The following is a 47941-nucleotide window of genomic DNA, read 5'->3' as shown; positions in this document are numbered from 1 at the left end:
GGCCTCAGTACGGGAGCGGGCGACCGGAAGGCGTCCGCAGATCGAGGAGGCTGGGAACTGAACGGTGCGGACCGGTCACAAGTCTCCCCAGCCGCGGCGGCCGCGCCCTTCGCGGCCTGCGCGGCCTTGCCCGCCGCCTTGGCCGAGCGCGCGACATCCTGCTGGGCGGCCTGGGCCTCGGCCTTGGCCTCCAGCGCCGCGGCCTTCGCCTTCTCGGCCGCCTCGACCGCCTGGGCGGACAGCTCGACGGCCTCGTCGGTCTTCCGGCCGGCGCGGCGGCCCTCCGCCTCCACGACCTTGACCAGCTGCTCGATCGTCGCGGTTTCCTCGTCACGCGCCCGGGCGATGAACTGACCCGTCTCCAGGAACCAGCTGATCGCCCGCGCCGACCCGTCGTCCAGGGCCCGCTGCGCGTACGTGTACACCTGCGGAGACGCCGTCACGAGGATGTTCGTCACCTCGACGCTCTCGTCCTCCGCCTGGGCGGTGAACCGACCGCCGCTGAGGAAGGCACGCAACGCGAAGGTCGACTCGGCGTCCAGCGCGGTCGATCCCGCACGCTGCACGCCCCGCTCGCCGTTGGCCATGACCGTGGACACGGCCACCCGGAGATCCTCCCGCACCGCGTCCTGGAAACCGCCGTTCAGGAAGGACTGGACCGCCGCGTCCCCGCCGGACAACGCCCCGCCGATGCCGTCACGCGTCGCCTTGCCCGCCGTGACCAGGGACTTGGCGAGCGTGAACCGGTTGTCCTCGGCCCGGGCCACGGGCAGCGTCTGCCCGAGGAACGTCGTCACGTCCGCCGCGCTGCCCACCAGTGCCGCGGCCGCCGCGGCGCGGACGGCCCGGCCGCCCGATCTGTAGGCCCAGACCACCTTGCCGCGGTCGGTGTCCGGAAGGTTGGACCCCTCGGGCAGCTCCGCGCCGCCCGGCTCGCCCGCCGCGTACGCCGTGCCGGACCCGATCGCGCCGAGGGGCAGCGCGCAGCCGGCCGCCACCCCGGTGAAAATGGCCAGCATCTGACGCCTGCTGAACCCCTGTCGTGACTGCTGTGGCATCACGACCCCCATCTCTTCCGCTCGTGTCTTCCCGACCCAGGCCCGGTGGGGTGGCGGGACACGGCGGCGCCGTGTCGCACCACCGGGGCGAGCCGCGACGCGCCTGCCGGTACCGTCCTGATCGCGGTCAGGACGCGCTCCCGACAGCCGGCGGACCGTGGCCCGTCTTCCCTTACGCCGAGTCGAGCTCCGTACTCCGGACGTCCCGCGTGCCGGAAGGCCGCCCGTGCCGTCGCGGCCGAGACCGAGAACGAGGGCACCGGGGGAGGACCGCGGCGCACGGGACACCGGCCCTCGCGCGGTGCGGCTTCGGCGCGGCCTCGGAGTTCGACTATGGGCAAGAGAAATGCGTCGTCGCCCCCCTGCGGTTCAATTCCCTTATTGAAGCCGGGGCTCCGCCGGCGCGTCCAATTCAGAAATCGGGCAGAATCCCGACAACCCCTGAGTGCGTTTCGTGACGTGTATCACGCGGTGAATCGGTTTGAATGCTTCCGGTGAATGTCTGTTCCGGTGGAGTTTTTCGGTCTCGCTGGCGGATTGATCTCGATTCCTCGATGGTTCGGTCATGTGCGGGGATATCGCGGGTTTACCCTGTTCCGTCTCGCCGATACGGACGTGTGTCGTTCTGGTGGATACGTCCGCGACCGCGCGGTGAGGCGGCCGGTCCCGTCCTTGACGAACCGTCAACTCATGGTGTCCCACGGTGGTGTCGGGGTGCCGTAGGGGCATCAGGGAGAGGGGGCGAGAGGCGGGGCGAGAGGTGGTCGATGGGCCGTGGCGGCGACGCGATAATGGCGGCCGACGACACGAACATCCCTGGGGGGGATATGCGAATCCATGGTTCCGCTGCCGGGGCCGCGGCCACCGTGCTGGCCGTGGTCCTGGCGACCGGGCTCACCGGGTGCGGTGCGTCCGAGCCGTCCGCCGACGCGGGTACCGGCCCGGGCGCCGCTGCATCGGCGGTTCCGGCCATTCAGGACGGTACGGACGGGCCGAAGCTCCCGACTCCGTTCACCGTCGGACACCGCGGGGTCATGGACACCGCACCCGAGAACACCCTGCGTTCCTTCAAGGAGGCGGAGAAGGCGGGTCTGGACCTCATCGAGCTCGACCTCCATCTCAGCAAGGACGGCGCGCTCGTCGTCATGCACGACGCCACCGTCGACCGCACGACGGACGGCACCGGTCCGGTCTCCGGGAAGACCATCGCGGAGCTGCGCGAGCTCGACGCCGGCGAGGGCGAGCGGGTGTCCGTCTTCGAGGAGGTCGTGGACGTCGTCAAGACGCCGATCCAGGCCGAGATCAAGGACGTCCGCGCGGCCCGGGCCCTGGCGAAGGTGCTGAACGCACGTCATCTGACCGGGCGCGTCGAGGTGAGCTCCTTCCACGACGAGGCCCTGGCGGAGGTTCGTGCCCTGGTGCCGGGGGTGCGGACCGCGCTCGTCGCCGACAAGGACCAGGCGGACGTGGTGAAGCGCGCGCAGGCCGTGGGCGCGACCGAGCTGGTGCTCAACATCGAACGGCTCACGCTCGAGACGGTCGAGCAGGCGCACAAGGCGAAGATGCGGGTCGTCGGCTGGGTGGTCAACGATCAGGACCGGGTACGCCTGGCGCGCGCGCTCAAGCTCGACGGGGCGACGACCAACCGGCCTGACATCAAGTACACGGTGGGCACGGAGAAGTGAGCCAGGGGCGGTACGAGGGCGGGAGCCGGAGCGAGGACCGCACGGCCTCCCGCCCTCGTACCGAGCGGCCGGCCCGGGCCGGAGCCCGATTGACCGGTCCTACCGGGCGAGCGCGGGTGCGGGTGTGACGGCGACGACGCACCGGCGCCCGCACCCCGCGCCCTCGGGTCAGGAGACGTCGTCCCCGACCGTGATCTCCTCTCTGATCCCCGTCGCCGGGGCGGCCGCAGGTTTCGCGGTGTCCGGCGTCATGCCGTCCGGCCGTGCGCCCGGGCTCAGGTTCGCGAGGAGCTGCCGGGCCAGACCGAGCCCCGTACCGCCCATCGTGAGCGCCTTGGCGAACGTCTCCGCCATCCCGTCCGCGCCGTTGAGCAGCACCATCTGATCGACGTTGCCGAACGCCGACGCGCCCGCCTCCACGATCTCCGGCCATTTCTCGGCGAGTTGCTGGGCGACCACGGCCTCCTGGTTCTCCGCGAGGGCCGCCGCCCGGGCCTTGATCGCCTCGGCTTCGGCCAGACCCTTCGCCCGGGTCGCCTCGGCGACCGCGAGGCCCTTGGCATGCGCCGCGGCCGCCTCGGCCTCACCGGTCACCCGGGTGGCCGTCGCCATCGCCGCGCTGGCCAGTTCGGTCTTCTTCGCCTCGGCCTCGGCGCCCAGGATGCGCGCGTCGCGTTCGGCGGCCGCCAGCGTCCGCTTCTCGTACGCCTTGGCGTCGGCCGGCTTGCGGACCGACGCCTGGAGCTGCTGTTCCTTGCGGTGGGCCTCCAGTTCGGCGATCCGGGTCTCCTCGACCACGACCTCCTGGCGTGCCGCGGCGTCGGCCAGCGGACCGGCCTGCCGGGCCTTCGCCCCGGCCCGGTCGCGTTCGGCCTGGTAGCCGGCCTGGAGGATCTCGCTGTCGCGGGTCGCCTCCGACATCCGTGCCGCGGCCTGCTGTTCGGCCTCGGTCGCCCGCTGGTTGGCCTCCGCCTGTGCGATCCGGGCGTCACGCTGGACGGCCGCCGCGTGCGGCGCGGCCAGGTTCGTGATGTACCCGGTCGGGTCCTCGATCTCGTGGATCTGCAACGAGTCCACGATCAGGCCCAGTTTCTCCATCTCCGTGCCACAGGCCGAACGGGCCTGCCCGGTCAGCTTCTCCCGATCCCGGATCATGTCCTCGACCGTCAACCCGCCGACGATGGCGCGGAGATGACCGGCGAAGACGATGTGCACCCGCTCCGACATCAGCTTCTGCTGGTCGAGGAAACGGCGGGCGGCGTTGGCGATCGACACGTAGTCGTCACCCACCTTGAAGATCACGACGCCCCGCACCTTCAGCGGGATGCCCTGGTGCGTGACGCATTCCACCGACAGCTGGGTCTCGTTGAGGTCGAGCGACAGTTTCCGCACCGCCTGGACGCCGGGCGTGACGAGCGTGCCCCGTCCGGTGACGATCCGGAACCCCATGCCGTCGCCGAGGCCCTCCGTCTTGTGGTTCGAACCGGAGATGATCAGCGCCTCGTTGGGCTCGGCGACGCGCCACATCAGTTTGAACAGAGCGATCAGAACGACGACGGCGCCACCGATGGCGCCCGCCAGAATCCCGAGGCTCATGGGCAAGGTCCCCCTTCACCGGAGCCGTGCGGTTCCGGTGAGGGGGAGTCTGCTCTTGCCGCGCCCCGCGCTCAATGGATCGGTCAACTGTCGTACGCGGCTGTGACATAGACCGTGCGCGGAGGGAGATGTTCCACGACCACGACGACCGTCCCGACCTCGATCCGGCCGTCGCCCGCGGCCGGATACGCGAGGAAGTGCTCGGCGCCGCCCCGGATCCGGACCATCACCTCGCCGACGAGGCCGGGGCCGACAGTGCCGGTGACCCGGCCGAGCATTCCCACCATCGAAGCGTCGCCCATGTGCCCACCGTACGGCAGGCGCCGGAGGGTACGGACCGGGATGCGGCGCTCCGGAACGGGATGGTCGGGGGAGTGCCGGGAAGAGGGGCGGGCGGGGGAGCGGCACGGAAGGGTGTGGGGCGCGATCCGGGGGCGGGGCCTGGGCGGTCCCGCTCCCCGGTGCGCGGCACGGCCCCGCGAGTCGAGCCGGGCGGCGACCGCCCGACCGGCTTAGCGTCGGTCCCATGAGCACTCACGCCAAGCGCCCGCACCCCCGGAGCGCGCACCCTCTGCGGTTCGAGATCCTGCTGGTGCCCGAGCACGTCGAGGACCGCGGCGGCGCCTCCGTGGAGAACAGCGCCGTCCGTACGGCGGTCGTCGAGGCCACCGGACACACCGGCGAGTCCGGCTACCCGATCTACGAGGGCCATGGCCTGGTCGCCGACATCGACCCCGGCACGCGCACCGTGGAGGCGCTGCTCGTGGACGGACGGGAGCTGGACTACGGCCTGACGGCGCTGGTCAGGGAGCTGGAGCCGGGGAGGGCCGGCCGGCCGGGCCGTTGACAGAACGAACGGTCGGGCGGGAGACTCGGGCGCGACGGGGACGAAGATCGTACGGCGCGACGACGGCCGTGGATCGGGACACGCCCGCCCCGTCCGGCCGGTCCGGCTCGTCCGCCCGGCCGTCCGGACGAAGGCCTGGGAGAGAACCGATGAGCATCCGCGACGTCTACATCGTCGACGCCGTCCGTACCCCGATCGGCAAGTTCGGCGGCGCGCTCTCCTCGGTCCGCCCCGACGATCTGGCCACCCATGTCGTCCGCTCCCTCGTCCGGCGTACGCCCGCCCTCGACCCGGCCCTCGTCGACGACGTCTACTTCGGCGACGCCAACGGCGCCGGCGAGGACAACCGCGACGTGGCCCGGATGGCCGTCCTGCTCGCCGGACTGCCCACGACCGTCCCCGGCGTGACCGTCAACCGCCTGTGCGGCTCCGGCATGGAAGCGGTGATCCAGGCGGCCCGCGCGATCGCCGTCGGCGACGCCTCGGTGGCCATCGCCGGCGGCGTCGAGTCGATGTCCCGCGCCCCGTGGGTGCTGCAGAAGCCGGAGCGGGCCTTTCCGGCCGGTCACCAGCAGTTGCACTCCACGACCCTCGGCTGGCGGATGACCAACCCGCGGATGCCCGCCGAGTGGACCGTCCCCCTGGGCGAGGGCGCCGAACTCGTCGCCGACAAGCACGCCATCGGCCGCGAGGAGCAGGACGCCTTCGCCCTCGCCAGCCACCGCAAGGCCGCCGCGGCGTGGGCCGAGGGGCTGTACGACGGGGAGGTCGTCCCGTACGAGGGCGTGGACCTGGTCCGCGACGAGTGCATCCGCGACACCACCTCGCCGGAGGCCCTGGCCAAGCTCAAGCCCTCCTTCCGCCCCGACGGCACCGTCACAGCCGGCAACGCCTCCCCGCTCAACGACGGGGCCGCGGCGCTGCTGCTGGTCGACGAGGCCGGACTGCGCGAGACCGGACGCGAGCCCCTCGCCCGGATCCGGGCCTCCGCCGTCACCGGCGTCGAGCCGCAGCTCTTCGGGCTCGGCCCGGTGGAGGCGGTGCGCCGCGCGCTGGACAAGGCCGGGCGGGGCTTCGCCGACCTGACCACCTTCGAGCTGAACGAGGCGTTCGCCGCCCAGGCCCTCGGCTGCCTGGCCGAGTGGCCGGAGCTGGACCCGGCCCGGGTCAACCCGCGCGGTGGCGCCATCGCGATCGGCCACCCGCTCGGCGCCTCGGGCGCCCGGCTCACCGGCGCGGTCGCCCACCAGCTCGCGGCGGCCGGCTCGGGTACGGGCCTCGCCGCGCTCTGCATCGGCGTCGGCCAGGGCCTCGCGTTGGTCCTGGAGCGCTGAGCCCCGGCCGAGCCCCGGCCGAGCCCCGGCCGAGCTCCGGCCGGGTGTGCCCTTCGGCTGAGCCCTTCGGCCCGGCCGCGTACGCCCCGGCCGCTCCCACGCGTACGAAAAAGGCGGCCCGGTTCTCCCGGGCCGCCCTTCGTCACACGCGGGTTACTTCTCCTGCGCGGCACCGGCCTGCTGGTCGGCGACGGACTTGCGGACCTCGTCCATGTCCAGCTTGCGGGCCTGGCCGATGACATCCTCCAGCGCGGCCTCCGGCAGCGCGCCGGGCTGCGCGAAGATCGCCACCTTGTCCCGGACGATCATCAGAGTCGGGATCGAGCGGATCTCGAAGGCCGCCGCCAGCTCCTGCTGCGCCTCGGTGTCCACCTTGGCGAAGACCAGATCCTGGTGACGCTCGGAGGCCGCCTCGAACACGGGACCGAACTGACGGCACGGACCGCACCAGGAAGCCCAGAAGTCGATCAGAACGAAATCGTTGTCACTCACGATCTCGTCGAAGTTGTCCTTGGTGAGCTCAACCGTGCTCATGCTTCCTGCCTTTCCTGGTGCAGCGTCGGGTACGCCGTCCTCCACCGTCCCTCGGGGGGACTCGTCACGCTCAACGGCGTAGCGGGTGTCTCTATTCCGCCTCGTCCCCAGCAGACTGTCCCCATGACTGGAGTGGCGGACCACAGCGGACCCGAAGCGCACGGAGCACATGAAGCACGAGAAGCACACGAAGCACCAGACGTACACGGACAGATGAACGAACGGATGTACGACCTGGTGGTCCTGGGCGCGGGACCCGTCGGCGAGAACGTGGCCGACCGGGCCCGCGCCGCCGGGCTCACCACGGCCATCGTGGAGAGCGAGCTGGTCGGCGGCGAATGCTCCTACTGGGCCTGCATGCCCAGCAAGGCGCTGCTCCGCCCGGCCATCGCCCGCTCCGAGGCGCTCCAGGTGCCGGGGCTGCGCGGCCAGGTCGCCGGCCCCCTCGAGGCCCACGAGGTCCTCGCCCACCGCGACGCGATCGTCGGCGACTGGCAGGACGACGGCCAGGCGGACTGGGTGAAGTCCATCGGCGCCGACCTCTACCGCGGCCACGGCCGCCTCGACGGCCCGCGCCGCGTCACCGTCCAGGGAACCGAGGGCGACCGTCATGTGCTGACCGCCCGGCACGCGGTCGCGGTCTGCACCGGCAGCCGCGCCGCCCTGCCCGACCTGCCCGGACTGGACGGCGCCCGGCCCTGGACGAGCCGGGAGGCGACCAGCTCCGGCCGGGTGCCCGACCGGCTGATCGTGGTCGGCGGCGGGGTGGTCGCGGCCGAGATGGCGACCGCCTGGCAGGCGCTGGGCGCGCGGGTGACCGTGCTGGTCCGGGGTGCGGGCCTGCTGCCCCGGATGGAACCCTTCGTCGGCGAGCACGTCGCCGCCGCTCTCATCGAACGCGGCGCCGACGTCCGGACCGGGGTCAACGTCGCGGCCGTCGTACGGGACGGGAGCAGCGGACCGGTCACGGTCGTCCTGGACGACGGCGAGCAGGTCATGGGCGACGAGGTCCTGTTCGCGACCGGGCGCCGGCCGCGTACCGAGGACATCGGCCTGGAGACGGTCGGCCTGACGCCCGGCGGCTGGCTCGACGTGGACGACAGCCTGCGCGTCACCGGCCACGACTGGCTCTACGCCGTCGGAGACGTCAACCACCGCGCGCTGCTCACCCACCAGGGCAAGTACCAGGCGCGGATCGCGGGCGCCGCCATCGCCGCCCGCGCGGCGGACGGAACGGGGGAGGGAGCAGGGGCGGGGATCGGGGACGCCGGTCCGTGGAGCCCGTACGCGGCGACCGCCGACCACGCGGCCGTACCGCAGGTGGTGTTCACGGACCCCGAGGCGGGCGCCGTCGGGATCTCGCTGGCCGAGGCCGAAGCCGCCGGGCGCGAGGTCCGGGCCGTCGACCTCGACCTCACGGCGGTCGCCGGCGCCGGGCTCTACGCCCAGGGCTACCGGGGACACGTGCGCATGATCGTGGATCCGGACAGCGAGACCCTCCTCGGCGTCACCTTCGTCGGTCCCGGTACGGGCGAACTCGTCCACGCGGCCACCATCGCGGTCGTCGGCCAGGTGCCGATCGCCCGGCTCTGGCACGCCGTCCCGTCCTATCCGACGCTGAGCGAGATCTGGCTGCGGCTCCTTGAGGCGTACCGGGACGGGGCCGGCCGGCCGTGAGCCCCGGGGAGCGGGCCGGGGAACAGGTGGAAGGAGGGGCGGCGGAACGGGCCGGTGAGGGGGCGGGGGAGCGGGCGGGGGAGCGGGCGGGGGAGCGGACCAACGCGTACGACGCGACCTGCGCCCGCTGCGGCGGCCCGGTTCCGGCCGGCACCGGGCTGCTGCGGCACGGCCCGAAGAGCTGGGAGGTGTACCACCCCGCGCACGCCCCCACCCCCGGCCCGCCCCCGCGCGGCGACCACCCGGGCTGGCACCGGCGGCCCCTGCTGTCCCTGGACATCGGGGCCACCGGGAACCGCCCGGCCGTGGACCGGATCCACTCCGCGGCGCTGTACGGGAGCGACGGCACCGCCCGCGACTGGCGGGCGGACCCCGGCGCCGACGCCCTTTCCCCGGCCGCGCTCGACGACCTCGCCGACCATGCCGCCGCCCCGCTGGCCGCCGGGGAGCTCCTCGTCGTCTGGTTCGCCCCGCACGTCCTGTCGACCCTGCACGCCGAACTCGTCCGCCATGGTCTCGCCCCGCTCGCCGAGCGCCTCACGACCGGCGTGGCCCCGATCTGCGACCCCCTCGTCCTGGACCGGCACGCCGACCGCTACAGGCCGGGCGGCCGCTCCCTGCGGGCCGTCGCCGACTGGTACGGCGTCCCCCTCGACCACCCCGGCGACCCCGCGGCGGACGCGACGGTGGCCCTGCTGCTGGCTCAGGAGGTCGCCGCGCGACACCCGCCCCTCGCCCGGTTCTCCCGCCCGGCGCTGCACGCCGAACAGATCCTCTGGTACGCCGACCAGACGAGCCGTCACCCCGACGCCCCCGACTGGCCGTTCACACCGGTGGAGCCGAAGCCGTGGGAGCCCCCACCGGCGGACGGATGACGAAGATGCGCCGAACAGTCCATGCGCTGCCCCGTCATGCCCTGTCAGTGCCGGCACGCCCCGTCAGTGACCGTTGGCGCTCGTCGTCACGGTCATGCGCCGGGTGAACGTGGCGCCGCCGTCGGCCGACTCGTACACCCCGTCCTGAGTGGCCGCGAGGATCCGGCGGGCGTCGACGGCGGTCAGCGCCTGCGGCGCCCCGCCCGGCACGGTCGACACCCGGCTCCAGGTTGTTCCCGCGTCACCGCTGCGCAGCAGCACGCCCGCCGGGTCGACGCCGAACAACGCGTCCGGCGCGGCCCAGGAGACGTACGCGACGACCTGCGGCGACAGCGGCGCGCCGAAGGTGCGGCCGCCGTCCGTGCTGCGTACCACGCCCTGTTCGGTGGTCGCGAGCACGGTGGCCCGGTCGGCCGTGGAGGAAGGGCCGCCGGGGGAGACGGCGATGTCGAGCGCGCGCAGGGCGGCCCGGTCCTCCCAGGCGACGCCGTCCCGGCTCGCGCGCAGCAGGCCGTGGGTGGCGTCGTAGCCGAAGACGGCCGCGTCCTCCGCACCACGAGACGTGCTCCGTGCGGTGTCGAGCGCGTGGAAATCGACCTTTCCGGCGAGGGACTTGGTGGTCCAGGAGGCTCCCCGGTCGGTGGACTCGATCAGACCGAGATCGGCGGGGGCGTCGCTGCCGGGCGCCGGGTGACCGCTGGCGAGGAAGGTGCCCCGCGCGGTCACGGCGAAGCCCATGAAGTCGTCCTGCCGGTCGCCGACGAGCCGGGCCTGCCCGCCCGGGCCGGGCGTGTACACGCCCTTGTGCGTGGCCACGTAGAGGGCGCCGCCCGCGGTGCCGACGCCATGGATGTGACTCAGCCCGTCGGCGGAGCTCGCCGCGTCATCGGAACCGGAACCGGAACGGGAACCGGAGCCGGTGTCCGTCGCGGTGCCGCAGGAGGTGAGAACGAGAGAAAGGGAGAGAACGAGGAGGGCCGAGACGGCCGGAAGGGTGCGCTGACGCTTCATGGGGGTGTGGTTCCAGAGGTACGAGGGAACGGCGGTCCCGTACGAGACGTACGAGACGTACGAGACGTACGGGACCGCCGGGGCCGGGCCGAGGAGCAGGTCAGAGCCGCTCGAGGATCTTCTTCAGCTGGGCGATCTCGGCCGCCTGGGTGCGCACGACGTCGTCGGCCACCTTCTTGGCCTCGGCGTCGCTGCCGCCCGTCTGCTCCGTCTTGGCCATGTCCACCGCACCCTCGTGGTGGGCGATCATCAGCTCGGCGAACTTGCGGTCGAAGGCCTTGCCCTTGGTCGCGGCCAGGTCCTTCATGTCCTGCTCGGACATCATCCCGGCCATGCTGTGGCCGCCGCCGGCCATCGCCTCCGGCTTGTTCCAGGTCTTGAGCCAGGACTTCATCTTCTGGATCTCCGGGTCCTGGGCCTTCTTGATGTCCTCGACGAGCTTCTTCACCTCGGCGTCCGCCGCCCGCCCGTCGGCGAGCTTCGCCATCTCCAGGGCCTGCTCGTGGTGCGGGATCATCATCTGCGCGAACATCACGTCCGCGTCGTTGAAGCCGCCGGCGGCGGGGGATGCGGCCGCGGACGTCTTGCCGCCGTGGTCCATGCCGCTCATGGCGTCGTCGGACGTGTCGGCGCCGCCGCAGGCGGCGAGCAGCAGCGCGGCGGCGGTGACGCCACCGGCCAGCGCGAGCCGGCGGGCGGCGGTGCGGTTCTTGAAGGTCGTGAAAGCACGCATGGGTCACACCTCGTGTGTGTCGGTCTCGGTACGGGATCGGTCGTGCGCGTCCGCGGGCAGCGCGAAGCGCCCGCGAGGCGGTACGGCCTAGGTACGGAGAACCGACAGGACGGCGAGGTCGGGCGGCCGCGGCGGCGGGGCGTGCGGGACGCGTACGGTCCGCCGCCGGGCGAGCGGCGCGGTGCCGCGACCGTGCCGGCGGGCGAGGACGGCCCGGAGCAGCGCGGCCAGCAGCCAGGCGCCCAGGACGGCCACGCACAGCGTGGTCATGTCCATCCCGGAACCCGAGTGGGAACCGGGGTCGTGCACGGGGGACGCGTGCGGGGAACCATGCGCCGAGGCGGGGGCGGTGCCGTCGTGGGCGGGGGCAGGTGCGGGTGCGGGGACGGCGGCGGTCATCGTCGTACCGTCCGCCATGCCGCCGGGCATCGCGTCCTTCGGGTGGCCGACCGTGTGCATCACGAACACGCCGAGTGCGAGCACGCCGACGAGGAGCAGATGCGCCAGGGCGCTGCCCGCTCGTGTACGCGTACGCCTCCGAGGTACCGGATGCACGGCTTCCACCTCCTTCGGAGACGACCCTACCGGATACCCCGTGCGGGTACCCGGCAGGAATCGCTCTATGTCACCTCGCGGTCACGCGGAGGTGTGCCGTGTCACTCCGGCAGCTCACCGGCCATGGCGGCGGCGAGCCGCAGATGCGGCGCGGCCTCGTCGCTGCGGCCCTGCCGCTCCAGGGTGCGGCCGAGCATCAGGCGGGCGTAGTGCTCGACGGGGTCGCGCTCAAGGATGACGCGCAGCTCCTCCTCGGCGCGGCCGAGCTGGGCGGAGTGGTAGTAGGCGCGGGCGAGCAGGAGGCGCTGGGCCGTCAGTTCGGGGTGCTCGGCGACCAGGCCGCGCAGGATGCGGACGGCCGTCAGGTATTCCTTCGCCTCGAAGAACAGCTGCGCGCGGTCCCACTGGTCGGCCGCGGTGCCGAACTCGAAGTACGTCTCGTCGCTCACTGTGCCTCGTCCTTTCCATCCCCGGCGGTCCTCCCGCCGTCGGCCCGAACAACACGCGGATGTGGTTGAACATTCCACTAAGATTCCGGTGCGGTCCACCCGGTGCCCCGCCCCGGGCGGGAATAGGTTGAGCCCATGAGCAATCTTGATCGCCAGGCCGCGCTCCAGGTCTGCGGCGGCCGGGGCTTCGTGGTCGCCGAACCGGTACGGGAACTCCTCAGCCCCCGCCACGTCCAGCTCGGCGAATCCACCGAGGTCCGCCGACTGCTCCCCAACCTGGGCCGCCGCATGGTCGGCGCCTGGGCCTTCGTCGATCACTACGGCCCCGACGACATCGCCGACGAGCCCGGCATGCAGGTCCCGCCGCACCCCCACATGGGTCTGCAGACCGTCAGCTGGCTGCACGAGGGCGAGGTGCTGCACCGCGACTCCACCGGCAGCCTGCAGACCATCCGTCCGCGCGAGCTGGGCCTCATGACCTCCGGCCGGGCGATCTCCCACTCCGAGGAGAGCCCCCGCCCGCACGCCCGCTTCCTGCACGGAGCCCAGCTCTGGGTCGCCCTTCCCGACGCCCACCGCCACGTCACACCGCACTTCCAGCACCACGCCGAACTCCCGAAGGTCACGGCCCCCGGCCTGACCGCCACGGTCATCCTCGGTGAACTCGACGGCGCGGTCTCCCCGGGCACCGCGTACACCCCGATCACCGGCGCCGACCTCACCCTCGCCGCCGGCACCGAGACCCGCCTCCCGCTCGACCCCGACTTCGAGTACGCGGTCCTCGCCATGTCCGGCGAGGCCCACGTCGACGACGTCCCCGTGCTGCCCGGCTCCATGCTCTACCTCGGCTGCGGCCGCACCGAACTCCCGCTGCGCGCCGCCTCCGACGCGGGCCTGATGCTCCTCGGCGGCGAGCCGTTCGAGGAGGAGCTGGTCATGTGGTGGAACTTCGTCGGCCGATCCGGTGATGAGATCGTACAGGCGCGAAAGGACTGGGAGGAAGGCATGCGGTTCGGCGAAGTGCACGGCTACGACGGCGCCCGGCTGCCTGCTCCAGCCTTGCCGAAGACCCCCTTGAAGCCGCGCGGTCGAGTGCGCTGACCTGGGTGAACGTGTGATTGGGCGGTCGTGCTCCGGCTGGCGGCCGTCGTACCCAGACCCCTGGTTTTCCGCTCGCCCTGGGCTCCGGAGCCGGGGGTCCGCCGGACTCGGCCGGGAGGCCTGTCGAGTCCCGTGTTCGGGAGCGTGTGACAGGGTTTAATCGGATCGATGCCGGCCTTTTGCTGACTTTATTGACGGGTAGTCAGGTGGAGGGTTCGGCCGCCGCCGGCACCGGACTCAGGGCGTGGAGTAGGGCGAGTATCGCGTCGAGCCAGTCGAGGCTGGTAGCCGCAGGCGGTGAGCAGCGCGCACTGGGCCACCTTGTACGAGGCCCCGCGAGCGCGGCGGGCCAAGTCGGCGATCAGCTCGTCGCCGTCGGCTGATGGGGAGAGTGGGTCGACGACCGCCTTGCCCCAGTCCTGGAGCAGCTCGGCGAGCGAGCGCAGGTAGTCGATCCTTTCAGACAGCGAGTGGTGCCCTGGTGCCCTGCCACCTGGCCTCGTCCGGATGGGTAAGCACGCGGGTCTGACGCCAGGCGACGTCGAACGAGATGCTGCCGCCGCTGGTCGCGGACAGGAGCCAGGCCCGCCAGCTGGTCCGGGGTTGCCAACAGTGCCCGCCACACGGCCGGAGTCATCGGTGCTGCCCATCTCGCTCCGGGGAGCCTGGCCCCTGGTTGGGGGAGGCTGTGGGCGTGGGGACTTGCTCGGCCAGGTCCGGTGCGCCGTAGTCGGTGAACAGCGATCGCAGGGTGCCGAGGAGATCGTCGGCGTCGGCGTCGGAGAGCCGGTTGACGAAGGCGTGGAGGAGTTGGGCGATGACGACCCACCGTGATTGCGGAGCCCACTGCTGGATCTCCCGGATCACGCCATCGACATCCGTTCCCGGAGGGAGCATGCCCAGACGGGACGAGTTCTCCAGCATCAGAAAGATCCGTGCGGAAGCGGGGGAGTGGAGGACCTCCTCGCGCATGAACTGCATGCGGGCCTGGGTCTGCCGCCTCGCCAGGGCATCGAGTTCCAGCTCACGCCCCGCCTGCGCGACCTGTTCCGCGTACAGGCGGGTATCTTCGTCGACGGTCACATCCACATATGCCCAGCTCACCTCAAGCTCGGGCGTCCTGAGCGGCAAGTCGTGCTTGAGCAGATGGTTGATCTCCTGTTCGGCCGCAGCAGGCCGCAGCACACTGTGACGCTCGGCAACCTGCTCCACCAAGCCCCGGACCGTGCGGCCCGCTTGCCCGACAGGAATGCGCGAAGAGGGCGTCGCGCGAGGCACACGCCACTCGACCCGGAACGCCACGGTGAACTCCAGGTTCGGCTGCGAGCTGGTCACCCGGTCCTCGAACAGCTCTGGCGGCTGATTGCGGAGCCCCCACCGAAACAGCTTCATGCCGGCTGCCCGCCACTTCCGGCGCGAGCGGGGCGGTACAGGACGACCGACCGCCTGCGGTCGTGTTCGAGGAGATCGACCAGTTCGTGACGCAGACGCACACGCTCGGAGTCCTCGGTAACCGACGGGACCGGCTGCCACAGATACAACAAGTCGCGCAGCCGGTGACGGGGGTGACTTCCTCCGGCCCGGCCCTCTGTGTCCACTGCGCCGCGCAGCACGTGGAAGACGACGGGCCGCTGCTCCGCATGCTCGGCTGCGGCATCCATCCACTGGCCGACTGCCTCGGCCAAGCCGTCCTCTGGAGCGGCCGGGTCCAGCAGAGCACGCCATCCTGCGGTCAGGTCGTCAGTGGAGAACTCCGCATCGCCTTCACCAGGGCTCAACAGAGCGGGCAGCTTGGCCTCGGCCTGCGATCGGAGCGTTGCCAGCGCGAGGAAGCAGCGGCGGCCGGCTTCCGCCCGGGACGGATCCTGCGAGCACCACTCCACGACCGAGCTGAACAGCGTCGACCGGACTGCGGCGTCGTCCCACAGATTGCGGACCGCGGCGTCCAGGGAAGCCCGGACGTCGTCGTGAACGGTCTCCGCCGCATGCCGAAGTCGCCGGAGTGCCTTTCCGGTGTGCCGTCGGCCGAATTCACCGGCGCATACCTCCACCGCCAGCTTCTGTAGGGCCGCACCATCTTCGCTGGTGTTCTTTGACCAGGACAGGAGTACCTCGTGCAGGAAACGGCCCATGGTTGGATGGAGCGCAGCTGCTGAAACGAGGTCAACGGCTGTCGGCCATAGGAGGAGATCCTTGTGCCACGCCAGGACGACTTCCTCCAGCGGCTTGGGCTTCTCATGACGCACAGCCCACCGCACCGCAAACGCCCCGACCCGGTTGGCGAGCAGCAGGCGGTCCTCCGACGTGAAAGTTTCCAGGAGCGACGTCGCCTTTGCTGTGGGGGCCTTTGCCATCCAGCGCAGAAAGCCGTTGCGCGCCATCGGTCGGTCGATCCAGAAGTAGCTGAGGGCAGCGTCGTCCCAACCAGGCTTGGAGAACTGGACTGTGTCGTCGTCTGTTAGTTCCGCCTCGATCGAGTGGACCATTTCGATCACTCCCGGCGCCCCCTGCCCCGAGAGATTCACCGCCTCGGCCTTGGCCAGATATTTGGCCAGCAGGGCCGTCTGGGCGTACACATGCGCTACTGGAGCGTTCCTGAACATGGCCGCCGTCAGCAGGAAGTTCCGTTGGAAACTGGTCCGCCCCTCCCGGCTATGCCACTCCAGCAACTGGGAGCGCCAGCTCTTGCGCGCCGACACGACAGCGTCAACTTGCCGAGAGAACGCTTCTTCGCCGCTCGATTCCCCCGTGTGTGGGGGCTGGGTGGCCTTGACGATCAGGCTGACCACCTCCAAGGCGCCAGAAGGCCCCTGGCCTTGAAGAAGGTCCTTGATCCTTTGCTCGCCTACCCACCTGGAGACATCCAGTGAGGGAGCCTCGGCTCTGAGCCACGAGGCGGCGATCTTCTCGGGTTTGGGTAGTTTCAACGGTGGAACTACGCCGGGCGGTGCACCGCGGCCGATACGGGCCCACTGCTCAGGGGTGGTCAAAACGACTAGCTGAGATTCCCGGCCGGCCAAGATGGACTGAATCTTTCCCAGAGTCGCGCCGAAGTCGTCCGCGACAGCAAACTTCTCTTCATCCGCTGGGAGTTCCAGCAGATATCCGGTGTTCTCTTCTACTGGCAGCCGATGGACCGGGAACCGGTCCGTCCCCCCGAAGCTCAACGGTCCGACCCGTGCCTTTGTGATCTTCCGTAAGTCGGCGAGCAGAGCCTGTGCGATGAACGACCTTCCCGCGCCCGGTTCACGCAGGAGCACGAGTGTCGCCCCCGACCTGGCGAACCGGTCGAGCGTCTCCCCGTAGCCCTCTGGCGGCGCGAACACAGCCCGTACCGTGTCAAGGTAGGCGTCAGGAAGTTCGGAGTGCTCCAGCATCTGCCCCAGGACCGCAGTGAGTTTCACCCCCGTCATCTCACCGAAATTGAACAGAGCCTCCTGTCTGAGATCCGCAACGGCTCGGGCCAGTGCCAGGACCTGCTCCACGCCGGGCAGTTGCCCGTCTGCCCCGATTGTATCCGCCACGTGCTCTGCGGGCCGTGGGATCTTTGGCGTCTCGACCTCAGGGCTCTCCCCGTCCGGGAGATTCGTGTATTCCCCGGGCTCACTCGAATTCATGTAACTCTCCAGCGCAGTTTCCTGTGCGGTCAGGAATGCCTACCTTGAGCATCATCCGAGTTCCTCGATCTCGGCTCCGACGATTTCCGAACCCGGATGGACAGTCTTGACCTTCTGGTGAATCCCCACATCGGCCGTACCGGCTACACGCCGCGCCTTCAGTGCCGTCGCGCTGCCGTGAACGTCGTCGAGCTCCTGCTCGATCCGAACTCCACTCGTCGGACGGCTCTCTCCGTGGAACGTCAGCCGGCGCCCCTCGATGGCCTCCAAGGTGGAGCGCAGGCCGCCCAGGTTGCCCATCAGTCGTCCGTCGTCAGCCCGGATCAGCTCCCGGTGCTCGTTGTACGTGCCCAGGATCTCGGTCAGCATTTCGAGCCGCTGGATACGTTCCGGCGTCAGGGCCGAGTCGTCGAACGTCAGCGGCCCGGGGTCGCCTACCACGACCGCGGGGACCGGCTCCGGCTCGCCATGCTCCGAACCCTCGCGGCGCGCTGCCCGGCGATCCAAGACCGCCGCAGCCCGGCCGTAGAGGAATCCGAACGCTTGCGTGAGGGCAGATACTGCGAGCACAGGGAAATCGAAAACTTCGCTCAACTTTAAATCCCCCTAGGTCATGCCGGATGTTGCCTCGGATCATCTCCATGCAGATTCTGACGGTACTGATGGCGTGTGATGGGTGAAGCGTAAGGAATGACCGAAAATCTGCCATGATTCAAAATCGAAAATTTACACCAATCCGTGATTGGGATCCTGTAGAACGCGGGGCGCCGCCGTGGGTAAGGGCTGTTCCGTAAACGATCTCGATCTCAGGGGCGTCGGGGGTGGTCAGGGTGATCGCCGTAAGGTGACGCGAGGTCGAGCAGGTCATTGCATGGCCAGGGCTCGCCGTCGTACTGACAGTCATCGCGGTTGTCCCACGGTAGTTCGGGGTCGCCCGTGGCAGGACTGAGAACTCCTAACGGAATGACCTCGTGGCGCATGTTGGTGAGCGCGGTTGGTACCGTCCCACCGTGACTTTGACTGACCTGCGGGATGGCTTCGCGATGACGAACAGCGGCAGTGCGTCCAAGCGGTCGTGCGCAGTCGCCTAAGGGTTGTCCCGTTAACTGGAGCTGAGCGGGGCGCCTGGTATGGGTTGATACGGTTGTCCATATTTAGGCTGCCTGGATGGCCAGGAGCCTTAGGTCTCATGGAGGCCAGGCCGTGCGGTTCGTCTGCCGGAACTTTGGGCTGTCGGACATGCCGCGACGCGGTCTGACCCCGCAGGAGGCCCCCTCGGAGGTTCTGCTGCTCGACATCGAGGCAGATCTGTCCATCTGGGAGCAGGGGCAGGAGGTGTGGTCCGAGGCGATGTTTCCCGTGGCCGAGCTGGCGTACCACCTGGCGCTCTGGCTTCGGAGCCCGGCTGCCGGCCATGAGGACTTCGAGCTTGACTCCATGCAGGCGGAGGAAGGGCTGATACGTATCGTGAGCGTTGATGGGGGCTGGCAGGTGGGCTCTGTGTTCACGCCGGATTTCTGGACCTCACCCGTCGCCTGGGATGTTCTCGTGGCGGAGATCGAGCAGTTCGATCGCTCTGTGCGTGAGGGCGTTGCCGCGATAGGCGTTGACCCCGCCTTCATCCCAGAGCCCTGATGTTGTTCTGACCTGACCGTCCAGGTGAAATGATCACGATGTGGCTGGTGTGATCACGGCGTCGGAGCCTTCCTGGATAACCCCCTTCACCGGGCTCAACCCACGGCAGTTCGGCAAACTGGTAACCGTGCTGCGACGCGCAGGTGCGGACGCGGTCTGCAAGGGCCAGCCGTGGAGCCTTCCCCTGGAGGACCGGGCACTGCTGGTACTGGCGCACGAACCTCACGATGCGGCAGCTCGCGCCGCTGTTTGGGGTGTCGAAGTCGGCGGCGGACCGCATCATCGACCATCTCGGGCCGATGCTCGCGCTCCGCCCCCGCAAGCGGTTCGCCAGGGATGCCGTGCTCATCGTCGACGGCACCCTCGTGCCCACCCGCGACCACAGGGGTTCCCCTATGTGTTTGGCCAAGGTCCAAGGCCAGTAGGTTCGTGCGGTCAGGGGTGGGCCGAGCCGTAGGGGTATGCATGAGCGATAGCCAGGTGACGATCAAGCTCACGAGTGACGAGGCACTGGTGCTGTCGCACTGGCTGGAGAAGCTCCAGATGACGGACCTCAGCCGCGTTGTCGACGATCAGGCGGTCTGGGCGCCGATCCATCGGATCGTCGGAACGCTCGACAAGGCACTTCCTGAGCTGTTCGCATCCGACTATCACGAGCAACTTGAGGCGGCTCGTCAGCGGCTTCGGTCGGAGGAGTGATCGAGCAGTCCGGACTCCTCACTGACGCGCCCTCTGAGACAGCGACCGGAGCTGACGATGCGGCGGATCACCGACCCAGGCAGGTTCCCGAGGTGCGACCACAGTGCCTGCGCGGCCGGACCTCCCCGTGTAGCGGGGCGACCATAAAGTCTCAGGTCCGTGGCTTGGAGCTCTGTCGTCGCGCCTACTTTCACACCAGATCCGCTGTTGCGTCCATCGAGCCCGAGACGCTGGCTCCGGTATCGTCTGTCTGCCCTTCACGCGGAGCTGGAATCAGAGCGTCCGGAATGTACGGGAGATGGGAGTGACGCAGGTAGTCGATCGCCTGCTCGACTGACGGGTCATGGTCAAAATGCTCCTTGAAGTACTGCAGGCGGCCCTTGCTCTCATCGATCAGCTCCGACCACGTCTTGACCCAGACGCGGACGGTGTATTCGTTCTCCTTCAGATCCCAGATGCACCCCCGGGGCCTGCCCGCCTGCCTGGCCTCCGCTCTCAGGACCTTGCTCATCTCTGAAGTGACGAGCCAGAAGTCCCACTCGGCCCTGACGTCCGCGAACTGGGCGTCCTCGACCACGGCCAGCGCATAGCTCTTGATCTGCTGGAGCTCCCTGTCACCCGCCTTGACCTTGGGCGCCTTCAACTCCACGACCAGATGCTGCTGCCGGTCGTGCTCGCGCCTGGACCTCGACAGCATGAGGTCGACGATCCCCACCGATCCGTCCTCCCGGTACACGGGCTGAGGGCTCCGGTTGCCGCGCCCGAGAAGGTCGAGGTGGCGATCGAGCACCTGGTCGAGGGAACGATCGCTCACGAGCAACTGGTAGTGCTCGCCGAACACCCACGTCTCGTTCTCAAGGATCTTGTGAAGCTGCGACCTCTCCTTGACGAGCTTCTTGACCTCCGGATCGAAGACCATGTGCGAGAGGGCCGCGAGGAAGTCCAACCTGTCAGCAACGCTCGTGGACGCCCTGATGATGCTCGACAGACTCGTACGATTCAGCAGGCGATCGAGCTCCGACTTGTCGTCGCTCGTGAGGCGGAAGACCTCGTCGAGGATCCGGTTCACGTTGCTCGGCTGGTGCTTGACCGATTCGCGCAGCAGGGCGAGCGTGGCCCTCTGATGCTTCGCCGGCCGAGGCATATGGCGGTGAATGGTGGATGCCACGATGTCGAACGTCTCCCGCTCGACCTTCTCGGCCTCACTCGTAGGCTCAGTGTCGTACGGGTAGAGGCCGGCGTGCTTCCACTGGTCGACCACCTCCTTGCGGCGCTCCACGGCCCGCTGCCGGAAGTACGACCTCAGGTGTTCCCGCGTGGCGGCCAGAAGCGATGCCACCGGACCGTCGGAGGCTTCACCCAGCAGGAAGTCACCCCGGTGCTCCGTCATCCGGTCCCAGAGGACATAGGTGGTGAAATCGAAACCGGGCGCCTGGATCCTCGTCTCAGTGATGTCGACGGGGACGCCGAGGGCATCGCACAGGTGGAGCTCGCGTTCCACCCGCATGTCCCATTCGATGATCCGGACGACAGCGGTCTCCATAGCGCCGTTGTGCTCGAACTCGATGCGTTCCTCAGCGTGTTTCTGGATGACCGCGGTGGGGTCGATCTTCTCCCCGTCGAAGACGATCTCGACCCTGGGATACCTGGCCAGGTACGGAGCGAACTCCGTCGTCAGCAGACTCCGCGCGCGATCGGCGGTGAGGCGGTCCAGAACCACCGACTGCCGACCCCAAGCCTCGACCAGTGTTCCCGTCGGTTCCTCCGTGGACGTGGAGTCGCCGATCTGGAAGTCGTTGCGCGAGGCGTTGTGCGCCGTCACCGTTGTCTTCTGCAGGCCGTCAATTCCCTTGGCAACGGTGGTCCACCTGATGAAAGCACCGAGGGCGAACGCGCGCAGACGGCCTTGGCCAGCACGGCCGTGCAAGGGGCGGCCGCCGACCGTGGTGTGGCTGTGCTTCTTCCACGAACCACCGATCTTCTCGAAAGCGGTCGTGCAACCCTCAGGGGTGATGCCCTCCCCGTCGTCCGCAATCATGACCTTGTCCACCGCACCAGTGGCCGACCGCTCGATGGTGATCGCGACCTTGGTGGCGTCCGCGTCCAGCGCGTTCCAAATGAGCTCCTTCACGGCTCCCACGGGATCGTGCTCTCTCGCCAGGCGCTCGACATGGTCTTCGGCCGCTTCCAGGTGCACACGTCTCATCGCGCCAGTTTTGCAGGGCTTGATCACTCTGGGTAGAGGGCCTGTCAGCTCTTTGTCAGGTCCTCCGCTGGCTCGGACGTACGCCACCGCCGGTCAGGGCGTCCCCCCTCAGCCTGGCGAGAGGCGGTGTCGGAGCTGTCACCGGCAGTTCTGCGCTCCCGTCGGGGCGCGCCGAGTGGGGGGACCGGTTATCGGTTCGGTGAGCCGGGCTGACCAGCCCCCACCTCAGGGCCACGGGGGCAGGCGGGGGCGGTCCCGTCACGGCGGCCCAGTTCGCAGCGTGACGCTGACCGGCATGCTTGGGCCAACTGGCGATTTACGGGTGAATCGGGCTACCCAGAGGCAATGCCAATGATCCGCCAGGCGCGGGAGGACTGGATGGCGGGCGACCGCTTCGGTGAGGTGAATGGGTACGACGGAGGCCGGCTGGACGCGGCGGAGGTCCCGGCCACCCCGCTCAAGTCCCGGGGCCGGGTGCGCTGACCTCTTCAAGGGTCGGTGCCGGCTATGCCGTCTCGCTCCGAGGCCACTGGCGTGACAGGGAGGGACCTTACCGGCCTTCGGCGAGGAGGGTCCGCTCCCAGGTCCCGCCGTCCTCGGGATGTGGGATGCGGCTCCTCGATTCTCGGAGTGCGGGCGCCTGTGGCAAGGTCAGCCCGGATGGATGCCGACCAGCTCGACGCCGTCGGAGAGGGCGGCCGGCGCCTCCTGGTGGGCCGCGCTCCCGCGCGCCGCGACGGCCTGCTTTTGGCGCACCGCCGAGCCTGGTGAGAGACCGCTCTTGGCGGAGGAGGCAACTGCCGCCGATGGCCTACCAGACCTTCGCATGGGGCACGCATCCGTTCTTACGACCGAGCCCCCGGCCCGCACCGCACCGCACCGGACCACAGGAGGATTGGCCCACCTGCGGGTCCCGGGGCACGCTGGGAGCGTGAGCGGTGCGCCGATCGTCGTGCACCGGCCCTCCGACTCGGGCGGCCGGAGGGTCAGCGTGCACAGCCACGGCCAGGACGAGGTCCTCGGCACCGCCTACAGCGACCACGACGTGGCCGTGTTCCTCGAAGGCGCCGGCATCACCGATCCCGAGAACATCTGGGACGATCCGCAGTGGGTGGAGTGGAGCGGCGGCCGCGCCCACGACTTCACCGCCGCCTGACGTACGAGGCACAGGGGGCGGGCAGGTCGGCCGGGCCGGGTCCGTCCGAGCGGCACACCCCCGATGACGGGCCGGCCTCTCATGTACCGAAAGGGGAGCCGTCCAAGGTCCAGTGGGGATCGGGCGTGATGCCGAGGGCGGTGTACACCTGGGCGGCCACGTCGGCGTGGTGGAGGACCGGCGGGGCCGCGTCGGCGGACAGGCCGGGGCCGCACGCGGCGATCCAGGCCGTGCGTTCCTGCGGGCTGCGGCCTCCGTGGCCCCCTTCGTCGCGATGGCCGTGGTCCGTGACCACGATGACCGTCCACTGCTCGTCCGCGTACGCGGGGCGGCGGCGTACCGCGGCGAGGAGCCGGCCGAGGCGGGCGTCCGCTGCCTCGATCGACGCCCGGTACTCCGGACCGCAGCCCAGGAAGTGCGCGGTCTCGTCGACCGCGCCCAGGTAGACGAAACCGGCGTGGAGGTCCTCGTCCAGGCCGATCAGGTGTTCCGCGTCGGTGGTCACCCGCCCGTCCGCCTCCTCCCACCCCTGGGGGGTGTCCTCGCGGGGAGCGACGTATCCGAGCCGGGTGGGGGCGACGAAGAGCGGGCCGCCCTCCTGGGCGAGGAAGAGGGGCGCCCAGCCCCCGACGGCGAAGGTGCGGAGTCCGCGGTCGGCGGCGAGCCGGGTCGTGAAGTCGGGGAAGACGTCGAGGCGGTTGCCGTGCAGGCGATTGCCCCACACTCCGTGCTTGGCGACGCCGACACCGGTGACGATGGTGGCCCAGCACGGGCCGGACATCGTCGGTGTCGCGGAGTCCACCTCGACCGGTGCCAGGAAGCCCGCGCGGGCGATCGCGTCGAGGTGCGGGGTGTGGAGCTCGGGGAGCAGATCGAGGCGTACGCCGTCGATGCCGACCACCAGGACGTGGGGAGTGTCCGGTGCGGTGTCCATGGGCGGATCCAAACGTCGTGGGTGGGCTGAGCGGGGATGCGGAGGAAGGTCGGGATTCACGGGCCGATACGGCGGAGCCGGATCAGGATGCTGGCGTAGTCGCCGTCGGGGAGCCGGGGGTCGATGCCCCGGCTCGCCAGGACGGCGCCGCTGTGCACCTGGTTCAGGTCCGGGTCCAGGTAGCGGGCTCCGGGGTCGAGCGCGGGCAGCCGGACCGGAGCGGGCGCGTGCCCGAAGCGCGTCGTGGGGCGCCAGACGAGGATCGCGTGCTCGCTGTCGTCCGGCGCCGCGTAGTGGACCGCCGAGACCGGGCCGTCGAAGGCGACGCGGTACTGGTGTCCCCGCTGGACGAGCGGGCGGATGCGCTTGTACGCGGCGACGAATCCGGCGGCCTCCTTCAGATCCCCGTCGGACCAGGACGTCAGGTCCCCGCCGATCCCCAGCGCCCCCGCCATGGCGACGTGGAAGCGGAACCGCAACGGGGTGCGTCGGCCCGTGGCGGGGTTCGGGCTGTCCGTGACCCACGCGGCCATCGCTCGGGCGGGGAAAAGCTGGGAGAAGCCGTGCTGGATGCCGATCCGGTCGACCGGATCCGTGTTGTCGGAGGTCCAGGCCTGGTCGGTGCGGGCCAGCATGTCGAGGTCGACGCGTCCGCCGCCGCCCGCGCACGCCTCGATGCCCAGGCGAGGGTGCGCGGCACGGAGCCGGTCCATGATCCGGTGCACGGCCCGGGTGTGCTCGATCCAGAGCCGGTCGGGGTCGGGGTGGCCGTCCCAGCCCGCCTCGGTGATGGGCCGGTTGGCGTCCCACTTGAGCCAGTCGACGTCGTTGTCGCGGACCAGGCGGTCAAGGGTCTCCTGGGCCCAGGCCTCCACCTCGGGCCGGCCGAGGTTCAGCATCAGCTGGTTGCGCAGTTCGGTCGCGTCGAGCCGGCCGGAGTGGACGACCCAGTCCGGATGCGCCCGGTACAACTCGCTGTCGCGGTTGACCATTTCCGGCTCCACCCACAGCCCGAACCGCATACCGAGGCGGTGCACCTCGTCGGCGAGCGGGCGCAGCCCGCGGGGGAAGGCTTCGGGGCGAGGTGTCCAGTCGCCGAGACCGGACCGGTCGTCGCGGCGGGTGCCGAACCAGCCGTCGTCCAGGACGAAGAGCTCCGCACCGAGCCTGGCGGCCCGCTGCGCGAGGCGGATCTGGCCGGCCTCGTCGACGTCGAACCCGGTGGCCTCCCACGAGTTGTAGAGGACCGGCCGGTCGCGGTCGGGCTCCGGCAGCACCTGCCGGCTCACGTACGCTTGCCAGGTGCGACTGGCCCCGCCGAAGCCGTGGGGCGTGTAGAGACCCGCGTACACCGGGGTGTGCAGGCTCTCGCCGGGTTGCAGGGTCCAGCTGACTCCCTCGTGGCCGAAGCCGCCGGTCCAGATGGTGCGGCCGACCGGATTGCGGTGGACCGTGACGCGCCAACTCCCGCTCCACGCGAGCGCGGCGCTCCACACCTCGCCCCGCTCCTCGCTCGCGGTCCCGTCTTCGATGGCCAGCCAGGGGCTCGCCTGGTGGCTCGTGATGCCCCGACGACTCGTCAGAACCGTCTCGGCCACTGGCAGTCTGTCCCGTTGGAGCTGAAACTCGCTGTTCCAGCCGCCCACCAGATGGCTGAGCCGGTAGTCGGCCAGCGGGGGAGCGGTCCAGGAGGCCGAGTCCAGCCGGTCGACGGTGATCGGATCGGGTGATCCGTCCGCCGCCCCGGTGTGGGTCAGCTCCGTCCACCGTTCGACGACATCGGTGTCCGACCGTACGCGGTAGCAGAGTTCGGCCCGCAGCGGGCGGCGGCGGTCCTCCAGGCGAAGCCGCAGTTCGCCGCCGTCCACGCGGTGACCGGCGAAGTGCCACTGGGCACCGCGGGTGCCGTCGGCGAAGCGGACCTGGAGGCCGGCCGGTCCGAAGCGCGCCCCGGTCTGCGGCGCGAGCTCGTCGGGCGCGGCGTCCGCCTCGAAGCTGCTTGCGGCGGGTGAGACCGCTTCCGGCAGAGCGGCCAGGGCATCGGTGTCCAGCGGCGCGCCCCAATGGACGTGTCGGGGAATGCCGTCGGGGGCGACGCGGAGCGCGTAGACGCTGTGGGGCGTACGCAGAACCGCGAGGCCGCGGCCGGGATCGAAGGTGACGAGCGGGTGCGTGGCGAGCACGGACGGTCCTCTGACGTGAGAAGTGAAGCGGGGCCCCTGGAACCGGGCACAGAAGAGGGCCCGAGCGTAGGGGAGCCCCAACTCCTGAATCAATACTGGAAGAAGTTATTTATTTGCTCTATGTTGCACCCGTGTTTCGACATCACGCCCAGCCTCTGGTCAGTGCACCTGCCGAGACTGCGGTCCTCGCCCTGCTCCTTGCGGAGGGACCGCTCAGCAGAGTGGAACTGGCCCGCCGCACCGGGCTCTCCTCGACGGCCGTCACCAAGGCGGCCCGCCCGCTCATCGACGACGGGTACCTGTACGAACTCCCACCGGAGCGCACCGCACCCGGGGCGGGCCGGCCGGTCAACCCGCTTGCGGTGGCTGCCGACAGGGAGTACTTCATCGGAGTGAAGATCAGCGCCGACCAGGTCTTCGGCGCCGTCTGCGACCTGCGGGCCGGCATCCGGGCCACAGCACTCCGCTCATTGAGCGAGTGCACGCCCGAGGCCGTCGTCGCCCTTGTCGCCGGGCTGGTCGACGAACTGCTCGACGCCGGCCCCTCGTTCCGGGACCGCACCCGCCACCTCGGCGTCGCGGTGAACGGGGACGTGGACCGCGACAGCGGCACGCTCCGCCGCTCCGGCCTCCTCGGCTGGCGCGACGTTCCGATCGCCGAACTGCTCTCCGCCGCCACCGGGTTGACGGTCACCGTCGAGAACGACGTCCGGGCCCTGACCGTCGCCGAGCACTGGTTCGGCGAAGGCATCGGCACCGGCTACTTCGCGCTGGTCACCATCGGATCGGGCATAGGCTCCGCCCTCGTCGTCAACGGGCACCTCCTCCGCGGGGCCTACGGTGTCGCGGGCGAGGTCGGGCACATCTGTGTCGACCCGTCCGGGCCGCGTTGCCGGTGCGGCGCGCGCGGCTGCGTCGAGGGGATCGCCTCGACGGACGTGATCCTCGCCGAGGCCCGCGAACTCACCGCCGATCCGGACCTCACGCTGGAGAAGGTCGTCGGCATGGCTCGCGACGGCCACCCCGAGTTGGTGGAGCGGTTCGCACGGGCCGGACGTGCCATCGGCGTCGGCATCGCCACCCTGGTCAACGTCGTCGGCCCGGAACGGGTCGTCGTCAGCGGTGAGGGAGCCGACGCCTACGACCTGCTCGGCCGCCACATCCAGGACGCGTACGCCGCGCACGTCTTCGGCGCCGCGTCCCGCTGTCCGCTGTCGCTGCGACCGCTTCCCTGGGAGGAGTGGGCCCGCGGTGGCGCGGCGGTGGCGATCCAGGCCCTCTTCCCGCAGCCCCCGGCGACCGCCACGATCGGCGCCGGCTGACCGGCGCGGCGAAGCCGCCGTTCCCCAGCCGTCGCACACGACCCCCCGGCCGCCGCCCTCTTCTGCCGGCAAGCACTGACGAAGGCGCCGACCAGGGAGCACATCCGCCCTGCACACACCCTCACAGAAGGACATGGGACATGAGCGCACGCAGAACCGAGCTTAGCCGACGCGGGTTCCTCACCGGCTCGCTGCTCGTCGCCGCCGGAACGGTCCTGACGACCGCCTGCAGCACCGACCCCACGGGCGGCTCGGCCTCCGGGGCGAAGACCACCCTCAACGTCTGGTACCACGCCTACGGCGAAGCCGGCACCCAGCAGGCCGTGCTCCGCTATGCCAAGGAATTCACCAAGGCCAACCCGGACATCGCCGTCAAGGTGACATGGGTTCCCGGAGACTACGCGAGCAAGCTCAACGCGACCCTGCTGACGGACTCGGCCCCCGACGTCTTCGAGATCGGCGACTTCAGCGAGGCAATGGTCCGGCGGGGGCAGATCGCCGCGCTCGACGACGTGTACGGCAGCGCCAGAAGCGATTTCAACGCCAACGCCATCAGTTCGGTCACCGTCGACGGCAAGCTCTACGGCGTCAAGGAGATCGACGATGTCATCATGCTCTACTACCGCAAGAGCGCCCTGTCGAAGGCCGGGATCACCCCGCCCAGGACCTTCGACGAGCTCGCCGCCGCGGCGAAGGCCCTGACCACCAAGAAGCAGAAGGGACTCTTCGTCGGCAACGACGGCATCGGCGACAGCGCCGGCAACGCGGTCTGGTCCAACGGTGGTGACCTCGTGACCCCCGACGGCAAGGTGGCGTTCGGGTCTGCCGGGGCACTGGAGGCGATCACCGCCCTGAAGCGCCTGCATGACGACAAGTCGCTGCTGCTCGGCTTCACCACCGACTGGTGGGACCCCGCGGCCTTCACCCAGGGCGTCGTGCCGATGCAGTGGTGCGGCCTGTGGGCGATGCCCGCCATCGAGAAGGAGCTCGGCGACGACTTCGGCGTGCTGCCGTGGCCCGCCTTCAAGGCCGGAGGCGCCCCTGTCGTACGGGTCGGCGGCTGGACCAACTGTGTCAACGCCAAGGGCAGGAACCTGGCGGCGGCGAAGAAGTTCACCCAGTGGCTGTGGGTCGAACAGTCCGCCCTCCAGCGGGACTTCGCCGAGAGCTACGGCTTCCACGTCCCGCCGCGCAAGTCCGTCGCGGCGTCCGCGAAGAAGCTCTCCGCCGGCGCCGCCAAGGAGACCGTGGGCCTGGCCGAAAAGTACGGCAAGCACAACCCGGGAACCTGGGAGCTCGCGGTGAGCAGCGCCTTCAACGCGGCGGCGGCGAAGATAGCCGGCGGGCAGGGCGACCCGGCCGCCCTCCTCGCCGACGCGGTGAAGAAGGCCCAGCGCGAGATCGACAAGCAGCTCGGCCGGTGACACCGATGAACTCGGCGACCGCCACCACGCTGAAGCCCGAGCGCGCCGGGCGCCCCGCGGTCATCCCGCGGGGCGCCGCCCGCGCCGGCCGGACCGGCCCCGGCCGGCCCCGCGTCGGCCGGTCCGGCTGGATCGCGTTCGTGCTGCTCACCGCGCCGATGCTCATCGGGCTCGGCATCTTCAAGTACGTCGCGATCGGCTGGAGTTTCCTCCTCAGTCTCAGCGACGCGCGCGGCTCCATCGCCCTCGGCAAGTGGGTCGGACTCGACAACTACCAGACCCTCCTGTCCGACCAGGCCTTCCGCAGCTCGCTGCTCCAGATCCTGCTCTTCACCGCCTTCATCGTGCCGGTCACCTTCGCCGCCTCCCTGGGGCTCGCGCTGCTCGTGCACCGGATCCGGCGCGGCCGGGCCCTGCTTCGTACCACGTTCCTCATCCCGGCGGCCGTCTCGTACGTCGCCGCCGCTCTGCTGTGGAAGATGTCCCTGTTCAACGGGCTGCCGGCGGGCATCGCCAACATGATCGGCGGATGGTTCGGAGCGGAACCGGTGGCCTGGCTGCAGTCCACCTCGCCACCGCTCTACTGGGTCGTCCTCGTCACGCTGCGCCTGTGGCTCCAGGTCGGCTTCTACATGGTGCTCTTCCTGGCCGGGCTCCAGGCCATCCCCAAGGAGGTGTACGACGCCGCCTCGCTCGACGGCGCCGCCGGCCGGCGACTCCTCACCGGGATCACCCTGCCCATGCTGCGCAACACCTCCGTCGCCGTGCTGATGCTGCAGTTCATCGCCGCCTTCCAGGCATTCGACGAGTTCTACAACCTGTTCAACAGCGGCCTCTCCGGCACCGGAACCGCCCCCGTCCAGACCCCGCTGATGCACCTCTACGACACCGCGATGGGCAGCCAGAATTACGGCCTCGGCTCCGCCGGAGCCTTCGTGCTCACCGCCCTCATCGTCGGAGTGACCCTGATCCAGGGCCGGCTCACCGGCTTCGGCAGGAGCGGAGAATGAGAAGCGCATGATCACCCTGCCCGGACTGTCCCGCGCCGCGCGCCTCACCATCCGGGGCCTGCTGGTCGGCCTGCTGACCGCGGCCTTCCTCGCGCCCTTCTACCTGATGCTCCGCAACTCCCTTATGGACTCGAAGGGCCTGACGTCGCCCGAGTGGACGTGGTGGCCCTCGACGATGCACTTCGAGAACTTCACCGCCCTGTTCGACGACCCCTCCGTCTCCATGGGCCCGGCCCTCGGCAACTCGCTGCTCATCGCCGCCGTCACCGCGCCGGTGTCCACGCTCCTCGCCTCCGCCGCCGGCTACGCCCTCGCCAGGATCCCGGTCCCGGGGCGCGGGGTGGTGCTCGCCCTGGTGGTGGCCACGCTGATGATTCCGAGCTCGGTCACCTTCGTTCCGACGTTCGTCGTGGTCGGCTCCATGGGCGGGGTCAACACGCTGTGGGGCCTGCTCGTGCCCGGCCTCTTCAATCCGTTCGCGGTGCTGCTGTTCCGGAACTTCTATCTGCAGTTCCCGAGCGAGATCGAGGACGCCGGACGCCTCGACGGCCTCGGCTGGCTCGGTCTGTACGGCCGGGTCGCCCTGCCGAGCTCCGGAGCGATGCTCGCCTCGCTCGGCGCGCTGTCCTTCATCGAAAGCTGGAACTCCTTCCTGTGGCCACTGGTCATCGGTCAGGACCCGTCCGCCTGGACCGCTCAGATCGCGCTGTCCACCTTCCTCACCGCGCAGACCATCAACCTGCCCGGCCTGTTCGCCGGCGCGGTCGTCACCATCCTGCCCCTGGTCGTCATGTTCCTCGTCGCCCAGCGCCACATCGTCGAAGGCATCGCCACCAGCGGCCTCAAGGGCTGACCGGACACGGCTCGGCCCCCCCGAATCTCCCGGACGCCGTGTCCGGGGCCGCACCATCCTGCTCTCCCTCACCCCACTTCTCCGGAGGGAACATCATGAGAACCGCACGATCCGCACCACGCGGGCTGCGCGCGCTGTTCGCCACCGCGGCGCTGCTCGCCGTCACCGTCCCCGGCGCCCATGCCGATCCGGCGCAGGCCGCCGAATCCGCCCCGGCCGCCGAGACGGGTGAGCAGCTCGCCGCCTCGTGGACCGCGCCGCTCTCCACCCGTGGCCGGTACGTCGTGGACGCCAACGGCGACCGCTTCAAGCTGAAATCCGGTAACTGGGCCGGTGCGCAGGGAACTTGGGAGGGCAGCGGAGACGTCAACGACCCCGCGAACCACCAGGCGGATCAGAAGTCGAACAACATCCCGCTCGGTCTGGACCGCAAGCCCATCGGGCAGATCCTCGCGGACTTCCATGCTCTCGGCCTGAACAGCATCCGGCTCCCGTTCGCCAACGCGCTGGTGCATGACACGACCACGGTCCCCGACGCGGCGGTGGCCGCCAACCCGCAGCTCAAGGGCAAGACCCCGCTGCAGGTGATGGACGCCGTGATCCAGGCACTCACGGACGACGGCTTCGCGGTCATCCTCAACAACCACACCACCAGCTACCGCTTCTGCTGCGGTCTGGACGGCAACGAGCGCTGGAACAGCGGCCAGACCACCCGGCAGTGGATCGACGACTGGGTGTTCCTCGCCAAGCGCTATCAGAACAACAAGCGCGTCGTGGGCACCGACCTGCGCAACGAGGTCCGCCGCGACACCTGGAACGACGCCAACTGGGGCTGGGGCAACGACTACGACCTCAACAAGGCCCTGGAACAGGCAGGCAACGAGATCCTTCAGGCCAACCCGGACCTGCTGATCGTCATGGAGGGCATCAACTGGCAGGGCATACCCACCGACCTGACCCCCCACAGCCGCCCGACGCTCACCCCGGTCGCCACGCTCTCCAACACCCTGATCCACTCGGACAAGCTGGTCTACGCGGCACACTTCTACGGCTACACCGGCCCCAACCACACCGGGGCCACGGGTACGGGAGAGACCACCGACCCGCGCTACGAGGACCTCAGTCCTGAGGAGCTCGTCAAGGTCATCAACGACCAGGCGCTGTTCGTCACCCGGTCCGGCCAGCACTTCACCGCGCCCGTGTGGATCAGCGAGTTCGGCGCAGGCGGCCGCGGTGACACGGACACCAAGGAACGTGACTGGTTCCGCCGCTTCACCGACATCCTGGTGAACAACGACTCCGACTTCGCCATCTGGCCGCTCGTCGGCTGGACCGACGCGAACGGCAAGCCGCAGGACAACTGGGCCATGGTCAACTACACCACCGGCGGCACCCGGCTCGGCATCATGGATCCCGGCGACTGGCGCGTGACCGACTGGACCAAGCTCGTCAACGCGCCCGCCATGACCGGCCGGATCGCCGTGACCCCGCGCTGGAACATGCTCAACCTGGACTACGCCGACTACAACGTCTCCGCCACCATGCTGGCGAAGCCGGACTGGTCATCGGGCAACCGCAAGGGCAACTGCCCCGACACCCAGCGCCTTGTCGGCCTCGGCCGCGGCGTCAGCCGCGGTCTGTGCACCGACTCCGGTCAGCCGGCGAAGTCCACCGGCGCGTGGACCACCGTCACCGACGAGCGATACGTGACGAACGGCGACTGGGCTTCCGGCTACAACAAGCTGGAGTGCCCCCGCAACACCTTCGCCGTCGGGTTCAGCGTGAAGGCCAACGCCATGGCCGCCCTCCTGTGCGCCCCCGCGGCGGCCTCCCTGCCCACCACCAACCGAGTGGCCTGGTTCGACAAGGGCGACAACCGCCCCGCCACCGGCGGGTCGAACGCCAGCGACTGGGCGCCCGGCTACTACAAGGGCCAGTGCGCCGACGGCGAGTACCTGGCCGGCGTCGCCTACACCTGGAAGTGGCAGCACGGCGGCGTCCCCGACGCCGTGCTCTGCCGCCCGCTCGCCTGATCACCTTCCGTAACCACACCTAGGAGCACCAAGGCATGCCCCGACTGGAGATCGCCGATGACGGGTTCCGTCTCGACGACCGGCCGTTCCGCATCATCTCGGGCGGACTGCACTACTTCCGTGTCCACCCGGATCAGTGGGCCGACCGGCTCCGCAAGGCACGCCTGCTGGGGCTCAACACGGTCGAGACCTACGTCCCCTGGAACCTCCACGCCCCCCGGCCAGGTGAATTCCGGCTGGACGGAGGTCTCGACCTGCCCCGCTTCCTCGGTCTCGCCGCCGCCGAGGGCCTGTACGTCCTGCTCCGGCCCGGCCCGTACATCTGCGCCGAATGGGAGGGTGGCGGTCTGCCCTCCTGGCTGCTCGCCGAGGACGGCATCGAACTGCGCAGCCGCGATCCCCGCTTCCTGGCAGCCGTCGACGGCTACCTCGCCGCCCTCCTGCCGCCGCTGAAGCCGTACCTGTCCACCGACGGCGGGCCGGTCATCGCGGTGCAGCTGGAGAACGAGTACGGGGCCTGCGGCGACGACACCGGCTACCTCGCGGACCTCGCCGGCCTGCTGCGCGTCCACGGCGTCGACGTCCCGCTCTTCACCTGTGACCAGCCCTCCGACCTCGCCCGCGGCGGCCTGGACGGAGTCCTGCGCACCGTGAATTTCGGCAGCCGCGTCGAGGCCGGGCTCGACGAGCTGCGCCGGCTCCAGCCGGCCGGACCGCTGATGTGTTCGGAGTTCTGGATCGGCTGGTTCGACCGCTGGGGCGCCGTTCACACCACCCGCGACGCCGCCGACGCGGCGGCCGACCTGGACCGGCTGCTCGCCGCCGGGGCCTCCGTCAACATCTACATGTTCCACGGCGGCACCAACTTCGGCTTCACCAGTGGAGCCAACGACAAGGGCACCTACCGCCCCACCGTGACCTCCTACGACTACGACGCCCTCCTCGACGAGGCCGGCGATCCGACCCCCAAGTACGAGGCCTTCCGAGAGGTCATCGCCCGGTACGCCCCCGTGCCGGACGAGCCGGTTCCGGCACCCGGCCCGAAGCTCGCCCCGGCCGTCGTCGAGCTCGACGCGTCTGCCGGCCTGTTCGACCAGCCCCACCTGTTCGGGCGGCCGGTCCGCGCCGACCGCCCGCAGACCATGGAACAGCTCGGCCGGGCCTTCGGCTTCGTGCTGTACGAGACGGAGCTGCCGGCCGAGGGGCCGGCCGTGCTGCGGGTGGGCGAGGTCCGCGACCGGGCCCAGGTCTTCGTCGACGGGCAGCCCGTCGGTGTACTGGAGCGGGAGAACCACGAGCACGCCCTCGCGTTCGTCACGCCCAGGCGCGGGGCCCGGCTCGCGGTCCTGGTGGAGAACCAGGGCCGGGTCAACTACGGACCCGGCATCCACGACCGCAAGGGCCTGCTCGGCCCGGTCCGCGTCAACGGCGAAGAGCTCGCCGACTGGAACAGCAGCTCGCTTCCGCTGGACAGCCTCGACGCCCTCGCCGTCGCTCCTGCAGAACCTCTGGTCGGCCCGGCCTTCCACCGCGGCTCCTTCGAGCTCGACCGGCCCGCCGACGGCTACCTCGCGCTGGACGGCTGGACCAAGGGCCATGCCTGGATCAATGGCTTCCCGCTCGGCCGGTACTGGTCCCGTGGCCCCCAGACCACCCTGTTCGTCCCCGCACCGGCCCTGCGTCCCGGCCGCAACGAGATCACCGTGCTCGAACTCCACGCCACCACCACCCGCACCGTCGAACTGAGGGACCGGCCCGACCTGGGGCCCGCCGAGGACTGACACCGGCCGAGGCCCGACACCCGCCGAGGACCGACACCCGTCCCGTATCGACACCCGCACGGAGAACCCATGCACAACAAGCGACGCCTCATCGAGCAGCGCCTGAAGCGGGTGCTGAAGGAACGGATCCGGCCCGCCGTACACGCCCGGACCGTCCCGCTCCAGGTGGGGATCTGGGACGTCCCCGGCGAGCCGGTGCCGGTCGCCGACGGGCTGGCGGCGCCGTACCGGCCGGTCCAGGTCGGACACCGCTGGGGACCGCCCTGGTCGACGAGCTGGTTCAAGGTCACCGGCCGGATCCCCGAGGAGTGGGCCGGACGACGCGTCGAAGCCGTCCTCGACCTCGGCTTCGACGTCACCGGCGCCGGGTTCTCCACCGAGGGCCTGGTGTACCGGCCCGACGGCACCGTACTGAAGGCGCTCAACCCCCGTAACAGCTGGATCCCGGTCGCCGATCCGGTCCGAGGCGGCGAGGAGTTCACCTCGTACATCGAGGCCGCCGCCAACCCGGCCCTCTGCGACAGCCACGAGCCGACCTCCCTCGGGAGCGTGCCCGCCTGGATCACCGGCAGCGGCCAGGCCGGCGACCTTCTGTACCGACTGCTCCGCGCGGACCTCGCCGTCTTCGACACCCAGGTCTGGGAACTCGCCCAGGACCTGGACGTCCTCGGCGAGCTGATGCACGCGCTCCCCGAAGCCGACCCCCGCCGCTGGCAGCTCCTTCACACGATCGACCGGGCCTTGGACGCCGTCGACCTCCGGGACATCTCCGGCAGTGCGCCCGCCGCCCGCGAGGTGCTGCGCCCCGCCTTCGCGTCCCCGGCCGCTCCCAGCGCCCACCGCGTCTCCGCCGTCGGACACGCCCACATCGACACCGCCTGGCTGTGGCCGCTGCGCGAAACCGTCCGCAAGGTCGCCAGGACGCTCTCCAACGTCACCCAACTCATGGACGACCACCAGGACTTCTGCTTCGCCATGTCCCAGGCCCAGCAACTGGCCTGGCTCAAGGAACGGCGCCCCGAGGTGTACGCCCGCGTCCAGGAGAAGGCGAAGGCCGGTCAGTTCCTGCCGGTCGGAAGTCTCTGGGTGGAGCCCGACACCAACATCACCGGAGGTGAGGCGTTCGCCCGTCAACTGATCCACGGCAAGCGCTTCTACCTCGACGAGTTCGGCGTCGAGACCGAGGAGATGTGGCTGCCCGACACCTTCGGCTACAACGCGGCCATGCCGCAGCTGATGAAGCTGGCCGGTGTGCGCTGGTTCCTCACCCAGAAGATCTCCTGGAACACCACCAACAAGTTCCCCCACCACACCTTCCGCTGGGAAGGCATCGACGGCACCCGGATCTTCAGCCACTTCCCGCCGGTCGACACCTACAACGCCGAGATCACCGGCGCCGAACTCGCCCACGCGGTAAGCAACTTCCAGGACAAGGGAGCGGCCAGCGGCTCACTCCTGCCGTTCGGATACGGCGACGGCGGCGGCGGCCCCACCCGCGAGATGCTGGCACGTGCGGCCCGCCTGGGCGACCTGGAGGGCTCGCCCCGAGTGGTCGTCGAGCGGCCCGCGGACTTCTTCGCGCGCGCCGAGGCCGAGTACTCCGACGCCCCGGTGTGGGTGGGCGAGCTCTACCTGGAGTTCCACCGCGGCACGCTCACCAGCCAGTTGCGCACCAAGCAGGGCAACCGGCGCAGCGAGCACCTGTTGCGCGAGGCCGAGCTCTGGTCGGCCACGGCGGCCGTCCGTACGGACTTCCGCTATCCCCACGAGGAGCTCGACCGGCTCTGGAAGACCGTACTGCTGCACCAGTTCCACGACATCCTGCCCGGCTCCTCCATCGCCTGGGTGCACCGCGAGGCCGAGCGGACCTACACCGAGGTCCTCGCCGAGCTGCGCGGGATCGTCGACTCGGCGCAGCGCGCGCTGGCAGGCGAAGGCGAGGCGCCGGTCGTCTTCAACGCCTCCCCGTACGCCCGTGGTGGCGTACCCGCCTTCGGCGCGGCCGTCCGCACCACGCCCGCGGACCCGGCCGTCCGGCCTGTACCCGCCGGCGACGGCTTCGTGCTCGACAACGGCGTCGTACGGATCGTGATCGACCCCCGTGGCCTGGTCGTCTCGGCCACCGACCTGGCGGCCCGCCGTGAGGCCGTCGCCCCCGGCGCGGCGGCCAACCTGCTCCAGCTGCACCAGGACTTCCCGAACGCGTACGACGCCTGGGACATCGACGAGTTCTACCGCAACACCGTCCGTGACCTGGCCGACGCAGACGAGGTACGCGCCGAGCCCGGCGGAGTCAGGGTCGTCCGGACGTTCGGCGACTCCCGGATCGACCAGCTTCTCTCGCTGCGCGAGGGCTCCCGGCGACTCGACATCGACACCCGGATCGACTGGCACGAGAAGGAGAAGCTCCTCAAGGCCGCCTTCCCGCTCGACCTGCGCGCCGATCACTCCACCGCGGAGATCCCCTTCGGGCACGTGAAGCGCCCCACCCACACCAACACCAGCTGGGACGCGGCCAAGTTCGAGATCTGTGCCCATCGCTTCCTGCACGTCGGAGAGCACGACTGGGGTGCCGCCCTGGTCAACGACTCCACCTATGGCCACGACGTCACTCGCGACGTCCGCCCCGACGGCGGCACGACCACCACCGTCCGCCTCACGCTGCTGCGCGCCCCTCGTTTCCCCGATCCGGACGCCGATCAGGGCCGGCACCGGCTGCGCTACGGCTTCGTGATCGGGGCCGACGTCGCGGCCGCCGTCCGCGAGGGCTACCACGCCAACCTGCCCGAGCGGGTTCTTCCGGGCTCGGCGGCGGTGACACCGCTGGTCGCCACGGACGGCGACGGCGTCGTCATCGAGGCGGTCAAGCTCGCCGACGACCGGTCCGGCGACATCGTGGTCCGCCTGTACGAAGCCCATGGTGGACGTGCCCGGATCACGCTGTCCCTCGCCTTCCCCTGGGAGACCGTCACCGAGACGGACCTCCTGGAGCGCCCCGTGGACGGCGCGGTGCCGGTCCGGCCGGACGGACCGGTCGGCGGAGGACCGCAGCTCACGCTCCGCCCCTTCGAGATCCGCACCCTCCGGATCACCCGCCGATCCGACGGCTGACGGGGCCGGCCGGTCCCATGTCCTCCGTCCGCCCACCCAGGAGTCCGATTGAGCAGCACCGCATTGCGCGCCGTCCTCTTCGACATGGACGGCACACTCGTCGACACCGAGCGACTGTGGCTGCGGGCGGTCGAGGAAGAGGCCCTCGGCCTCGGCATCGTCCCCACGGACGCGGACCTCGCCTTCGTCCTCGGCCGGGCGATCGACGACAGCGCCGCCCACCTTGCCGCCCGGTCCGCCGGGCGGACCGACCCGGCCCGGATCGGCGCGTCCCTCGAACAGCGCTTCACGGAGCTCGTACGCCGACAGGTCGTCCCCCTGCCGGGGGCCGTGGAACTCCTGACGGCCCTCGGCACCGAGGGAATCCCGACCGCCCTGGTCTCGGCCTCGCCGCGACCGGTCGTGGAGATCGTCCTCGACGCCCTCGGACGGCACTGGTTCACCACCTCGGTCGCCGCGGGGGAGACCCCGCGCACCAAGCCGTTCCCCGACCCCTACCAGGCAGCCCTGGCCAGGCTGGGTGCCGGCCCGGCGACCTGCGTCGCCGTCGAGGATTCCCCTGCCGGTGTCGCCTCGGCGGAGGCGGCCGGCTGCGCGGTGGTGGCGGTTCCCTCACTGGCCGCCATCGCCCCGGCCCCCCGCCGGCTGGTCCTGCGCGGTCTGCCGGACATCGATCTCGCCCTGCTCCGGCACCTCGTCGGCACCGGAGACTCACCGCTGCCTCGGCCGGGGGCACGTGGGGAAGCGTGAGCAGTGCACCCCCTGGGTCGCCTACCCGGGAGGACATCTGTACGGCCAGGAAGGGGACTTGCCCGCGAGGGGGGCAGTGACGGATGGCCACTGCCGGACCGCCGGGCGGGAACGACAGTGCGCGCGGGCCGACTTGGTTCGATTGCCTGGATCAGCGGCACAGTGCCGTGTCGACGGCGGCCTCCACCCGCTGGGAGGCCGCACCCGTCGGGGCGGTGGTCACCGCGATGCCGGCGGCACGGCCGTCCTCTGTGACGCCTCCTCGTGTCCGGTATCCCAGGGCGGTTCCGCCGTGACCCCAGTAGACGCCACCGCATGACAGCGGCGTGCTGGTCAGGCCCAGTCCGTAGCGGACGCCGGGGCCGCGTGCCTCCGCGGGGACGGTGGTGCGCATCTGGGCGAGCTGGGCGGGGGGCAGGAGGTCGCCGTCGAGGAGGGCGGTGTAGAAGCGGTTGAGGTCGCTGTTGGTGGAGATCACCGCACCCGCGGCCCAGGCCATGGACATGTCCATGGTGGTGTAGTCGATCAGAGGTCCGTCGGCCTCGTCCTGTTCGTAGCCTCGGGGGTGGGGCTCGTGGAGGGTCGTCTCTCCGGGGGTGGGGAAGTAGGTGTGGCGCAGTCCGACGCGGTCGATGATGCGCCGGTTGATCTCCTCGCCCACGGGGCGGCCGGTGACCTTCTGGATGACCAGGCCGGCGACCAGGTAGTTCGTGTTGCTGTACTCCCACTTCGCGCCCGGGGAGAAGTGCGCTTCCTGCTTCAGGGCGCCGTCGAGCAGGTCGCGTGGCTCGAAGTACCGGTACCGGACGGCGGGGAAGTCCGCGAAGACGGGAGCTTCCATGTACTCGGGCAGGCCGCTGGTGTGCTGGAGGAGTTGGCGGATGGTGATGTGGCGTCCGTCGATTCCCTCGCCGCGCAGCAGGCCGGGGAGGTAGGTGTCGACGGGGGCGTCCAGGTCGATCTTCTTCTCGGCGACGAGCTGCAGCATGACCACGGCGGTGAACGCCTTGGTGTTGCTGCCCGCCCGCACCTGCCCGTCCTTGGGTACCTTCGCGCCGGTCTTGAGGTCGCCGACCCCCGCGGTGTAGGTGCGCGTCCGCCCCTCGCGGTCCGTGACGCTCGCCAGCGCTGCGGGCATCCGGTCGTCGGCGACCAGGGCGTTCAGGCTGTTCTGAACGGCGTCCGGCCTGGCCGCGGAGGCCGCGGGCGGGAACAGCGCACCGGTGGTGATGACGGCTCCGGTGAGCACGATCACCGCCAGCATGGCCTTGCGCCGGCCAGTTCGTGACAGGGCGGGACGCAACTTCGGCGATACACGTGTGTACATGGAACGACTCCTGTCGTGAGGGTGAAGGGCCATCGAAGAGCGAGCAGGTGCGCGCCTCGGTGGCGGGGGCGGATTCCGGATCCGGGACCGGATCAGGGCTCTGGTGAGACGTGGGGCAAGGTGGGACGGGCCCTCGCTCCGGTCGCCTGACGACGCCGGTGAGCACGGGCCCGCCAGGGGTATCGGCCGCCGTTCCCGCGAAGGGGAACGCGAACGGGAACGGCGACCGATACCGTCAAGCGCCGGTGGCGACAGGGTTCCCGCCGCGGACTCGGCCCGCTCTCATCGGGCGTCCGTGGCCGCGTGGCGGGAGCGACGGGTCTCCGGCCGGGGCGGTGCGGCTTCTCAGCGGCACAGGGTCGATTCGACGGCGGCCTGCAGGTGCTGTTCGGTGGCACTGTCGGACGGGAGGGCGGTCAGCGCGACGTTGACCGCGCGGCCGTTCTCCGTGACACCTCCCAGGGTGGCGTATCCCGGAATGGTGCCGCCGTGGCCCCAGTAGATGCCGCCGCACGGCAAGGGCCTGCTGAACAGGCCCAGTCCGTAACGGTTGCCCGGGCCGGCCTCCTCCGCGGGGACGGTGGTGCGCATCTGGGCGAGCTGGGCCGGGGGCAGGAGGTCGCCGTCGAGGAGGGCGGTGTAGAAGCGGTTGAGGTCGCTGTTGGTGGAGATCACCGCACCCGCGGCCCAACCCCAGGACGGGTCGAGCTCGGTGACATCGCGCCAGGGCGAGTCGGCCGCTTCGCGGTCGTAGCCCTTGGGGTGAGGCTCGTCGATGGCCATGTCCCCCGGGGTGGGGAAGTAGGTGTGGCGCAGTCCGATGCGGTCGATGATGCGCCGGTTGACCTCCTCGCCCAGCGGCCGGCCGGTGACCTTCTGGATGATCAGACCCGCGACCAGGTAGTTCGTGTTGTTGTACTCCCACTTCGCGCCCGGGGAGAAATGGGCCTTCTGCGCCAGTGCGCTGTCGAGGAGCTCGCGCGGCTCGTAGTACCTCCGCGGATCCTTGAGGATCGCGCCCTTGTCCACGTATTCGGGCAGGCCGCTGGTGTGCTGGAGGAGTTGGCGGATGGTGATGTGGCGTCCGTCGATCCCCTCGCCGCGCAGCAGGCCGGGGAGGTAGGTGTCGACGGGGGCGTCCAGGTCGATCTTCTTCTCGGCGACGAGCTGCAGTACGACCACGGCGGTGAACGCCTTGGTGTTGCTGGCCGCACGCACCTGTCCGTCCTTGGGCGCCTTCGCGCCGGTCTTGAGGTCGCCGACCCCCGCGCTGTAGTCGCGCGTCCGGCCTTCGCGGTCGGCGACGCTTGCCAGCGCGGCGGGTATCCCGTCGTCGGCGACCAGGGTGTTCAGGCTGCTCTGAACGGTGTCCGGCCTGGCCGCGGAGGCCGTGGGCGGGAACAGGGCGCCGGTGGTGATGACGGCTCCGGTGAGCACGATCGCGGCCAGCATGGCCTTGCGCCGGCCACTTCGCGCCGGGGCGGGACGCGACTTCGGCGAGACACGTGCGTACATGGAACAACTCCTGTGGGTAGGGGAACTACGTCAGTGGGTCGGGAAAAGGTGGTCGTGGTGCGACGGGCGGGCCTGCCGATGGCTCGGCCCGGCCCTGGGAGGGTCGCGGGCGCGTGAAGGAACGCCCTCCTCCCGTGCCCCCGCCCGAGGACGGGGAGCGCGAGAGAGGCGGGACCCGGTTCCGCTACGCGATGCGAGGCGACCTGCGGCGGCGCAGCAGCCGGCGTGCGGGCAGCATGACGGCCGCCATGCCTGACAGGAACACCGTGCCGAGTACGGCGGCGCAGACCGAGGGGGACACCGACAGCGCGGACAGTCCGGTCACCGCGCCGCCGAAGGTCAGCAGCGTCACCGCCGCGACCAGGGAGCCGACGACGGCCCCCGTGCCGAGTACGAAGCAGGTCTCCAGCCGCAGCATGGCCAGAACCTGGCCGCGGGTCGCGCCGATGAGCCGGAGCAGAGCCAGTTCACGACGGCGCGACGCGGTGGCGACGGCCAGTGTGGTCACCACGCCGATCAGGGTGAACAGGGAGATCGCCGCGACCGCGAACAGTCCGGGCAGGCCCTGCCGGCGGGCCGTCTCGGTGAGCGCCGCACTGTACTGTCCGGCGGACGTGGCATGGGTCCCCGGGAAGCGGTCGAGCACCGGTCGCAGATCGGCTTCCCCCTTCACCAGGAGGTAGTCGTCGTGGCCCGCGTCGGTGACGTGGGCTGCGACCACATCGTGAGGCAGCAGGACGTCCCCGAAGCCTTGGCCCCGGCCGTAGACGGCCACCACCGTGGGGCGGATCACGGTGCCGTCGCCGAGCCAGAGGGACACGGTCGAACCGACATCGTCCGTGCTGCCGACGTTCGAACTGAGCGCGACCGTGTTCGTGCCGCGCAGCCCCTTCAGCGAGCCCGCCTTCACGCCCGGGTCCAGGTTCGACAGCGTGCCTTTCAGCCCTTGGGTGGGCAGGGACTGGAGCTGGTCCGCGACCTGCATCACCACGGTGGTGCGTTTCACCGCGGTCACGGCGCCGGGGCCGGCGGTTTCTCTCACCGCCTGGTACATGTCCCGGGGCACGCCCGGCCCGTCCGAGACGAGGACGTGGTCCGCGCGCAAGCCCGCGGCGGCCTGCGTCCGGGTGGCGTTGACCGCGGTGGTCTGCACGAACAGCTGGCTGGCGCCGAAGGAGAGCGCGAGCGCGATCGGCGTGACGACCGACGCCAGTCGTACGGCCGCGGCGGTGGCCGTGTCGGTGGCGAGCCGCCCCGGGACCGGGAACAGCAGACGCACGACCGGACCGAGGACGGCGATGCCCGCTCGGGCGATCCAGGGGCCCAGCAGAGCCGCGGCCCAGATGAGGGAGAGGACGAGTCCGCCCATGGCCGCGCCCGCCACCTGCCCGCCGAGCGCGAACGCGGTGGCGGCCGAGCCGAGACCGACGGCCAGGAACACCAGGCCGGTGACCATGCGCCAGCGCGGCAGCCGGGTCGGTTCGACGGCGGACTCGCTCACGGCCTTGGCCGGCTGGATCCCGGAGACGCGTCGTGCCGCGAGCCAGGCGGAACCGAGCGCGGTGAGGACCGCGAGCGCCAGGGCACCGACGACGGGCAACGGTCCCAGAGCGAGCCCCAGCCCCGGGGGCAGAACGCCCTGCTCGGCCATGAAGCGGTGCAGCAGCGTGCCGAGCCCCAGCGACAGCAGACCACCCAGGAACGATGCCGGAACCGCGACCTTGAGCGTCTCGCGGACGATCACCCGGCGGACCTGGCGGGGGGTGGCACCGATGGCGCGCAGGACGGCGAGCTCGCGGGTCCGGTCCCGTACGGACACGTCCAGGAGACCCGTCACGATCAGCAGCACGACCAGGAGGGCGACACCGCCGATCGCCGCGCACACGCCGATCAGGTCGAGTCGTGCCGCCGCCACCTCCGGGTTCTCGACGTCGCCGCGGTCCGCGCCGGTCGCGACGACGAGGCCGGGGGCGGCTGCCCGCAGCGCCTGGACGGACGTCTCCTTCGTGCCGAGTACGACCAGCGCGTCCGCGTGCCCGGGGCGGCCGTTGAGAGCCTGTGCCGTGCGCTGGCCGAACCAGACATCGTGGCCCGCGGCGGACCCGCCGGTCACCAGACCGCTGACCCGGTAGGGCTCCGGCGCCCTGCCGCCGACCTGGAGCCGGAGGGTGTCGCCGACGGCGCTGCCGCTGCCGGAGTCCACCGCGACCTCGTGTTCCGCCCGCGGAGCCCGGCCGGCGCGCACGGTGACAGCGGTGAGCGCGGTCGCGTCCCAGCCGCGGCCGGTGGTCACGGCACCGTCGGCGGTGACCACCGGCAACGAGACGTCCGCGACCACCTCGGTGACTCCCGGTACCGCGCGCACCCGGTCCGCCACCGATGCCGGTACGCGGGCCCGTTCCAGCAGTGGCCTGGCATCGGTCTGGTCGGAATTTCCGCGCCGGACGGCCTCCACGCGCTGGCTCGCGGCGACGACGGCCACGGCGCGCTCATAGCGGTCGGCCGAGCCGTGCGCCCGTAGCGCGGACTCCAGGAGGACCCCGAACGCGCCGGTCAACGCGGCCGCGCACAGCAGTGCCGCCGCCACCCCGGCGGCGATCCCGCGCCTCACAGCGTGGCCCAACGGGCCAGGACGGCCGCTGCGGAGGGAGCCGTGAGCTCGTCGACGACGCGGCCCCCGCTCAGGAAGACGACGCTGTCGGCCCAGGCCGCCGCCATCGGGTCGTGGGTGACCAGCACGACCGTCTGCCCCATCTCGTCGACCGCGTCCCGTAGCAGTTTCAGGACGTGCTCGGCCGACCTCGGATCGAGCGCGGCGGTCGGTTCGTCGGCGAAGACGATCTCCGGGCGGGTGACAAGAGCCCGGGCGACGGCCACCCGCTGTTGCTGGCCACCGGACAGTAGTGCGGGAAGCCGGTCCAGGTGGTCGGCCATTCCCACCCGGTGGACCACTTCGTCCAGCCAGCGCCTGTCAGCCTGGCGGCCGCCGAGGGACAGCGGGAGGGTGATGTTGTGCTCGACGTCCATCGAGGGCATGAGGTTGTAGCCCTGGAAGACGAACCCGATCCGTTCACGGCGCAGCCGGGTCAGTTCCGTCTCGCGGAGCTTGCCCATGTCCAGATCCCCGAGCCGTACCGTTCCGCCGCTGGGCCGGTCGAGGCCGGAGGCGCAGTGCAGGAAGGTGCTCTTGCCCGATCCGGATGGGCCCATGATCGCGGTGAAGCTGCCCTTGCGGAACCCCCAGCTGACCCGGTCAAGCGCGGTCACCTCGCCGTAGGACTGGGAGACCTCATCCAGGGACACGGCGAACGGCGTGGCCCGGGTCGTCGTCATCGATTGCATGGTGGGTCCTTCGGTTCCCTCGATCGGTCAGAACGGGTACCGAACGTAATCGCGCGAGCCGGGCGGACGGCAGCGGTCTCTCCCCCGGACCAGGGGTGTAGCGCGCTCCACCTGCGGGGTGGAGTGCACACGTATGACAAGGGAACACGCGTGACGTACCGTCGTGCCCCATGGACCTGAAGGCAAGAGCACTCCGCAGCCTACGATCCACGCGCTATCTGCTGGGTGGACTCGCTACCGCGCTACCTTCACTGGTCGGTTACTGTCTGTTGCCACTCGTCTGCTTCTCGTTGGTCTTCGCGCCGATCCTGCCGTGGGCGGTGCGACCGTTGCGCGCCGTGGCCGACGCCGAACGCCGACGCGCCGAACGCGTACTCGGCCGCCCGGTGCGCCGGCCGTACCCGACGCCCGAAGGCAATGCCTACCAGCGGACGCTCCAACTGCTGCGGTTCCCGGGTACCCGCAAGGACGTGGCCTGGATGCTGGTTCACGGCATCGTGGGGCTCGTCCTTCCCGTCCTCGTCCTGGGCGTGCTGCTCAGTCTGCTGCTGACGATCTCCATCCCGCTGTGGTGGTGGACCCTTCCCGGCGGGACCCTCACCCTCCTCGCGGCCCCCCTCACCACCTGGATGCAGGCGATCGTCCTGTCCGCGGTGTGTGCCTGGCTCCTGGGCGCCCTCTTCTTCTGGCTGGCCCCCGCCACGGTGAGGCTGGAGACCCGGATCGCGGAGATCATGCTCGGCACGTGGACCGGCGCCGGCCGGCGGATCGAGGAACTGACCGCCTCGCGCGCGGGAGCCCTCCAGGCCCACGAGGCCGAACTCCGGCGGATCGAACGGGACCTCCACGACGGCACCCAGGCGCAACTCGTGGCGGTGGCCATGCGCCTGGCCCTGGCCGACCGCCGGTTCGACAAGGACCCGCAGGGCTCCAGGAGAATGGTGCTCGACGCCAGGACCACCGTGGACGAAGCACTCGTCCAACTGCGCACCGTCATCCGCGGCATCCACCCGCCGATCCTTTCCGACCGGGGACTGAACGGAGCCATCCGCTCCCTGGCCGCGGGACGGCCGATCCCCACCACCCTGGATCTGCCGGAGACCGACCGCCGTCCCCCCGCCGCGGTGGAGGCGGCCGCCTACTTCGTCGTGGCCGAGGCGCTGACCAACATCGCCCGGCACAGCGACGCGAACCGCGCCCAGGTGTCGCTCCGGTACGACGGCCCTACGCTGTGCGTCGTCGTACGGGACGACGGGTGCGGCGGGGCCGCACCCGGATCCACCTCGGGCAGCGGACTCGGCGGAATTCGCCGACGGGTCGCCGCCCTGGACGGTACGACGAGGATCGACAGCCCTGTCGGTTCCGGAACGACGATTGAGGTGGTACTGCCGTGCGGATCGTGATCGCGGAGGACAACGTCCTTCTCCGCGAGGGCCTGATTCTGCTCCTGGAGGACGTCGGTCACGAGATCGTGGCCGTCGTGGGAAGCGGCCCTGAGATTGTCCCCACCCTGCTCGAACACCGGCCGGACGTGGCCGTGCTGGACGTCCGGCTGCCGCCCGGATTCCGCGACGAGGGGCTGCGTGCCGCCATCGAGGCCCGGAAGCTCGTTCCCGGCCTGCCGCTCCTGGTGCTCTCCCAGTACGTCGAGGAGAGCTACGCCGCCGAACTGCTCGCACAGGGCGCCTCGGGGATCGGCTACCTGCTCAAGGACCGGGTGGGACACATCGACGAATTCCAGGACGCGCTGGAGCGCGTCGCCGCGGGCGGAACGGCGCTGGACCCCGAGGTCGTCTCCCAGCTGATGAGCCGCCGGGACCCGCTCGACGCGCTGTCCCCCCGGGAACGGGAGGTGCTCGGGCTGATGGCGCAGGGCCTGGACAATCCCACGATCGCCACGACCCTGTTCATCACCGAACGTTCCGTCAGCAAGCACATCGGCAACATCCTCGCCAAGCTGAACCTGCCGCCGAGCGACAGCGGCAGCCGCCGGGTCCTCGCGGTGCTCGCCTACCTGAACGCCTGACCCGTTTCCCCAACGGCGACCTGTGGGTCGCCTTCGTCGCCGTACAGGTGTAGCGGGCTACACCTCGGATCCGGGGGGACGGTCCGATGTGCCGACCGGGGGTGCGGGGAGAAGGTGGACGGCGTAAGAGATCCCACCCCCGCCGCCCACATCGGGCCGCCGGGGGCGCACAACAGGAGGAACCCCTCATGAAGCCCGTGCTCTGGCTGCTGCTCTTCGTCTCCACGGTGGCGGCGGTCTACGTCAGCACCTTCGCCCACTACACCGGCACCATGAGGGTCATGGCCGGAGTCGGTACCGGCGTCGTCTTCGTCGGATCGGCGCTGGGACTGTGGCTGACCGGCGGCAAGGAGTGACCCGGAGCGGCGAGAGCATCTGAGGAGGGGGTGTCCGGCAGCGAGCCGGACACCCCCTCCTCGTGCGTGACGCGGAAGACGGACACCACCTCAGGAGGTGTCGTCCGCACCTGTCGCGGAGCCCGGCGGGGAGGGGACGACGGCGCTCCGGGGCGCCGGCGGGGAACGGGGACGTACAGCCACCCCGAGGGGCCGGACCGCGGGGAACCGGCCCGTGCGAAACGCACAGGACGGCAGACTCGAAACGGGATACGTTCGCTCTCATGACACCCGATCAACTCGCCATTCAGCTCGCCGATCCGGACCTGCGCCGGGTGTTCTCGGCGGTTGCCCTGGGCGCGTCGACCTCCTCCGAGATCCTCACCGTCTCGGGGCTCGGCGCCCCGCAGGCCGCCCCGGCCATCGGACGGCTCGTCCGCGCCGGACTGCTCGTCCAGGGGCGCGGCTCCGTGACCCTGGACGACGCCGCCCTCGCGGCAGCCGGGGAGACCGCCGCCCGACGTGTGGCGGACGAGGCGGCGAACGACCAGCCCGACCCGCGGCTGCGCGGTCACATCCGGGGCGGCGTCCTGGTGGACCTCCCGGAGCGGGACGACGACGCTCGCCGCGCGGTACTCGGGCACATCACCGAGAGCGCCTTCGCGACCGGCGACGAGTACGACGAGCGGACGGTGACCGACCGTCTGCAGCCGTGGTGCGAGGGCGGCACGCTGGACGCGGTCTCCCTGCGGCGGGCCCTCGTCGACGACGGACTCCTGGCCCGCGGCTCCGGCCGTTACCGGATCGTGGGGGCGTAGGCGCGGTCCGGCAGCCCGGACTGAGGGGGAAGGGACACGTCCGACCCGCCGAAAGTATGAGAGCGGCGCCGTCCTCCCGGTCCGGACCCCGCCATCGGGTGGATGCCCCCGGCGTGGCCGTGGCGCGAGGGTGGGGGCATGGACGACGAGACACCGTTGGCCCGCTCGGCCACCGCTTCCCGCACCCGCCCCCGTACCTCCACGCGCCCGCGTTCCCGCCGGATACCCACGAGTTCCGGCGCACTCGGGTGGGCCTTCCTCGCGGTCGCGGCCGGGGTGCTCCCGGCGCAACCGGCCTACGCCGCGCCGCCCCGGCCGGTGATCCGCGCGGATGCCGACCGGGACGGCCTGCTCACCCCGGCCGACGACGCCGGCAAGGGGGTGTGGACCCAGGACCGCGGCGCGCTGA

Annotated in this window: 41 protein-coding genes and 1 pseudogene (1 of these 42 cut by a window edge); 24 read left to right on the top strand and 18 right to left on the bottom strand. The window is 70.6% G+C overall.

What is annotated here, in order from left to right; all coding sequences use genetic code 11:
• Window positions 1–1019 (bottom strand): ALF repeat-containing protein (locus tag ABZ693_RS04550; protein ID WP_359873259.1); only part of this gene is annotated, 1019 nt, incomplete at its 3' end.
• A 1073-nt stretch (window positions 1020–2092) separates the two neighbouring features.
• Between ABZ693_RS04550 and ABZ693_RS04545 the strand changes: the two genes are divergently transcribed.
• On the top strand, window positions 2093–2743 hold the full coding sequence (locus ABZ693_RS04545; RefSeq protein WP_359873257.1) for a glycerophosphodiester phosphodiesterase: 651 nt from the start codon (window positions 2093–2095) through the stop codon (window positions 2741–2743).
• A gap of 168 nt (window positions 2744–2911) precedes the next feature.
• Here ABZ693_RS04545 and ABZ693_RS04540 read toward each other — a convergent pair whose 3' ends face one another.
• Complete coding sequence (locus tag ABZ693_RS04540; RefSeq protein WP_359873255.1) at window positions 2912–4339, bottom strand: flotillin family protein; 1428 nt, start codon at window positions 4337–4339, stop codon at window positions 2912–2914.
• A gap of 83 nt (window positions 4340–4422) precedes the next feature.
• Entirely contained in the window at window positions 4423–4641 is a 219-nt protein-coding gene (locus tag ABZ693_RS04535; RefSeq protein ID WP_359873253.1) for an NfeD C-terminal domain-containing protein, read from the bottom strand.
• A gap of 224 nt (window positions 4642–4865) precedes the next feature.
• Between ABZ693_RS04535 and ABZ693_RS04530 the strand changes: the two genes are divergently transcribed.
• Both ABZ693_RS04530 and ABZ693_RS04525 read left to right on the top strand, forming a co-directional pair.
• A complete protein-coding gene (locus ABZ693_RS04530; protein WP_359873251.1) occupies window positions 4866–5186 on the top strand; it encodes a hypothetical protein in 321 nt (106 codons plus the stop codon).
• Between the two features lie 149 nt (window positions 5187–5335).
• On the top strand, window positions 5336–6520 hold the full coding sequence (locus ABZ693_RS04525) for a thiolase family protein (protein WP_359873249.1): 1185 nt from the start codon (window positions 5336–5338) through the stop codon (window positions 6518–6520).
• 153 nt (window positions 6521–6673) lie between these two features.
• Here ABZ693_RS04525 and trxA read toward each other — a convergent pair whose 3' ends face one another.
• Entirely contained in the window at window positions 6674–7054 is a 381-nt protein-coding gene (trxA, locus tag ABZ693_RS04520) for a thioredoxin (RefSeq protein WP_359873247.1), read from the bottom strand.
• Window positions 7055–7267: 213 nt separating this feature from the next.
• Between trxA and ABZ693_RS04515 the strand changes: the two genes are divergently transcribed.
• The gene (locus ABZ693_RS04515) at window positions 7268–8731 is read left to right on the top strand and encodes a dihydrolipoyl dehydrogenase family protein (RefSeq protein WP_359873245.1); all 1464 of its coding nucleotides are present in this window, start codon (window positions 7268–7270) and stop codon (window positions 8729–8731) included.
• Window positions 8728–9606 (top strand): 3'-5' exonuclease family protein, encoded by an 879-nt coding sequence (locus tag ABZ693_RS04510; protein WP_359873243.1) that lies wholly within the window; start codon window positions 8728–8730, stop codon window positions 9604–9606. Before ABZ693_RS04515 ends, ABZ693_RS04510 begins: the two co-directional genes overlap by 4 nt.
• 63 nt (window positions 9607–9669) lie before the next feature.
• On the opposite strand, the gene ABZ693_RS04505 is transcribed toward ABZ693_RS04510, so the two are convergent.
• From ABZ693_RS04505 to ABZ693_RS04490, 4 genes are all read right to left on the bottom strand, one after another.
• The gene (locus tag ABZ693_RS04505; RefSeq protein ID WP_359873241.1) at window positions 9670–10617 is read right to left on the bottom strand and encodes a F510_1955 family glycosylhydrolase; all 948 of its coding nucleotides are present in this window, start codon (window positions 10615–10617) and stop codon (window positions 9670–9672) included.
• 100 nt (window positions 10618–10717) lie between these two features.
• Window positions 10718–11350 carry a DUF305 domain-containing protein gene (locus ABZ693_RS04500; RefSeq protein WP_359873239.1) on the bottom strand — a complete coding sequence of 211 codons (633 nt, stop codon included), beginning with the start codon at window positions 11348–11350 and terminating at the stop codon, window positions 10718–10720.
• A gap of 87 nt (window positions 11351–11437) precedes the next feature.
• Window positions 11438–11905 (bottom strand): DUF6153 family protein, encoded by a 468-nt coding sequence (locus ABZ693_RS04495; RefSeq protein ID WP_359873237.1) that lies wholly within the window; start codon window positions 11903–11905, stop codon window positions 11438–11440.
• Window positions 11906–12006: 101 nt separating this feature from the next.
• Window positions 12007–12354 (bottom strand): tetratricopeptide repeat protein, encoded by a 348-nt coding sequence (locus tag ABZ693_RS04490; protein ID WP_359873235.1) that lies wholly within the window; start codon window positions 12352–12354, stop codon window positions 12007–12009.
• Between the two features lie 135 nt (window positions 12355–12489).
• On the opposite strand from ABZ693_RS04490, the gene ABZ693_RS04485 reads away from it, so the two are divergent.
• Window positions 12490–13455 (top strand): pirin family protein, encoded by a 966-nt coding sequence (locus ABZ693_RS04485; RefSeq protein WP_359873233.1) that lies wholly within the window; start codon window positions 12490–12492, stop codon window positions 13453–13455.
• Window positions 13456–14088: 633 nt separating this feature from the next.
• Here the strand turns inward: ABZ693_RS04485 and ABZ693_RS04480 are convergent.
• The 3 genes from ABZ693_RS04480 to ABZ693_RS04470 all read right to left on the bottom strand — a co-directional run bounded on the left by ABZ693_RS04480 (window position 14089) and on the right by ABZ693_RS04470 (window position 17666).
• The gene (locus ABZ693_RS04480; protein WP_359873230.1) at window positions 14089–14847 is read right to left on the bottom strand and encodes a hypothetical protein; all 759 of its coding nucleotides are present in this window, start codon (window positions 14845–14847) and stop codon (window positions 14089–14091) included.
• Entirely contained in the window at window positions 14844–16940 is a 2097-nt protein-coding gene (locus ABZ693_RS04475; protein WP_359873228.1) for a hypothetical protein, read from the bottom strand. Before ABZ693_RS04475 ends, ABZ693_RS04480 begins: the two co-directional genes overlap by 4 nt.
• A 183-nt stretch (window positions 16941–17123) precedes the next feature.
• Window positions 17124–17666, bottom strand: a complete 543-nt coding sequence (locus ABZ693_RS04470) for a hypothetical protein (RefSeq protein WP_359873226.1) — start codon at window positions 17664–17666, stop codon at window positions 17124–17126.
• A 573-nt stretch (window positions 17667–18239) separates the two neighbouring features.
• Here ABZ693_RS04470 and ABZ693_RS04465 point away from each other — a divergent pair.
• The 3 genes and pseudogenes from ABZ693_RS04465 (at window position 18240) to ABZ693_RS04455 (ending at window position 19406) form a co-directional block, all read left to right on the top strand.
• Complete coding sequence (locus ABZ693_RS04465) at window positions 18240–18707, top strand: DUF7878 domain-containing protein (RefSeq protein ID WP_359873224.1); 468 nt, start codon at window positions 18240–18242, stop codon at window positions 18705–18707.
• Window positions 18708–18747: 40 nt separating this feature from the next.
• Window positions 18748–19090: pseudogene (locus tag ABZ693_RS04460) on the top strand (transposase family protein); the annotation flags it as partial.
• Between the two features lie 82 nt (window positions 19091–19172).
• Window positions 19173–19406 carry a hypothetical protein gene (locus ABZ693_RS04455; protein WP_359873222.1) on the top strand — a complete coding sequence of 78 codons (234 nt, stop codon included), beginning with the start codon at window positions 19173–19175 and terminating at the stop codon, window positions 19404–19406.
• Window positions 19407–19596: 190 nt separating this feature from the next.
• On the opposite strand, the gene ABZ693_RS04450 is transcribed toward ABZ693_RS04455, so the two are convergent.
• A complete protein-coding gene (locus ABZ693_RS04450; protein ID WP_359873220.1) occupies window positions 19597–21612 on the bottom strand; it encodes an ATP-binding protein in 2016 nt (671 codons plus the stop codon).
• A 345-nt stretch (window positions 21613–21957) separates the two neighbouring features.
• Here ABZ693_RS04450 and ABZ693_RS04445 point away from each other — a divergent pair, with 345 nt between their 5' ends.
• Together ABZ693_RS04445 and ABZ693_RS04440 are read left to right on the top strand one after the other, a co-directional pair.
• A complete protein-coding gene (locus tag ABZ693_RS04445) occupies window positions 21958–22095 on the top strand; it encodes a pirin (protein ID WP_435842340.1) in 138 nt (45 codons plus the stop codon).
• Window positions 22096–22543: 448 nt separating this feature from the next.
• On the top strand, window positions 22544–22768 hold the full coding sequence (locus ABZ693_RS04440; protein WP_359873218.1) for a hypothetical protein: 225 nt from the start codon (window positions 22544–22546) through the stop codon (window positions 22766–22768).
• A gap of 79 nt (window positions 22769–22847) precedes the next feature.
• Here ABZ693_RS04440 and ABZ693_RS04435 read toward each other — a convergent pair whose 3' ends face one another.
• Together ABZ693_RS04435 and ABZ693_RS04430 are read right to left on the bottom strand one after the other, a co-directional pair.
• Complete coding sequence (locus ABZ693_RS04435; protein ID WP_359873216.1) at window positions 22848–23702, bottom strand: alkaline phosphatase family protein; 855 nt, start codon at window positions 23700–23702, stop codon at window positions 22848–22850.
• 56 nt (window positions 23703–23758) lie between these two features.
• Window positions 23759–25885 carry an alpha-galactosidase gene (locus ABZ693_RS04430; protein ID WP_359873214.1) on the bottom strand — a complete coding sequence of 709 codons (2127 nt, stop codon included), beginning with the start codon at window positions 25883–25885 and terminating at the stop codon, window positions 23759–23761.
• Window positions 25886–26016: 131 nt separating this feature from the next.
• Between ABZ693_RS04430 and ABZ693_RS04425 the strand changes: the two genes are divergently transcribed.
• From ABZ693_RS04425 to ABZ693_RS04390, 8 genes are all read left to right on the top strand, one after another.
• The gene (locus tag ABZ693_RS04425; protein WP_359873212.1) at window positions 26017–27207 is read left to right on the top strand and encodes an ROK family protein; all 1191 of its coding nucleotides are present in this window, start codon (window positions 26017–26019) and stop codon (window positions 27205–27207) included.
• 140 nt (window positions 27208–27347) lie between these two features.
• Entirely contained in the window at window positions 27348–28631 is a 1284-nt protein-coding gene (locus tag ABZ693_RS04420) for an ABC transporter substrate-binding protein (protein ID WP_359873210.1), read from the top strand.
• A 5-nt stretch (window positions 28632–28636) separates the two neighbouring features.
• Window positions 28637–29641, top strand: coding sequence for a carbohydrate ABC transporter permease (locus tag ABZ693_RS04415; protein WP_359873207.1), 1005 nt, complete (start codon window positions 28637–28639; stop codon window positions 29639–29641).
• Window positions 29642–29648: 7 nt separating this feature from the next.
• Window positions 29649–30494 carry a carbohydrate ABC transporter permease gene (locus ABZ693_RS04410; RefSeq protein ID WP_359873205.1) on the top strand — a complete coding sequence of 282 codons (846 nt, stop codon included), beginning with the start codon at window positions 29649–29651 and terminating at the stop codon, window positions 30492–30494.
• 95 nt (window positions 30495–30589) lie between these two features.
• Complete coding sequence (locus tag ABZ693_RS04405) at window positions 30590–32527, top strand: glycoside hydrolase family 5 protein (protein WP_359873203.1); 1938 nt, start codon at window positions 30590–30592, stop codon at window positions 32525–32527.
• Between the two features lie 35 nt (window positions 32528–32562).
• Window positions 32563–34308, top strand: coding sequence for a glycoside hydrolase family 35 protein (locus ABZ693_RS04400; protein WP_359873201.1), 1746 nt, complete (start codon window positions 32563–32565; stop codon window positions 34306–34308).
• Window positions 34309–34377: 69 nt separating this feature from the next.
• The gene (locus ABZ693_RS04395; protein WP_359873199.1) at window positions 34378–37419 is read left to right on the top strand and encodes an alpha-mannosidase; all 3042 of its coding nucleotides are present in this window, start codon (window positions 34378–34380) and stop codon (window positions 37417–37419) included.
• A gap of 48 nt (window positions 37420–37467) precedes the next feature.
• On the top strand, window positions 37468–38169 hold the full coding sequence (locus ABZ693_RS04390) for an HAD family hydrolase (protein ID WP_359873197.1): 702 nt from the start codon (window positions 37468–37470) through the stop codon (window positions 38167–38169).
• A gap of 151 nt (window positions 38170–38320) precedes the next feature.
• Here the strand turns inward: ABZ693_RS04390 and ABZ693_RS04385 are convergent, their stop codons facing one another.
• The 4 genes from ABZ693_RS04385 to ABZ693_RS04370 all read right to left on the bottom strand — a co-directional run bounded on the left by ABZ693_RS04385 (window position 38321) and on the right by ABZ693_RS04370 (window position 44344).
• The gene (locus ABZ693_RS04385) at window positions 38321–39496 is read right to left on the bottom strand and encodes a serine hydrolase domain-containing protein (protein WP_435842339.1); all 1176 of its coding nucleotides are present in this window, start codon (window positions 39494–39496) and stop codon (window positions 38321–38323) included.
• A 345-nt stretch (window positions 39497–39841) separates the two neighbouring features.
• The gene (locus ABZ693_RS04380; protein ID WP_435842338.1) at window positions 39842–41011 is read right to left on the bottom strand and encodes a serine hydrolase domain-containing protein; all 1170 of its coding nucleotides are present in this window, start codon (window positions 41009–41011) and stop codon (window positions 39842–39844) included.
• A 184-nt stretch (window positions 41012–41195) separates the two neighbouring features.
• Entirely contained in the window at window positions 41196–43622 is a 2427-nt protein-coding gene (locus tag ABZ693_RS04375; protein ID WP_359873195.1) for an ABC transporter permease, read from the bottom strand.
• On the bottom strand, window positions 43619–44344 hold the full coding sequence (locus ABZ693_RS04370; RefSeq protein ID WP_359873193.1) for an ABC transporter ATP-binding protein: 726 nt from the start codon (window positions 44342–44344) through the stop codon (window positions 43619–43621). The genes ABZ693_RS04375 and ABZ693_RS04370 overlap by 4 nt, the downstream gene beginning before the upstream one ends.
• A 179-nt stretch (window positions 44345–44523) precedes the next feature.
• Between ABZ693_RS04370 and ABZ693_RS04365 the strand changes: the two genes are divergently transcribed.
• The 5 genes from ABZ693_RS04365 to ABZ693_RS04345 form a co-directional block, all read left to right on the top strand.
• Window positions 44524–45756, top strand: coding sequence for a sensor histidine kinase (locus ABZ693_RS04365; RefSeq protein ID WP_359873191.1), 1233 nt, complete (start codon window positions 44524–44526; stop codon window positions 45754–45756).
• A complete protein-coding gene (locus tag ABZ693_RS04360) occupies window positions 45744–46379 on the top strand; it encodes a response regulator transcription factor (protein ID WP_359873189.1) in 636 nt (211 codons plus the stop codon). The genes ABZ693_RS04365 and ABZ693_RS04360 overlap by 13 nt, the downstream gene beginning before the upstream one ends.
• Window positions 46380–46567: 188 nt before the next feature.
• Window positions 46568–46735, top strand: a complete 168-nt coding sequence (locus ABZ693_RS04355; RefSeq protein ID WP_359873186.1) for a hypothetical protein — start codon at window positions 46568–46570, stop codon at window positions 46733–46735.
• A gap of 263 nt (window positions 46736–46998) precedes the next feature.
• On the top strand, window positions 46999–47532 hold the full coding sequence (locus tag ABZ693_RS04350) for a DUF2087 domain-containing protein (RefSeq protein ID WP_359873184.1): 534 nt from the start codon (window positions 46999–47001) through the stop codon (window positions 47530–47532).
• A gap of 138 nt (window positions 47533–47670) precedes the next feature.
• Window positions 47671–47941, top strand: partial view of a protein-arginine deiminase family protein gene (locus ABZ693_RS04345; RefSeq protein ID WP_359873181.1) — the beginning only. The gene runs 1718 nt beyond the window's last position; the window shows 271 of its 1989 coding nt (coding positions 1–271); it begins with the start codon at window positions 47671–47673; its stop codon lies beyond the right edge, outside the window.

The organism is Streptomyces laurentii (assembly GCF_040635425.1).
In the GTDB taxonomy this organism is placed as follows: domain Bacteria; phylum Actinomycetota; class Actinomycetes; order Streptomycetales; family Streptomycetaceae; genus Streptomyces; species Streptomyces laurentii.
The sequence above is the reverse complement of the archived record's forward strand: the minus strand, read 5'-3'. Positions and strand labels throughout refer to the sequence as shown.

Excerpts from the sequence above, each read along its gene's own strand:
- ABZ693_RS04545 (WP_359873257.1), top strand. The coding sequence starts at position 2,093 with ATGGACACCGCACCCGAGAACACCCTGCGTTCCTTCAAGGAGGCGGAG.
- ABZ693_RS04540 (WP_359873255.1), bottom strand. The coding sequence starts at position 4,339 with ATGAGCCTCGGGATTCTGGCGGGCGCCATCGGTGGCGCCGTCGTCGTT.
- ABZ693_RS04535 (WP_359873253.1), bottom strand. The coding sequence starts at position 4,641 with ATGGGCGACGCTTCGATGGTGGGAATGCTCGGCCGGGTCACCGGCACT.
- ABZ693_RS04530 (WP_359873251.1), top strand. The coding sequence starts at position 4,866 with ATGAGCACTCACGCCAAGCGCCCGCACCCCCGGAGCGCGCACCCTCTG.
- ABZ693_RS04525 (WP_359873249.1), top strand. The coding sequence starts at position 5,336 with ATGAGCATCCGCGACGTCTACATCGTCGACGCCGTCCGTACCCCGATC.
- trxA (WP_359873247.1), bottom strand. The coding sequence starts at position 7,054 with ATGAGCACGGTTGAGCTCACCAAGGACAACTTCGACGAGATCGTGAGT.
- ABZ693_RS04515 (WP_359873245.1), top strand. The coding sequence starts at position 7,268 with ATGAACGAACGGATGTACGACCTGGTGGTCCTGGGCGCGGGACCCGTC.
- ABZ693_RS04505 (WP_359873241.1), bottom strand. The coding sequence starts at position 10,617 with ATGAAGCGTCAGCGCACCCTTCCGGCCGTCTCGGCCCTCCTCGTTCTC.
- ABZ693_RS04500 (WP_359873239.1), bottom strand. The coding sequence starts at position 11,350 with ATGCGTGCTTTCACGACCTTCAAGAACCGCACCGCCGCCCGCCGGCTC.
- ABZ693_RS04485 (WP_359873233.1), top strand. The coding sequence starts at position 12,490 with ATGAGCAATCTTGATCGCCAGGCCGCGCTCCAGGTCTGCGGCGGCCGG.
- ABZ693_RS04480 (WP_359873230.1), bottom strand. The coding sequence starts at position 14,847 with ATGAAGCTGTTTCGGTGGGGGCTCCGCAATCAGCCGCCAGAGCTGTTC.
- ABZ693_RS04465 (WP_359873224.1), top strand. The coding sequence starts at position 18,240 with ATGGCCAGGAGCCTTAGGTCTCATGGAGGCCAGGCCGTGCGGTTCGTC.
- ABZ693_RS04455 (WP_359873222.1), top strand. The coding sequence starts at position 19,173 with ATGAGCGATAGCCAGGTGACGATCAAGCTCACGAGTGACGAGGCACTG.
- ABZ693_RS04450 (WP_359873220.1), bottom strand. The coding sequence starts at position 21,612 with ATGAGACGTGTGCACCTGGAAGCGGCCGAAGACCATGTCGAGCGCCTG.
- ABZ693_RS04445 (WP_435842340.1), top strand. The coding sequence starts at position 21,958 with ATGCCAATGATCCGCCAGGCGCGGGAGGACTGGATGGCGGGCGACCGC.
- ABZ693_RS04435 (WP_359873216.1), bottom strand. The coding sequence starts at position 23,702 with ATGGACACCGCACCGGACACTCCCCACGTCCTGGTGGTCGGCATCGAC.
- ABZ693_RS04420 (WP_359873210.1), top strand. The coding sequence starts at position 27,348 with ATGAGCGCACGCAGAACCGAGCTTAGCCGACGCGGGTTCCTCACCGGC.
- ABZ693_RS04415 (WP_359873207.1), top strand. The coding sequence starts at position 28,637 with ATGAACTCGGCGACCGCCACCACGCTGAAGCCCGAGCGCGCCGGGCGC.
- ABZ693_RS04410 (WP_359873205.1), top strand. The coding sequence starts at position 29,649 with ATGATCACCCTGCCCGGACTGTCCCGCGCCGCGCGCCTCACCATCCGG.
- ABZ693_RS04405 (WP_359873203.1), top strand. The coding sequence starts at position 30,590 with ATGAGAACCGCACGATCCGCACCACGCGGGCTGCGCGCGCTGTTCGCC.
- ABZ693_RS04400 (WP_359873201.1), top strand. The coding sequence starts at position 32,563 with ATGCCCCGACTGGAGATCGCCGATGACGGGTTCCGTCTCGACGACCGG.
- ABZ693_RS04395 (WP_359873199.1), top strand. The coding sequence starts at position 34,378 with ATGCACAACAAGCGACGCCTCATCGAGCAGCGCCTGAAGCGGGTGCTG.
- ABZ693_RS04385 (WP_435842339.1), bottom strand. The coding sequence starts at position 39,496 with ATGTACACACGTGTATCGCCGAAGTTGCGTCCCGCCCTGTCACGAACT.
- ABZ693_RS04380 (WP_435842338.1), bottom strand. The coding sequence starts at position 41,011 with ATGTACGCACGTGTCTCGCCGAAGTCGCGTCCCGCCCCGGCGCGAAGT.
- ABZ693_RS04370 (WP_359873193.1), bottom strand. The coding sequence starts at position 44,344 with ATGACGACGACCCGGGCCACGCCGTTCGCCGTGTCCCTGGATGAGGTC.
- ABZ693_RS04365 (WP_359873191.1), top strand. The coding sequence starts at position 44,524 with ATGGACCTGAAGGCAAGAGCACTCCGCAGCCTACGATCCACGCGCTAT.
- ABZ693_RS04355 (WP_359873186.1), top strand. The coding sequence starts at position 46,568 with ATGAAGCCCGTGCTCTGGCTGCTGCTCTTCGTCTCCACGGTGGCGGCG.
- ABZ693_RS04350 (WP_359873184.1), top strand. The coding sequence starts at position 46,999 with ATGACACCCGATCAACTCGCCATTCAGCTCGCCGATCCGGACCTGCGC.